The organism is Serratia sp. BFP-2025 (assembly GCF_050880365.1).
Lineage (GTDB): Bacteria > Pseudomonadota > Gammaproteobacteria > Enterobacterales > Enterobacteriaceae > Serratia > Serratia surfactantfaciens.
The window spans coordinates 395,598-450,460 of the sequence record NZ_JBPAFV010000001.1 but is presented as its reverse complement, the minus strand read 5'-3'; the positions used below and the strand labels follow the sequence as shown (position 1 = coordinate 450,460).

Annotated in this window: 56 protein-coding genes and 1 tRNA gene (2 of these 57 cut by a window edge); 16 read left to right on the top strand and 41 right to left on the bottom strand. The window is 60.5% G+C overall.

The genetic code is table 11. The features are described from left to right. A protein-coding gene (locus tag ACRAWE_RS02180) for a tripartite tricarboxylate transporter permease (protein WP_432524625.1) crosses the window boundary here: on the top strand, positions 1–811 show its 3' portion. It extends 707 nt beyond the left edge of the window; the window shows 811 of its 1,518 coding nt (coding positions 708–1,518); its start codon lies beyond the left edge, outside the window; the stop codon is at positions 809–811. Between the two features lie 34 nt (positions 812–845). Here the strand turns inward: ACRAWE_RS02180 and ACRAWE_RS02175 are convergent, their stop codons facing one another. After that, the gene (locus ACRAWE_RS02175; RefSeq protein ID WP_432524623.1) at positions 846–1,475 is read right to left on the bottom strand and encodes a CatB-related O-acetyltransferase; all 630 of its coding nucleotides are present in this window, start codon (positions 1,473–1,475) and stop codon (positions 846–848) included. Positions 1,476–1,631: 156 nt separating this feature from the next. Then, complete coding sequence (locus tag ACRAWE_RS02170; protein WP_025160160.1) at positions 1,632–2,627, bottom strand: DMT family transporter; 996 nt, start codon at positions 2,625–2,627, stop codon at positions 1,632–1,634. Positions 2,628–2,799: 172 nt separating this feature from the next. Between ACRAWE_RS02170 and ACRAWE_RS02165 the strand changes: the two genes are divergently transcribed. After that, positions 2,800–4,266 (top strand): PLP-dependent aminotransferase family protein, encoded by a 1,467-nt coding sequence (locus tag ACRAWE_RS02165; RefSeq protein WP_432524621.1) that lies wholly within the window; start codon positions 2,800–2,802, stop codon positions 4,264–4,266. Here ACRAWE_RS02165 and ACRAWE_RS02160 read toward each other — a convergent pair. From ACRAWE_RS02160 to ACRAWE_RS02145, 4 genes are read right to left on the bottom strand one after another with little or no spacing between them, the layout of a single operon-like run. Then, positions 4,263–4,763: a protein disulfide oxidoreductase gene (locus tag ACRAWE_RS02160; RefSeq protein ID WP_019453759.1), complete on the bottom strand. Its 501-nt coding sequence runs from the start codon at positions 4,761–4,763 to the stop codon at positions 4,263–4,265. The two genes, ACRAWE_RS02165 and ACRAWE_RS02160, sit on opposite strands and share 4 nt — an antisense overlap. Further along, the gene (locus ACRAWE_RS02155) at positions 4,756–5,472 is read right to left on the bottom strand and encodes a DsbA family protein (RefSeq protein ID WP_019453760.1); all 717 of its coding nucleotides are present in this window, start codon (positions 5,470–5,472) and stop codon (positions 4,756–4,758) included. The genes ACRAWE_RS02160 and ACRAWE_RS02155 overlap by 8 nt, the downstream gene beginning before the upstream one ends. Further along, on the bottom strand, positions 5,469–7,505 hold the full coding sequence (locus tag ACRAWE_RS02150) for a protein-disulfide reductase DsbD family protein (protein WP_432524618.1): 2,037 nt from the start codon (positions 7,503–7,505) through the stop codon (positions 5,469–5,471). The genes ACRAWE_RS02155 and ACRAWE_RS02150 overlap by 4 nt, the downstream gene beginning before the upstream one ends. 49 nt (positions 7,506–7,554) lie before the next feature. Further along, positions 7,555–7,917 (bottom strand): hypothetical protein, encoded by a 363-nt coding sequence (locus ACRAWE_RS02145; protein ID WP_019453762.1) that lies wholly within the window; start codon positions 7,915–7,917, stop codon positions 7,555–7,557. Between the two features lie 205 nt (positions 7,918–8,122). Here ACRAWE_RS02145 and flk point away from each other — a divergent pair, with 205 nt between their 5' ends. Next, a complete protein-coding gene (gene flk / locus ACRAWE_RS02140; protein ID WP_432524616.1) occupies positions 8,123–9,151 on the top strand; it encodes a flagella biosynthesis regulator Flk in 1,029 nt (342 codons plus the stop codon). Positions 9,152–9,155: 4 nt separating this feature from the next. Here flk and ACRAWE_RS02135 read toward each other — a convergent pair whose 3' ends face one another. Further along, positions 9,156–9,611: a rhodanese-like domain-containing protein gene (locus tag ACRAWE_RS02135; RefSeq protein ID WP_019453764.1), complete on the bottom strand. Its 456-nt coding sequence runs from the start codon at positions 9,609–9,611 to the stop codon at positions 9,156–9,158. 93 nt (positions 9,612–9,704) lie between these two features. Here ACRAWE_RS02135 and ACRAWE_RS02130 point away from each other — a divergent pair, with 93 nt between their 5' ends. After that, positions 9,705–11,141: a PLP-dependent aminotransferase family protein gene (locus tag ACRAWE_RS02130; RefSeq protein ID WP_432524614.1), complete on the top strand. Its 1,437-nt coding sequence runs from the start codon at positions 9,705–9,707 to the stop codon at positions 11,139–11,141. 26 nt (positions 11,142–11,167) lie between these two features. Here the strand turns inward: ACRAWE_RS02130 and ACRAWE_RS02125 are convergent, their stop codons facing one another. Beyond that, on the bottom strand, positions 11,168–12,064 hold the full coding sequence (locus ACRAWE_RS02125; RefSeq protein WP_019453766.1) for an endonuclease/exonuclease/phosphatase family protein: 897 nt from the start codon (positions 12,062–12,064) through the stop codon (positions 11,168–11,170). A 217-nt stretch (positions 12,065–12,281) separates the two neighbouring features. On the opposite strand from ACRAWE_RS02125, the gene pepT reads away from it, so the two are divergent. Next, entirely contained in the window at positions 12,282–13,529 is a 1,248-nt protein-coding gene (pepT, locus tag ACRAWE_RS02120) for a peptidase T (RefSeq protein ID WP_019453767.1), read from the top strand. On the opposite strand, the gene ACRAWE_RS02115 is transcribed toward pepT, so the two are convergent. After that, entirely contained in the window at positions 13,526–14,638 is a 1,113-nt protein-coding gene (locus ACRAWE_RS02115; protein WP_432524611.1) for an SLC13 family permease, read from the bottom strand. The genes pepT and ACRAWE_RS02115 overlap by 4 nt on opposite strands. Positions 14,639–14,792: 154 nt before the next feature. Here ACRAWE_RS02115 and apbE point away from each other — a divergent pair, with 154 nt between their 5' ends. After that, complete coding sequence (gene apbE, locus ACRAWE_RS02110; RefSeq protein WP_063919796.1) at positions 14,793–15,824, top strand: FAD:protein FMN transferase ApbE; 1,032 nt, start codon at positions 14,793–14,795, stop codon at positions 15,822–15,824. Between the two features lie 62 nt (positions 15,825–15,886). On the opposite strand, the gene ACRAWE_RS02105 is transcribed toward apbE, so the two are convergent. Then, positions 15,887–16,108 carry a hypothetical protein gene (locus ACRAWE_RS02105; RefSeq protein ID WP_004936201.1) on the bottom strand — a complete coding sequence of 74 codons (222 nt, stop codon included), beginning with the start codon at positions 16,106–16,108 and terminating at the stop codon, positions 15,887–15,889. A gap of 212 nt (positions 16,109–16,320) precedes the next feature. After that, the gene (fabB, locus tag ACRAWE_RS02100) at positions 16,321–17,541 is read right to left on the bottom strand and encodes a beta-ketoacyl-ACP synthase I (RefSeq protein ID WP_016926857.1); all 1,221 of its coding nucleotides are present in this window, start codon (positions 17,539–17,541) and stop codon (positions 16,321–16,323) included. 170 nt (positions 17,542–17,711) lie between these two features. Between fabB and mnmC the strand changes: the two genes are divergently transcribed. After that, positions 17,712–19,733: a bifunctional tRNA (5-methylaminomethyl-2-thiouridine)(34)-methyltransferase MnmD/FAD-dependent 5-carboxymethylaminomethyl-2-thiouridine(34) oxidoreductase MnmC gene (gene mnmC, locus ACRAWE_RS02095; protein WP_198636276.1), complete on the top strand. Its 2,022-nt coding sequence runs from the start codon at positions 17,712–17,714 to the stop codon at positions 19,731–19,733. A gap of 41 nt (positions 19,734–19,774) precedes the next feature. Here the strand turns inward: mnmC and ACRAWE_RS02090 are convergent, their stop codons facing one another. From ACRAWE_RS02090 to prmB, 6 genes are all read right to left on the bottom strand, one after another. Continuing rightward, positions 19,775–20,056 carry a YfcL family protein gene (locus ACRAWE_RS02090; RefSeq protein ID WP_432524608.1) on the bottom strand — a complete coding sequence of 94 codons (282 nt, stop codon included), beginning with the start codon at positions 20,054–20,056 and terminating at the stop codon, positions 19,775–19,777. A gap of 32 nt (positions 20,057–20,088) precedes the next feature. After that, positions 20,089–20,646 carry an elongation factor P hydroxylase gene (locus tag ACRAWE_RS02085; RefSeq protein ID WP_063919797.1) on the bottom strand — a complete coding sequence of 186 codons (558 nt, stop codon included), beginning with the start codon at positions 20,644–20,646 and terminating at the stop codon, positions 20,089–20,091. Positions 20,647–20,737: 91 nt separating this feature from the next. After that, positions 20,738–21,544, bottom strand: coding sequence for a sulfite exporter TauE/SafE family protein (locus ACRAWE_RS02080; protein ID WP_019453773.1), 807 nt, complete (start codon positions 21,542–21,544; stop codon positions 20,738–20,740). Between the two features lie 3 nt (positions 21,545–21,547). After that, complete coding sequence (mepA, locus tag ACRAWE_RS02075; protein ID WP_025160158.1) at positions 21,548–22,375, bottom strand: penicillin-insensitive murein endopeptidase; 828 nt, start codon at positions 22,373–22,375, stop codon at positions 21,548–21,550. Between the two features lie 5 nt (positions 22,376–22,380). Next, positions 22,381–23,466 (bottom strand): chorismate synthase, encoded by a 1,086-nt coding sequence (gene aroC, locus ACRAWE_RS02070; protein ID WP_019453775.1) that lies wholly within the window; start codon positions 23,464–23,466, stop codon positions 22,381–22,383. A 64-nt stretch (positions 23,467–23,530) separates the two neighbouring features. After that, positions 23,531–24,463 carry a 50S ribosomal protein L3 N(5)-glutamine methyltransferase gene (prmB, locus tag ACRAWE_RS02065; RefSeq protein WP_025160157.1) on the bottom strand — a complete coding sequence of 311 codons (933 nt, stop codon included), beginning with the start codon at positions 24,461–24,463 and terminating at the stop codon, positions 23,531–23,533. Positions 24,464–24,633: 170 nt separating this feature from the next. On the opposite strand from prmB, the gene smrB reads away from it, so the two are divergent. Beyond that, positions 24,634–25,164, top strand: coding sequence for an endonuclease SmrB (gene smrB / locus ACRAWE_RS02060; RefSeq protein ID WP_019453777.1), 531 nt, complete (start codon positions 24,634–24,636; stop codon positions 25,162–25,164). A gap of 66 nt (positions 25,165–25,230) precedes the next feature. On the opposite strand, the gene sixA is transcribed toward smrB, so the two are convergent. The 4 genes from sixA to ACRAWE_RS02040 form a co-directional block, all read right to left on the bottom strand. Then, positions 25,231–25,713 carry a phosphohistidine phosphatase SixA gene (sixA, locus tag ACRAWE_RS02055; protein WP_004936230.1) on the bottom strand — a complete coding sequence of 161 codons (483 nt, stop codon included), beginning with the start codon at positions 25,711–25,713 and terminating at the stop codon, positions 25,231–25,233. A 389-nt stretch (positions 25,714–26,102) separates the two neighbouring features. Then, entirely contained in the window at positions 26,103–28,268 is a 2,166-nt protein-coding gene (gene fadJ / locus ACRAWE_RS02050) for a fatty acid oxidation complex subunit alpha FadJ (RefSeq protein ID WP_019453779.1), read from the bottom strand. Further along, on the bottom strand, positions 28,268–29,578 hold the full coding sequence (gene fadI / locus ACRAWE_RS02045; protein ID WP_432524603.1) for an acetyl-CoA C-acyltransferase FadI: 1,311 nt from the start codon (positions 29,576–29,578) through the stop codon (positions 28,268–28,270). Before fadI ends, fadJ begins: the two co-directional genes overlap by 1 nt. 195 nt (positions 29,579–29,773) lie before the next feature. Beyond that, complete coding sequence (locus ACRAWE_RS02040) at positions 29,774–30,070, bottom strand: YfcZ/YiiS family protein (protein ID WP_072145088.1); 297 nt, start codon at positions 30,068–30,070, stop codon at positions 29,774–29,776. A 405-nt stretch (positions 30,071–30,475) separates the two neighbouring features. On the opposite strand from ACRAWE_RS02040, the gene fadL reads away from it, so the two are divergent. After that, a complete protein-coding gene (gene fadL / locus ACRAWE_RS02035) occupies positions 30,476–31,816 on the top strand; it encodes a long-chain fatty acid transporter FadL (RefSeq protein WP_025160155.1) in 1,341 nt (446 codons plus the stop codon). 113 nt (positions 31,817–31,929) lie between these two features. On the opposite strand, the gene mlaA is transcribed toward fadL, so the two are convergent. The 10 genes from mlaA to ccmA all read right to left on the bottom strand — a co-directional run bounded on the left by mlaA (position 31,930) and on the right by ccmA (position 39,786). Further along, positions 31,930–32,688 carry a phospholipid-binding lipoprotein MlaA gene (gene mlaA / locus ACRAWE_RS02030; protein WP_019453783.1) on the bottom strand — a complete coding sequence of 253 codons (759 nt, stop codon included), beginning with the start codon at positions 32,686–32,688 and terminating at the stop codon, positions 31,930–31,932. A 28-nt stretch (positions 32,689–32,716) separates the two neighbouring features. Further along, the gene (ccmI, locus tag ACRAWE_RS02025; RefSeq protein WP_063919798.1) at positions 32,717–33,934 is read right to left on the bottom strand and encodes a c-type cytochrome biogenesis protein CcmI; all 1,218 of its coding nucleotides are present in this window, start codon (positions 33,932–33,934) and stop codon (positions 32,717–32,719) included. Next, positions 33,934–34,401, bottom strand: a complete 468-nt coding sequence (locus ACRAWE_RS02020; RefSeq protein ID WP_019453785.1) for a cytochrome c-type biogenesis protein — start codon at positions 34,399–34,401, stop codon at positions 33,934–33,936. Before ACRAWE_RS02020 ends, ccmI begins: the two co-directional genes overlap by 1 nt. Continuing rightward, a complete protein-coding gene (locus tag ACRAWE_RS02015; protein ID WP_019453786.1) occupies positions 34,398–34,949 on the bottom strand; it encodes a DsbE family thiol:disulfide interchange protein in 552 nt (183 codons plus the stop codon). The genes ACRAWE_RS02020 and ACRAWE_RS02015 overlap by 4 nt, the downstream gene beginning before the upstream one ends. Further along, positions 34,946–36,916, bottom strand: coding sequence for a heme lyase CcmF/NrfE family subunit (locus ACRAWE_RS02010; RefSeq protein ID WP_432524599.1), 1,971 nt, complete (start codon positions 36,914–36,916; stop codon positions 34,946–34,948). Before ACRAWE_RS02010 ends, ACRAWE_RS02015 begins: the two co-directional genes overlap by 4 nt. Beyond that, positions 36,913–37,407, bottom strand: a complete 495-nt coding sequence (gene ccmE / locus ACRAWE_RS02005) for a cytochrome c maturation protein CcmE (RefSeq protein WP_019453788.1) — start codon at positions 37,405–37,407, stop codon at positions 36,913–36,915. The genes ACRAWE_RS02010 and ccmE overlap by 4 nt, the downstream gene beginning before the upstream one ends. Further along, entirely contained in the window at positions 37,404–37,640 is a 237-nt protein-coding gene (gene ccmD, locus ACRAWE_RS02000) for a heme exporter protein CcmD (protein WP_004936267.1), read from the bottom strand. The genes ccmE and ccmD overlap by 4 nt, the downstream gene beginning before the upstream one ends. Then, positions 37,637–38,374 carry a heme ABC transporter permease gene (locus tag ACRAWE_RS01995; protein WP_019453789.1) on the bottom strand — a complete coding sequence of 246 codons (738 nt, stop codon included), beginning with the start codon at positions 38,372–38,374 and terminating at the stop codon, positions 37,637–37,639. The genes ccmD and ACRAWE_RS01995 overlap by 4 nt, the downstream gene beginning before the upstream one ends. Positions 38,375–38,494: 120 nt before the next feature. Then, positions 38,495–39,154: a heme exporter protein CcmB gene (ccmB, locus tag ACRAWE_RS01990; protein WP_019453790.1), complete on the bottom strand. Its 660-nt coding sequence runs from the start codon at positions 39,152–39,154 to the stop codon at positions 38,495–38,497. Then, positions 39,154–39,786, bottom strand: coding sequence for a cytochrome c biogenesis heme-transporting ATPase CcmA (ccmA, locus tag ACRAWE_RS01985; protein WP_063919803.1), 633 nt, complete (start codon positions 39,784–39,786; stop codon positions 39,154–39,156). The genes ccmB and ccmA overlap by 1 nt, the downstream gene beginning before the upstream one ends. 229 nt (positions 39,787–40,015) lie before the next feature. Between ccmA and ACRAWE_RS01980 the strand changes: the two genes are divergently transcribed. Then, positions 40,016–40,942, top strand: coding sequence for a formate/nitrite transporter family protein (locus ACRAWE_RS01980; protein ID WP_019453792.1), 927 nt, complete (start codon positions 40,016–40,018; stop codon positions 40,940–40,942). A 129-nt stretch (positions 40,943–41,071) separates the two neighbouring features. Beyond that, positions 41,072–41,146 (top strand) — tRNA-Arg (locus tag ACRAWE_RS01975). Positions 41,147–41,239: 93 nt separating this feature from the next. Here ACRAWE_RS01975 and ACRAWE_RS01970 read toward each other — a convergent pair. From ACRAWE_RS01970 to ACRAWE_RS01955, 4 genes are all read right to left on the bottom strand, one after another. Further along, a complete protein-coding gene (locus ACRAWE_RS01970; protein WP_432524595.1) occupies positions 41,240–42,514 on the bottom strand; it encodes a lactonase family protein in 1,275 nt (424 codons plus the stop codon). 20 nt (positions 42,515–42,534) lie between these two features. After that, complete coding sequence (locus ACRAWE_RS01965; RefSeq protein WP_432524593.1) at positions 42,535–43,335, bottom strand: helix-turn-helix domain-containing protein; 801 nt, start codon at positions 43,333–43,335, stop codon at positions 42,535–42,537. Positions 43,336–44,041: 706 nt separating this feature from the next. Continuing rightward, entirely contained in the window at positions 44,042–44,263 is a 222-nt protein-coding gene (locus tag ACRAWE_RS01960) for a hypothetical protein (RefSeq protein ID WP_019453795.1), read from the bottom strand. A gap of 1 nt (position 44,264) precedes the next feature. Further along, positions 44,265–45,236, bottom strand: a complete 972-nt coding sequence (locus tag ACRAWE_RS01955; RefSeq protein WP_074055774.1) for a hypothetical protein — start codon at positions 45,234–45,236, stop codon at positions 44,265–44,267. A gap of 227 nt (positions 45,237–45,463) precedes the next feature. On the opposite strand from ACRAWE_RS01955, the gene ACRAWE_RS01950 reads away from it, so the two are divergent. From ACRAWE_RS01950 to dsdC, 3 genes are all read left to right on the top strand, one after another. After that, the gene (locus ACRAWE_RS01950) at positions 45,464–46,960 is read left to right on the top strand and encodes a PAS domain S-box protein (protein WP_432524591.1); all 1,497 of its coding nucleotides are present in this window, start codon (positions 45,464–45,466) and stop codon (positions 46,958–46,960) included. A gap of 134 nt (positions 46,961–47,094) precedes the next feature. Continuing rightward, positions 47,095–47,346, top strand: coding sequence for a CsbD family protein (locus ACRAWE_RS01945; RefSeq protein WP_019453798.1), 252 nt, complete (start codon positions 47,095–47,097; stop codon positions 47,344–47,346). Between the two features lie 377 nt (positions 47,347–47,723). Further along, positions 47,724–48,653: a DNA-binding transcriptional regulator DsdC gene (dsdC, locus tag ACRAWE_RS01940; RefSeq protein ID WP_019453799.1), complete on the top strand. Its 930-nt coding sequence runs from the start codon at positions 47,724–47,726 to the stop codon at positions 48,651–48,653. An 11-nt stretch (positions 48,654–48,664) separates the two neighbouring features. On the opposite strand, the gene ACRAWE_RS01935 is transcribed toward dsdC, so the two are convergent. From ACRAWE_RS01935 to ACRAWE_RS01925, 3 genes are read right to left on the bottom strand one after another with little or no spacing between them, the layout of a single operon-like run. Beyond that, positions 48,665–48,967 (bottom strand): hypothetical protein, encoded by a 303-nt coding sequence (locus ACRAWE_RS01935; RefSeq protein WP_019453800.1) that lies wholly within the window; start codon positions 48,965–48,967, stop codon positions 48,665–48,667. Positions 48,968–48,970: 3 nt separating this feature from the next. After that, positions 48,971–49,894, bottom strand: coding sequence for a DMT family transporter (locus tag ACRAWE_RS01930; protein ID WP_154746583.1), 924 nt, complete (start codon positions 49,892–49,894; stop codon positions 48,971–48,973). Between the two features lie 45 nt (positions 49,895–49,939). Then, positions 49,940–50,230 carry a hypothetical protein gene (locus ACRAWE_RS01925; protein ID WP_025160153.1) on the bottom strand — a complete coding sequence of 97 codons (291 nt, stop codon included), beginning with the start codon at positions 50,228–50,230 and terminating at the stop codon, positions 49,940–49,942. Positions 50,231–50,634: 404 nt separating this feature from the next. On the opposite strand from ACRAWE_RS01925, the gene ACRAWE_RS01920 reads away from it, so the two are divergent. After that, complete coding sequence (locus ACRAWE_RS01920) at positions 50,635–51,780, top strand: porin (RefSeq protein WP_019453803.1); 1,146 nt, start codon at positions 50,635–50,637, stop codon at positions 51,778–51,780. Between the two features lie 57 nt (positions 51,781–51,837). Here ACRAWE_RS01920 and mltB read toward each other — a convergent pair whose 3' ends face one another. Continuing rightward, positions 51,838–52,926 (bottom strand): lytic murein transglycosylase B, encoded by a 1,089-nt coding sequence (gene mltB, locus ACRAWE_RS01915; RefSeq protein ID WP_019453804.1) that lies wholly within the window; start codon positions 52,924–52,926, stop codon positions 51,838–51,840. Between the two features lie 292 nt (positions 52,927–53,218). Here mltB and ACRAWE_RS01910 point away from each other — a divergent pair, with 292 nt between their 5' ends. Beyond that, on the top strand, positions 53,219–53,674 hold the full coding sequence (locus ACRAWE_RS01910; RefSeq protein WP_432524587.1) for a DUF805 domain-containing protein: 456 nt from the start codon (positions 53,219–53,221) through the stop codon (positions 53,672–53,674). Here ACRAWE_RS01910 and pgaD read toward each other — a convergent pair. After that, positions 53,671–54,111 carry a poly-beta-1,6-N-acetyl-D-glucosamine biosynthesis protein PgaD gene (pgaD, locus tag ACRAWE_RS01905; protein WP_019453806.1) on the bottom strand — a complete coding sequence of 147 codons (441 nt, stop codon included), beginning with the start codon at positions 54,109–54,111 and terminating at the stop codon, positions 53,671–53,673. The two genes, ACRAWE_RS01910 and pgaD, sit on opposite strands and share 4 nt — an antisense overlap. After that, positions 54,108–54,863: the 3' portion of a poly-beta-1,6-N-acetyl-D-glucosamine synthase gene (gene pgaC, locus ACRAWE_RS01900; protein ID WP_063919809.1), read on the bottom strand. It continues 579 nt past the right edge of the window; 756 of the gene's 1,335 nt are visible here — the last part of the coding sequence; its start codon lies beyond the right edge, outside the window; the stop codon is at positions 54,108–54,110. Before pgaC ends, pgaD begins: the two co-directional genes overlap by 4 nt.

The following is a 54,863-nucleotide window of genomic DNA, read 5'->3' as shown; positions in this document are numbered from 1 at the left end:
TAAAACCGGCCGGCTGCTGTTCAACCGCAAAGAGGCGGCGCAGTGCGCAGGCCCTACCCTGCGTTCGTCGGTGATCGGCTTCTTCGTCGGCATTTTGCCGGGTGCCGGTGCCACCATCGCCAGCGCGCTGACCTACATGACCGAGAAGAAAATCAGCGGCAACAGCGACACCTTCGGCAAAGGCGATATCCGCGGCGTCGCGGCGCCGGAAGCGGCCAACAACGCCTCGGCCTGCGGTTCGTTCATTCCGATGCTGACGCTGGGGGTGCCGGGCTCCGGTACCACGGCGGTGATGATGGGCGCGTTGACGCTGTACAACATCACCCCCGGCCCGGCGATGTTCACCGAACAGCCGGATATCGTCTGGGGGCTGATCGCCGCACTGCTGATCGCCAACGTCATCTTGCTGATCATGAACCTGCCGCTGGTCGGTCTGTTCACCCGCATGCTGACCATCCCGCTGTGGTTCCTGGTACCGGCGATCGCCGCAGTGTCGGCGGTGGGAGTTTATGCGGTGCACAGCACCACCTTCGACCTGCTGCTGATGGTCGGATTGGGGGTGTTCGGCTATATCCTGCGCAAAATGCATTTCCCGATGTCGCCGCTGATTCTGGGCTTTGTGCTGGGTGAGATGTTGGAGCAAAACCTGCGCCGCGCGCTGTCGATCAGCAACGGCGAATTCGGCATCCTGTGGAGCAGCAGCATAGCGCAAACGCTGCTGGTGCTGGCGGTGGCGGTGCTGGCGCTGCCGCCGCTGCTGCGCCTGATGCGCAAACGCCGCCATCTGGCGACCGAGGCCAAGGCCGAGTAATGCGAAACGGGCGGGGATCCCCCGCCCGTTATGTTTAACGGCCTAAGGCCGCCATTCTTCTTTCCAACGCCCCGATATCGTTATCGGCAAGCAACGGCTGGATCGCCGCAAACTCCGCCTCGGACAAGCCATAGATGCGCAAGGCAAGCAAACGCGCGATGATTTCCGGCGCGAATCGCCAACGGATAAACCTCGCCGGATTGCCGCCGACGATGGCGTAAGGCTCCACGTCGCCGACCACCACGCTGCCGGCAGCGACGATCGCCCCTTCGCCTATCGCTACCCCCGGCATCAACATCGCCCGCATGCCAATCCAGCAGCCGTCGCCCAGCCGGGTATCGCCTTTGGGACGGTATGCCTGTTGGATGGTTGCCATAAACGGGTACAGGCTCAGCCAGTCGATGCGGTGGGTGTGGTTGCCCCCCATCAGGATCACTGCTTCGGCAGCGATGCATACATAATCGCCGATCAGCAGGCGGTCTATTTCACCCAGCGGCTGCCATTGGCGGCTGACCGCATCGCCGTGCAGATAGCGCACCACCGAGCGTTCGAAGCCGCTATCCCAGCAATCGCTGTAGTAGCTGTGGGTGCCTTTGACGATGATATTCGGGTTGGTCACCGTCTGATGCAGCAGTTCGGTTTGAGACCAGTGTTTTTCGGACATGGCGTATTCTCTTGTTGCGGGAATAAAAGCCACGGAACGGAGTGTCTGTGGCCGTGTTGTCGTTCACTCAACACGGCAGATCAAGCGATAAGCGCTCGTTTCAATCTCGGGTTATTCATCATTAGTGCCTCTCTTGCGAGGCGCAATGGTAACCCATCACGCCTCAGCGGTCTTGCTTTTCAACAGCAGCACGCCCCCCATCACCAGCGCGCTGCCCAGCAGCTGCAGCTGATTCATGCTTTCCCCCAGCAGGAAATAGGCGATCACCGCGGTGAACACCAGCTCCAGCGACAGGATCAGGTTGGCCACCGCCAGCGGCAGCGTTTTCAGACTGATGTTATACAGCCCGAAACCCAACAGCGTCGGCCCGGCGGCCAATGCCAGCAGCAACAGCCAGCCGCTCCACTGGATGCCCTGTGCGCCGTGCGACAGGAACCACAGAGAACCGGCCATGCCGTGAAACGCCGCCAGCGGGAACGCCGTCAGCGCCGCGTTAAACGCCAGCTGGTACAGCGCCGAAAAACCGAACACGTACAGGATGGTGTTCCACACCGGATAGCCGCGTTCACTGGCCACCCGCCCGCCGAGGGTATACAGGGTATAGCCGATGCCCGACAGCATCCCCACCAGCAACCCCAGCAGATCGAAGTGGCTGTTGCCCATGCTGTCGCCGTTGCTGACCAGGAAACAGCCGCCCAGGCTGATGGCGATCACCAGTAGCTGGCGCAACGTCAGGCGTTCGCTGTACATCACCCAGCCGAGGAACACGGTAAACCCCACCGAACAGTAGGTCAGGATCGTCGCCACCGACGCGCCGTTCAACGCCACCGACAGCGTCCACAGGCTGTTGAACAGCGCCAGCAACAGGCCGTAAAGCGCGTAAAACACCACCTGTTCACGGCGCAGGCGTGCCCACTGCGGCTTCACCAGCAACAGCAGCGGCAACAGCACCAGCGCCACCAACGCCGCACGCCAGAACGCCAACACGAAGGTCGGCAGGTGATAGTACTCGGTCAGCGCACGGATGATGATGGCGGTAAAAGCCAGCAGCATAGCGCTGATAATGGCGATGACGTAACCCTGGTGGCTGCCCTGCAAGAGACGCGCGCCGGGCAGCGCCGGCCGGGCGGAAACGCCTGACGGTAATGACATGGGATCCTCGGAAAAATGGCGACAAACATACTCAGGCACACAGTGTAACGCGGCCATTTTTTCCCACTATAGCCACTTTACGGCGTTGTAATGCAGGCCACTTTTCGGCGCTTGAAGGCTTGCTGACATGGGGTATAGTAAAAATCACTCTCCATAACCGAGCCAATTTCGCATGCATATCCCGTTAGATCGCGAGCAGGATGTTCCGCTCTATTTGCAGATCGAAGAAGCGTTGCGGCGCGCCATCCTCACCGGCGTGTTCGTCGATGGCGACAAACTGCCCTCGACGCGCACGCTGGCGGCCGAACTGGCGGTCAGCCGTTTGACGGTGGATAACGCCTACGCCGAACTGGCGGCCAAAGGATTTCTGCACCAGCGGCGCGGCAGCGGCGCCTATGTTGCCCATCCGCAGACGCAGGCGCGCCCGACCCGGCCGAGCAGCGATACGCCTTTCCCGCTGGAGAGTTTCACCACCCTCACCTCGCGGCTGGACGGCTACGCCGACGCGCCGCTGCCGGAGGGGCTGATCAACTTCGCCGCCGGCGTCGGCAGCCCTAAGGTGTTTCCGCTGGAGGCGTTTCGCAAAGTGCTGCTGTCGGTGCTCAGCCGCCACGCGGAAGAGGCCTTCAGCTACGGCGAATACTGCGGCTACTACCCGCTGCGCGATACGCTGAGCCGTATTCTCAGCGCCCAGGGCATCCCCACGCAGGCGGAACAGGTGCTGATCACCAACGGTTCGCAGCACGCCATCAGCCTGGTGGTGCAAAGCCTGCTGGCACCGGGCGATTCGGTGATCGTCGAAGAACCGACCTACGCCGAAGCGCTGGGCCTGCTGCGCCAGCACCGCATCAATATCGTCACCGTGCCCGGCGACCGCCACGGCATGCGGGCGGATTTGCTGCCGGAGTTGTTGGAACGCCACCGCCCCAAACTGATCTACACCATCCCCAATTTCCACAACCCGACCGGCCGCTGCCTGAGCGAGGCCCGCCGGCGGCGCCTGCTGGCGATCGCCCAACAGGCCGGGGTGGTGATCCTGGAGGACGACTTCGTCGGCGATCTGCGTTATCAGGGCAAACAGCTGCCGTCGCTGCGCGCGCTGGCGCAGCCGGGCGCGGTGATCTACGTCAGCACCTTTTCCAAGATGCTGCTGCCCAGCATGCGCATCGGCTATCTGGTGGCGGACAGCGAACACTATCAGCGCTTCGCGCGGCGCAAGCACGTCGATAGCTTCACCAGCTCCAGCCTGATCCAGCGGGCGCTGGACGCCTTCGTCACCGTCGGCCGTTACGACAAACAGCTGCGGCGCGCCGGGCGCGTCTATCGCCGCCATCTGGACGTGATGGTCGACGCGCTGCAACGGCGGTTGCCACCGGGGTGCCGCTTCGAAACGCCGCAGGGGGGATTGTTTATCTGGCTGACGCTGCCTGAGGCGGTGACCACCGCCGAACTGATGCCGGTGGCCTGGCGGTACGGCGTCACCTTCGCGCGCGGTGAATGCTTTTACGCTCAGGAACAGCTGGGCGCACACGGCCTGCGGCTGAACTTTGCCGCCAACTCGCCGCCGCAGATTGAAGAAGGAATCGCCCGGCTGTGCCGGGCGATTGAGGAGGTAATAACGGAGAAAAACGCCGGTTAGACGGCGGCCCACCACAGCCGTAGCTTCATGCCCCAGTAGCTGGTCCAGCCGGTGGTGCTTTGCACCACCTTGCCCTGCGAGATCACCACGAAGGTCGGCGTGACGCCAATCCGCCACTGCGCCGACAGCGCGCCGGCCGGATCGTTGACCACCGGCAGCGCCAGCCGTTTGCGCGCCAGCCACTGCTTCACCTGGGCATCGTCGCCCGAGCGCAGCGCGACGGTCAGCACGTTGCCGCCCGCCGCCTGCAAGCGGGCGACGTCCGGCGTGGTGAAGCGGCAAACGCCGCACCAACTGGCCCAGAAGTAAACCAGCAGCGGCCGATCGTGGCTGAGCTGCGCCAACGACACCTTCTCGCCGTCCAGCGTGGTCAGCGTCTGGGCATCGAAGGCCGGCGGCGCCTGCGGCGCGTTCAGCCAATCCATCACCGTCACCACCGCCAGCGCGATCAGCGCCAGCAGCAACAACTCGCGCCCCCAGCGCTTGAGCTTAGCCATTTTTGGCCTTCGCCAGCTGCTGTTTCACCATCGCTTCCAGCTCTTCATACGACACCGCTCCCGGCAACATCCGATCGCCGATCAGCGTCGCCGGCGTCCCCTGCACGCCCAATTGCTCCGCCAATTCCATATTGGTGCGCAGCGTGGTCATGCTCTGTTCGCTGGGCGCCACCGCCTTGACGCCGGTTTTCTCTTGCGCAGCGGCGATGCTGGCGTTGTCATGGAAGCCTTTTTTCGCCATCAGCCGCTGGTGCAAGGCCCAGAATTGGTCCGGGTGCTGTTGCCAGGTGGTGAGCGCCACGCGCGCCGAACTGACCGAGCTTTCGCCCTTGAACGGCAGCAGTTTCACCACCAGCGCCACATCCGGGTATTGCTTGACAATCTTCTCCAGCATCGGATCAAAACGCTTGCAGTACGGGCAGTTATAGTCGGTAAAGGTCACCAACGTCAGTTTGGGATTGGCGGCGCCCAGACGCGGGCTGGCCGGATCCTGGTACAGCGTTTTGGCATTCTGCTTGATAGCCTGGCTGATTTGCTCGCCAGCGGTTTGCTGCTGCCAGGCGTCCACCGCCTGCGCCAGAATGTCCGGATTGGACACCAGCGTTTCACGGATCATCTCTTTGATACGCGCCTCTTGCGCCGGAGTGAAAGGTTCGGCGGCCCACGCCGGGGCGGCGATAATCATCAGTAAAATCAGTAATTTTTTCATTTTTCGGTTCCTTTGGCATCGGAAAGCGTTTGCAGCACGGCGTCACGGGTCAACAGCGGGGATAACACCACGCCGTCCGGGCTGCCGGGGCCATAGATTTGGTTGAAGGGCACGGCGACGCTGCCGCGCTTTTGCAGAAAGGCGCTGATGTCGGCCGACGGACGGCTCCAATCGCCGCGCAGCGCAACCACATCGTCGGCGCTCAGCGCTCGCTGCACGTCATCACGCAACAGCACATTGAATTTGTTGGCCTTACAGGTCACGCACCAGTCGGCGGTCACATCGACGAACACTCGCTTATGCTGGCCCAGCGCCTCGGTAATCGCCTGTTCGCTCAGCGGTTGCCACGGCACCCGATCCTGCAACGGCTGGCGCCACAGGCCGGCGGTCAGCGATCCCGCCAGCAGGGCCACGCCCGCCAACACCAACGTGCCCGCCGCCAGTTTGGCCGCCAACCGCGCCCCCTGTTGACGCCATACCGCCAACAGCAACGCCAGCAGCGCCAACGCCCCCAGCCACAGCGTGGCCTGCGCGCCGATATGATTGCTCAGCAGGCTCAGCAGCCACAGCGACGACGCCAGCATCAGCAGCCCCATCGCCAGCTTGACGGTATTCATCCAGCGGCCGGGGCGCGGCAACCGCAGCGCCAGCGACGGCCAGGCGGCAATCAGCAGCCACGGCAGGCTCATGCCGATGCCGAGCGCAATGAACATGCCCCACAGCACCGGCAGCGACGCCGCCAACGCGAAGGCCACCGCCGTGCCGAGAAACGGCGCCGAGCACGGCGTCGCCAGCAGCGTAGCGAAAGCGCCCTGCCAAAAATGGCCGCTCAGACCGTGTCCGTTATGGGTCGCCAGTGACGTATTCAGATCGGACGAGAGGCGCAGATGGAACAGACCGAACAGGTTGGCGCTGAACAGCAGCGTCACCAGCACCATAAAGCCGATAAACCACGGATTCTGGAACTGAATGCCCCAGCCGAGCGCATGGTTGCCGAGCCGCAGCAGCGTCATCAGCAAGGCCAGCGCCATAAACGAGGCGACGATGCCCAGCGACGACGCCAGGAACTGCAAACGCACGCTGTGCCGATCGCGCCGCTCCACCTGCAGGATCGAACCGAGTTTGATGCCCAGTACCGGCAGCACGCACGGCATCAGGTTGAGGATCAACCCGCCTGCCAGCGCCATCAATACCGCCTGCCATAGCGGGAACGCCGCAGCGGCGGGCGCGACCAGCGGATCGCCAATCGGCAGCGTGATCTGCTGCGCCATACCGCCGTCGTCGATCACCAACGTCAGCGTTTTGCCGCGCAGATCCGGCGCCGCATCGCCCCAGCCATCGCTGACCGGCACTCGCGCCAGCAGTTGAGCACCGTCGGTCTCGACCTGCGGCTTGCCGAGATCGGCATCCGCCAGCGTATCGAAGAACAGCGCAGGCTGCCGCCAACCGGCGGCGCGTTCGGCGGCAATCTGCAGCTCGCCGCTGCGGTAACCGGCCTTGACGCTCTCCGCCACCCCGGCGGCGATCGGCACCTGCCCCATCGCCTGTGCGAAGTCGTGGTTAAACTGAGGATCGTTCGGCGTCGTCAGATCCAGGCTGAACGGGTAGTCGGTCAGAATGCAGACATTGCTGCAGGTGGATAGCGTCAGGGTGCCCGCCAACGGGCCGGATACCTGACCTGGCATCACGATCGGCAGCGCGACCCGATCGTGATAACCCTGGGTGGAAATGCCGGCCACCTCGAAACGCTGCGGCGTCGGCCAGTGCCAGGTCGCCGGCGGCGGGTTGCCTTGCCAGACTATCGCCGGCGCGATGCCGCCTTCGCCCGGAGAGCGCCAATAGGTTTTCCAGCCTTTTTGCAGCTCGACCGACAGCAGCAGACGGGTCTCCCCCGGCTGTGACGTGTCGGCGCGCAGCCGCACCTTGGCATGATCGTTGGTTGGATTTTGCAGCCAGCCGCTGTCCGCCGCCTGTGAAGCAGGCAACCACAGCATAAACAGGCAAGCGCAGGCCAGCCTGATGATTTTCAACATGTTAATTCTCCATAAATGATTAATTCACCGCGAAAAACGGGCGATTAACTCATTCACGGAAGACGCATAATCGGAGGTGCACCCTGAGGGTGGGCGGTGAAATGGCGCGAGGAGGAGGAATGCGCAGGCGCGCAGCGATGGTCGGTGCCAACAGAACCAGCAGCAAGCCCAATCCGAACAGCACGGCTTCGAACATCACCGGCGGCGCGGCCAGCAATGACTTGGCGCTCAGCTCACAGGGCGTCGGCTGCGCTTCGGCGGCCTCATCGCCGGATTGAACGGCGGTGGCGGCCGGGATCCCCAGCGTTTGCTGCAGCGCATGCAGGCCAGCCATGCGCTGGGTCATGCACGTCAGCACCACCAGACAAGCCAGGCATAAAAACCATTTTGCAATCCGCTGCCGTTTAACCATGCCATCCTCACGTTCAGGTCTGCGGTTATCTTAGCGGCGCAGGCGCGATTAGCAACGTTTTGTCGGTAAAGAAATGTCTGGGCGGCGGTATTGATGGCGGCGATTTACAGGTATCATAGTCAGTAAGCCTGCGCTTTTCGCCGGGTACCATGATGATTCTCTCCTCCAGGCACCCTGCGGGGATACACAGCGAAGGACTGGTGATATGCAACCTTTGAGTGGGCCGGGCGCCCCAATCGCCGGCGAACGCCCTCCCTCCCCGGGCAAAACGGCGGCCACTGACGATCAACCCCTCTCTCCGGCACAGCGCACGACGCTGGAAAAGCTGATCGTGAAAATCATGACGCTCAGCCCGACAAAATCGGCCGAGATCTGGGCCTCGCTGCGCCACGATCTCGGCGCCGACAACGGCGGTGAACTGCTGGCGCGCCATTTTCAACCGGCGGAACAGCTGCTGCAAACGCGCCTGGCACAGGCGCAGCAAAACCATGCCGGGCGCCAGCTGCTGCAACAGCTGGCCGAATTGCTGCCTCAAGGCAACAATCGCCAGGCGGTCAGCGATTTTATTCGTCAACAGTTCGGCCACACGGTGCTGAGCCAATTGAGCCCGCCGCAACTGCAGCAGGTGCTGAATCTGCTGCAGACCGGCGGCCTGAGCATTCCCCAGCCGCAGCAAACCGCCACCAGCGATCGCCCGCTGCTGCCCGCAGAGCATCAAAACCTGCAGCAGCAGGTCACCAAACTCAGCGCCGCCACCGGCGAAGCGCCGGCTAAAATCTGGCAAACACTGTTCGACCTGGCGGGCGTAAAAACCAACGATCCGCTGCCGGCGCGCCACTTCCAGCTATTGAACCAGTTCTTGCAGGTGAAGGTGGCACTCAGCCCTCAGAGCGCGCCGACGCTGAACAACCTGTTGGCGGCGCTCAAACAGCCGGCGGATGAACAAGAGCTGCAGCAGATGAACGACTACTGCCAGGCGCGCTTCAACTGCGGCGCCAATGCGCCGCTGACGCATCCGCAAATGAGCGACGCCATTCATCAGCTGTTTGCCCGCCGTCTGGATAAGGCCGGCCAGGCCCAGCCTATCGTCAGCCACTCTGTCGAGCCGCAGCCGCTGCTCAATCCGCTGATCGCCACCCTGCCTCTGCCGCTGCAAAAAGCGCTCAGCAAGCCCGCCGTGGCGCTGATCCTGCTGCTGCTGGCGCTGGCGGTCGTGCTGGCGTTGGTGTTTTAACGCCTCAGGCGCAGCCGCAATCCACGGCGGCCGCCCTATCACGCAGCGATCCCGGCTGCTCGCCGATGGCCAACGGATGGCCGTCGCGCAGCCAGAAATCCAACCCGCCGATCAGCTCCTTGACCCTGAACCCCAGCTTCGCCAGCTTGTAAGCGCCTTTGGTTGAGCCGTTGCAGCCGATGCCGTCACAGTAGGTCACATACACCTTTTGGCGATCCAGGTGCGCCGTGCCGGCTTGGTCCATCAGGCGATGCGGCAAACTGAACGCGCCGGGGATATGCCCGGCGGCGTACAGCGCCTCCGCGCGGGTGTCGATCACCACTATCCCATCCTCGCCATTGCGCAGATCTTCCGCCACGTCCCAGGCATCCGCATAGCGGCTCAATTTAGCCGCCAGGTAGGCCAGGCTCTCTTCCGGCTCCGCCGGCGGAAAAGCCAGCACCAATGATTCTTTCGACATTCCGCTCACTCCCACGCATCAAGACAGATGACAATAGTGCCCCATTTTGGTCTTATGATTGATACCCATTTATCACCCATGACAAGACCCATTATGCGGCACACGCTGATCACGCTGTTTCAGCAATCGCCCCACGCTGCCGGCACGCTGCGCGATCGCCTGTGCGGCGCATTGCGGCAGGCCATCCATCACGGCGCATTGGGCGTTGGGCAACGGCTGCCTTCCAGCCGGGTGCTGGCGGGCGATCTGAACCTCTCAAGGGTGACCGTCGAAGCCGCCTACGGCCAGCTGGAGGCAGAGGGATACTTGCAGCGCCGCGTCGGCCAGGGAACGTTCGTGGCGATCCGCATCGCCAAATCGCCGACGACGACGGCGCGCGGCACCGGCATGCCGCGCCTTTCGCGGCGCGGCCAACAGATCGTGCAAACCGGCGGTTGCCGCGATCCGCAACATCCCCAGGCCTTCGCTGCCGGCTCGCCGGACCTGCGTGCGTTTCCGCTCGCCTTGTGGAAGCAACTGACCGCTCAGCGCCTGCGTCTTCAGGGAGAAAGCCTGCTGCGCTACGGCGATCCGCAGGGCTATTTGCCGCTGCGCGAAGCGATCGCCGCCCACGTTAACCAAACGCGCGGCGTAGTCTGCGATGCACGGCAGGTTATCGTGCTGACCAGTTCACAGCAGGCGCTGCAGCTGATCGCCACGTTGTTGCTGGACGGCGGCGACAGCGTCTGGATGGAAGAGCCGGGCTACGCCGGAGCAAGAAACGCCTTTATCAGCGCCGGCGCGGCCCTGACGCCGGTCGCGGTGGACAGCGACGGTCTGCGGGCTGAGCCGCCCTTGCCCGATCCGCGTTTGATTTACCTGACGCCCTCGCACCAATACCCGACCGGCGCGGCACTCAGCCTGGCGCGTCGGTTGGCGTTGCTGGCGCTGGCCGAACGGCAACAGTCCTGGATCATCGAGGACGATTACGACAGCGAGTTTCACTATGACGGCCTGCCGATACCGGCGATGCAGGGCCTGGATCGCTGCGGCCGGGTGCTGTATCTCGGCACCTTCTCCAAGTCGCTGTTCCCTTCCCTGCGGCTGGCGTATCTGATCGTCCCGCCTGCGCTGGTCGCCCCCTTCGTCACCGCGCGCACGGTCTATGACGGCCACAGCGCGCAGCTGATGCAGGCGGTTACCGCCGAGTTCATCCGCCAGGGGCACTTCGCCGCGCATATCCGCTACATGCGCCAGCTCTACCGCAGCCGGCGCGATGTGTTGCTGGCGGAAATGCGCGAAAAACTGAGCCACTTCGCCACGCCCATTCCCGCCGCCGGCGGCCTGCAGCTCAGCGTTTGGCTGCCACCCGGCCAAGAGGCGGCGCTCAGCCGGCAGGCGCGACGGCTCGGCATTCTCACGCCCGGGCTTTCGGCGCAGTACCAAACGACGCAGGCGCAGCGCGACGGGTGGCTACTGGGCTTTTCGGCTCTCACGCCGGGCGAGATCCGCAGCGCCGTCGAGCGGCTGGCGCGGATCGCCGTGGATTAGCCAGGCCCGACGGGGAGCCGGCCGGCTTATTGCTCGGTCAGGCGCATCTCCGCCACCAGCGGCAGGTGGTCGCTCACCGCCGGCCAGTGAATGCCATTCCAATCGCCGCTGGCGTTCGGCACCGTCAGGCTGTCCAGATGCCAGCGCTGCGCATTGCCGCTAAAGATGTAATCCACCTTGATTTCGGCGTTTTCCGCCGGCCAGCTGCGGCCATCCTGCCCGTTAGGCATGATGTCGTTCCAATAGCGGCTCAGCTCCAGCCAGGTCACGCTGCCCGGCACGTCGTTCATGTCGCCGAACAGCAGCTTGATGCCGCGCACTTCGATAGTGCGATCGTTCAGCTCCCGCACCTGATCCAGGCGCATCGTCGGATCTTCCTTGGTATCGAGGTGGGTGTTGAACAGGGTGATCGGCGCCGGGAATTCCGGCACGTCGACCTTGGCACTGAAGGCGATGCGCTGTTCGCGCTGGCCGGACGGCAACGGATAGATCACGGCGTCGTGCAGCGGATACTTCGACAGAAACGCCAGGCCATATTCACCGCCGTCGAAATCGATCGCCCGGCCGAACACCGCCTGCATGCCGGTCAGCTTCGCCAATTCCGCCGCCTGATCGACACGGCCGCTGCGGACGGTGAGTTTATCCACCTCTTGCAGCGCCACCACGTCGACGTTCATCGCGCGAATCGCCTTGGCGATGGCGGTCATGTCGCTGACCTTGCCGGCGGCGATGTTGAAGCTGGCGACGCGGATCTTCGGCGCCTGCTCCAGTTCGTAAGTTTTGTTTTTCAGGCCGCCCAACGCGCTGGCCACTTCGCGGCTGTTGGCGTTGCTGTTGGCGTGCCCGGTATCGGCGGACGACCAGGCGCTGTGAGAGATGCCCAGGGACAGTAAGGTGATGAGCAAAGCGTGACCGGTGTGCATGAATTCTCCTTGAGGGACAGATAAGTGTTATGCGGGCGCTTCCCGGCCCACAGCTAACACCGATTTTGCCGCAGAAACCTGCGACTATTTCCTAGTTGCACCGCTATTTTTCGTTTCTGCGCGATGCTTCGCATTCTGACGGTTTACGCATTGCACCGTTGGACAAACGGCTGATTTCGTTTTAAAACCGGTAGATTGCCAACCGCGAGGAGTCCCGATGACCAGCCCGATTGCCGAACAGCTCACCGAACGTTTCTTCCGCTACCTGGCGGTGACCAGCCAAAGCGATGCCGCCGCAACCGCCCTGCCCAGCACGCCGGGGCAGCATGAGATGGCGCAACTGCTGGCGGACGAGCTGCGCCGGCTCGGCCTGGCCGACGTGCAGATCGACGAGCACGCCACCGTGACCGCCCGCAAGCCCGGCACCCAACCCGGCGCGCCGCGCATCGGCTTCATCACCCATATCGACACCGTGGACGTCGGCCTGTCACCGGAGATTCGCCCGCAGCGCCTGCGCTTCACCGGCGAAGATTTATGCCTGAACGCCGAGCAAGACATCTGGCTGCGCACCGCCGAGCATCCGGAGATCCTGCCCTACCGGAACGAAGAGATCCTGTTCAGCGACGGCACCAGCGTGCTGGGCGCCGACAATAAGGCGGCGGTCACCGTGGTGATGACGCTGCTGGCCAACCTGACCGCCGCCGATCGCCACGGCGACATCGTGGTGGCGTTCGTGCCGGACGAAGAGATCGGCCTGCGCGGCGCCAAGGCGCTGGATCTGCAGCGTTTCGCCGTCGATTTCGCCTATACCATCGACTGCTGCGAACTGGGTGAAGTGGTGTACGAAAACTTCAACGCGGCGGCGGCGGAGATCCGCATCGAGGGGGTAACCGCGCACCCGATGTCGGCGAAAAACGTATTGATCAACCCGATACGCATCGCCAACGACATCATCAACCGATTTGACGTGCACGACACCCCGGAACACACCGAAGGGCGCGAGGGTTATTTCTGGTTCACGGATCTGGCCGCCAACGCCAATCAGGCGACGCTGAAGGTGTCGATTCGCGACTTCGATCGGGCGGCGTTCGAGGCGCGTAAAGCCCGCCTTGAGGAAACGGTGCGTCAGGTGGCGGCCAACTATCCGCGCGCCAATGTCAGCTGCCGCGTCAGCGACATCTACAGCAACATCAGCAACGCCATCGGCGAAGACCGGCGCGCGATCGATCTGATCTTCGGCGCCCTCGCCGCCCACGGCATCCCGCCGAAGGTGATCCCGATGCGCGGCGGCACCGACGGTGCGGCGCTCTCGAGCCGCGGCATCCTGACGCCCAATTATTTCACCGGCGCGCACAACTTCCATTCGCGCTTCGAGTTTTTACCCGTCAGCGCCTTCGTGAAATCCTATCAGGTGACCCGCAGCATTTGCCTGCTGGCCGCGCGGCAGAGCGGCAATCAGGGTTAGCTTAACAGCCAACCGATCAGGGCGGCCCACGCCAGCAGCGGCAGCGAGTAGTAGTGGAAACGCAGCCAAATCTTGCGCTCCCCCGCCATTCGCAGCGCAATCAGGTTGGCGAGCGATCCAATCGCCAACCCGAAACCGCCGGCGTTGACCGCATAGGCCAACTGCGCGCTGGAAGGCACGTAGTTGAGCAGCAAGATTGTAGCCGGCACGTTGCTGACGATCTGCGACAGCCCGACGCCCAGCGCATATACCCCGCCGTCGTTCAGCCCGGCGATGGCGGCGAACGCCGGTTGAAGCGGCGGCAAGCGGGTGAACAGGCCGACATCGATGAACATGGCGGCGAACACGAAAATCAGGCTCCAGTCGATCTGCAGCAGCACCCGGCGCGCCAGCAGCAAAAAGCCGGCGAATACCGCCAGCAGCCCATACAGCGGCAGACCGATATCGAGGCACAGCAGAAAGATCGCATACAACGCCACGCAGCTCAGCAACAGCGGCCGTTGATAGGGATAACCCTCGGTATTCGGCGTTTTCACGATCTCGCGCGCCGGGAAGCTGAACCAGGTCAGGGCCAGCAGGCTCAGCATCATCGCAGCGCCAAACGGCGCCATCTGGCCGATGAAACCGAGGAAAGAGAGGCCGGAGCGGCTCCACAGCAGGATATTTTGCGGGTTGCCGATCGGCGTCAGCAACGAGCCGGCGTTCACCGCCAGCGCCTGGAAGATGATCAAACGCCCAATCGGCAGCGCCGACAGCTTCTTCAGCGTGATGGTGAGCGGAATGACGATAAACAGCGCCACATCGTTGGTTAGAAATGACGACAGCAGCGCGGCGGAAAACACCAGGAACAGCGCCAGCCGCCGTTCGCTGTGCAAGCGGTTGATGATCTTGCGGCCGACGAAGTCGAAATAGCCGCTGACCTCAACGCCCTTGGTCAGCAACATCAGCCCCAACAGGGTGATGATAGTGCGGCCGTCGATAAAATCGCTCAGCGCCGACAGCGGCTGCGGATGAAAGGCGAACATCGCTGCGCCGGCCAGCAGCAACGCATGCAGGAAACGGTCTTTGACAAAGGGATGGATAAGCCGGGAAATGGCGGTTGAACTCATGGCGGCAGCTTGAAACCTCAGCGAAAAGCATGGGCAAGACGTTAGCTCAGGCGCGGCCTCAGCGCCAGTAAAATGCTATTTTAACTTTATCCGCTTTCCATTTGCCGCGCTTTACTTTATTTGTAGCGGCTTTCCCGTTTTCAAAGGACATGTTATGGCTTCCCTGTTCGCCAAAGGGGCGCTGCTGAGCGCCTTATGCGCCCTGCTCGCCGCCTGCGACGATGCCTCCACCCGCCCGCAAATCGATATCGACGGCAAGACCATGGGCACCTTCTACAGCGTAAAAGTCAGCGGTGACGTCGCGATCGGCAAGCAAGAACTGCAGCGGCAGATAGACAAAGTGCTCGAGCAGGCCAACGACGATATCTCCACCTACCGCGCCGACTCGGTGCTGTCGCGGTTTAACCACAGCGCCAGCCTCGAGCCGCAGCCGATCCCGCGCGGCATGGCGGACATCGTGTTGATGGCCCAGCGCATCGGCCGCGATACCGGCGGCGCCATGGACATCACCGTCGGCCCTTTGGTGAATCTGTGGGGATTCGGTCCCGACAAACATCCGGTCAAGGTGCCGGAACAGGCGCAAATCGACGCGGCGAAGCAGCGCATCGGCCTGCAGCACCTGAAACTGATAAGCGACAATCGTGGAGAGTGGCTGCAGAAAGATCTGCCGGACATGTATGTCGATCTTTCGACCCTGGGCGAAGGCTATGGCGCCGATGAACTGGTGCGCCTGATGAACCGTAACGGCATTACCAACTACCTGGTGTCGGTGGGCGGAGCGGTCTCTTCACGCGGCGTCAACGGCCAGGGAAAACCCTGGCGGGTGGCGATCCAGAAGCCGACCGACCGTGAAAATGCGGTGCAGGCGCTGGTGGATCTGCACGGTTACGGCATCAGCACCGCCGGCAGCTACCGCAACTACTTCGAACAAAACGGCCAGCGCTACTCCCATGTCATCGATCCGAGCACCGGCAGGCCGATCAACCATCGACTGGTTTCCGCCACGGTCATAGCGCCGACCGCGCTCGAGGCCGACGGCTGGGATACCGGCCTGATGGTGCTGGGCACGGAGAAAGCCTTGAAGCTCGCAGAGGAGAAAGGGCTGGCGGTCTACCTGATCAGTAAAACCGACGACGGTTTCAGCGCCGTGATGACGCCGCAATTCAAGGCGTTTTTGGTGCAGTAAGATAAAAAAGCCCGGCGCGCAATGGCCGGGCTTGTTGCATGCGCTCGCAGGCGCCGCACCGATTACTTGGTCAGCGCGATGATGCCGAGGGTCAGACCGGCAACCGCCGCCGCACCGCCGGCGATCGCGCCTGCGGTTTCCCAGTTATCCTGAGTGGTGCCTTTCATACAGGTGTTGGTGTGCACCAGACGCCCCTGGTCATCGTAGACCGGAACGCAGGGAGAATCGGTGGCGCATCCGGCCAACACGGCCGACAGTAACCCAACCGCAATTAACTTTTTCATACTTCTTGCCTCAATGTTCGATCACTTTAAAAAGCCACACCGAGCGATTATCACGCTACCCGGCTATTGTATGCCCAACGCATGTAATGGCGAGGTAATGATGTGTCAGGGGATGTGATTTGGGAAAACTCCGAGCGCCCGGCGGGCGGGCTTCGGGCAGTAAAAAGCCCGCGAAAACGCGGGCTTGATGGCGAGATGGCGCTCAGGCGGGATTATTTCGCCAGTTTGCGCATCACCAGGGTGGCGTTGGTGCCGCCGAAGCCGAAGCTGTTGGACATCACGGTGGTCAGCTCGCGCTGGGTCGGCTGAGTCACGATGTTCATGCCGGCCGCCTGCTCATCCAGAGTTTCGATGTTGATGCTCGGCGCGATAAAGCCGTGCTCCAGCATCAGCAGGCTGTAGATCGCTTCCTGCACGCCTGCGGCGCCCAGCGAGTGACCGGTCATCGCCTTGGTGGAGGAGATAGCCGGAGTATTGTCGCCGAACACTTCGCGAATCGCGCCCAGCTCTTTCACGTCGCCTACCGGTGTGGAAGTGCCGTGCACGTTGATGTAGTCGATCGGCGCATCCAGATCCTGCATCGCCATCTTCATGCAGCGCACCGCGCCTTCGCCCGATGGCGCAACCATGTCGGCGCCATCAGACGTTGCGCCGTAGCCAACGATTTCTGCGTAGATGTGCGCGCCGCGCGCCAGCGCGTGCTCCAATTCTTCAACCACCACCATGCCGCCACCGCCGGCGATGACGAAACCGTCACGATCGGCGTCGTAGGTACGGGAGGCTTTTTCCGGCGTGTCGTTGTACTTGGTGGACAGCGCACCCATCGCGTCGAACTCGCAGGCCATTTCCCAGCACAGCTCTTCGCCGCCGCCGGCAAACACGATGTCCTGTTTGCCCAGCTGAATTTGCTCAACCGCGTTGCCGATGCAGTGTGCGGAGGTCGCGCAAGCGGAGCTGATGGAGTAGTTCACGCCGTGGATTTTGAACGGCGTCGCCAGGCAGGCGGAAACGCCGGAAGCCATGGCTTTGGTCACCACGTAAGGGCCAACCGCTTTCAGGCCGCGCGGGCTGCGCATCGCATCGGCGCCGAACACCTGGAAGCGCGGAGAACCGCCGCCGGAACCGGCGATCAGGCCCACGCGCGGGTTGTTTTGATACTCTTCTTCCTTCAGACCGGAAGAAGCGATCGCTTCTTGCATCGCCAGGAAGGCATAGATGGAAGCGTCGCTCATGAAACGCACCGCCTTGCGGTCGATCAGGCCGGTCGTGTCGAGCTTAACTTGCCCCCATACGTGACTACGCATGCCGGAATCTTTCAGCTCCTGGGAGAAAGTGATCCCAGAACGTCCTTCCTGCAGGCTTGCCAGGACCTCCTGCTGGTTATTACCAATGCTGGAGACAACTCCCAGGCCAGTAATCACTGCACGTTTCATTCAATACCTCTTCCACTATTTACCTACGGGATTTTGCATCGCACTTTAGCGTACAGATGTAAGCCGAACAAGTCCGATCAGCGTTTTTCAGCTTTATTGTTGTCCAGTTTGCGCCGGGGCGCCAGCGCCGTTAGAATTCGCGGCATCCCTTGAATTTCGAGCCATTGACCGTGAACCACGCCCCCATCCAAACCGCAACGCTAACCTGGAACGAACAGGGTACACCTGTTTCGAAACAGTTTGATGACGTCTATTTTTCCAATCAGGATGGGCTGGAAGAAACCCGCTACGTCTTCCTGCACGGCAACCGGCTGCCGCAACGTTTCGCCACCCACCCGCGTTCGCTGTTGGTGGTGGCGGAAACCGGGTTCGGCACCGGGCTGAATTTCCTCACGCTGTGGCAGGCCTTCGCCGGCTTCCGTCAGGCCGAGCCGCACGCCGCGCTGCAGCGCCTGCACTTTATCAGCTTCGAAAAATTCCCCCTGCAGCAGGCTGACCTGGCGGCAGCGCATGCGCGCTGGCCGGAGCTGGCGCCTTATGCCGATGAACTGCGCGCCCAATGGCCGCTGCCGCTGCCGGGTTGCCATCGCCTGCTGTTGGCCGAAGGCCGCATTACGCTCGATCTGTGGTTCGGCGACGTCAACGAACTGTTGCCGCAGTTCGACGCCAGCATGAATAACCAGGTCGATGCCTGGTTCCTCGACGGCTTCGCGCCGGCAAAAAATCCCGACATGTGGACCGAGCAACTGTTCGCCGCCATGGCGCGCTTCGCTCGACCGGAAGGCAGCTTTGCCACCTTTACCGCCGCCGGCTTCGTGCGCCGCGGGTTGCAACAGGCCGGTTTTCAGGTCAACCGCTGCAAAGGCTTCGGCCAAAAGCGTGAGATGCTCGCCGGTTGCCTGCCCGCCGACGCGCAGCCCGCTCCCCACCCGGCCCCCTGGTATCGGCGGCCGGCGGCGGACAACACCGCCGATATCGCCCTGATCGGCGGCGGCGTCGCCAGCGCGCTCACCGCGCTGGCCCTGCTGCGGCGCGGCGCCAGCGTCACGCTGTACTGCGCCGACGAGCAGGCGGCCGAGGGCGCATCCGGCAACCGCCAGGGGGCGATTTATCCCCTGCTGAACGGCAGCGGCGACGCGCTGGAGAGCTTCTTCAGCGCCGCGTTTCCCTTCGCACGCCGCCAATACGACGCCCTGCTGCAACAAGGCGTCGCCTTTGATCACCAATGGTGCGGCGTCAGCCAGTTGGCCTATGACGAAAAGAGCGGCGCCAAGATCGCCAATATGCTGAAAACCGACTGGCCACCGGCGCTGGCGATGGCGGCCGACCGCGAGACGCTCAGCGAACTGTGCGGCGTCGATACCGGCTTTGGCGGCATCACCTACCCGCAAGGCGGCTGGCTCTGCCCGGCCGAGCTGACGCGCGGCGCTATCGCGCTGGCGCAGCGTCAGGGCCTGATCTGCCGCTGCCGGCACGATGCGCAGGCGCTGACGCGTGAAGAAAACGGCTGGCGTATCAACTTCACCAACGGTGACAGCCATCGTCATGCCACGGTGATCCTGGCCAACGGGCACCGGTTAGCCGAGCTGGCGCCGACAGAGGCTCTGCCGCTGTACTCGGTGCGCGGGCAGGTATCGCATATCCCGACCTCACAGGCGCTCGGCCAACTGAAACAGGTATTGTGCTATGACGGCTATCTGACGCCGGTCAACGTCAACAACGGCCAGCACTGCATCGGCGCCAGCTACCAACGCGGCGACACCGCCACCGACTACCGCGAGCAGGAGCAGCAGGATAACCGCGAACGCCTGCTGCGCTGCCTGCCGGAACAGGCCTGGCCGCAGCAGGTTGACGTCAGCGCGCATCAGGCACGTTGCGGCGTGCGCAGCGCCACTCGCGATCATCTGCCGATGGTCGGCGCACTGCCGGACTATCAGGCTACGCTAATGCAGTATCAGGATTTGCAGCGGCAGAACCAGCGCGGTGAAACCGTCGCCGATGCGCCGGTTTATCCCGGCCTGTTCGCTATCGGCGGATTAGGCTCGCGCGGCTTGTGCTCGGCGCCGCTGGCGGCGGAAATTCTGGCGGCGCAGCTGTTCGGTGAGCCGTTGCCGGGCGATGCGCAGTTGCTGGCGGCGTTGAATCCGAATCGGATGTGGGTGCGGAAACTGCTGAAAGGACGTGCGGTTTAATCAATCCTAAGGGGCGCGGCAATCGCGCCCCGGCATGACGGTCAAGCGGCGGGCGTTGCCGCCTGATAGAGGTTTTCCCACATGCCACGCACCAGGACCTGATCCGGCGGCGAGAGCTCCCCGGCGGCAATCGCCTTGTGCAGGCTCTCTTCTACTCGCGCTTTCAACGCTTCGGCGGTGTGCTCGCCCTGCTCTTCCGCTTCGGCCACCGCCAGCGTCAGATGACCGCGCAGGTAGCCACCGGCAAACAGTTCATCATCGCTGGCGTGCTCTACCATGTCATCAATCAGCGCCAAAATGCGCGCTTCAAATTCTGCGATCATCAAATTTCCTCATTAAATAACGGGCTGTGGCGTCAGTTGAGATCTTCCGGATACGGAAAATGCTCGGCCGCCAACGGTGGCGTATTGTAGAACGATTGCAACGCCTGAATAAAGCGCGCAGGCCGTGTGGGTATTCCCTGCTCCAGCAGCGTCAATACCCGGGCGCGCACCTTGCGCTGGAACGCGATGCGGTCCGGCTCGCAGTCGCCGTTCAGGTTGTCGCAACTGACGTTGAACGGGAAACCGGCCGCCATGCAGAACATCCATTCCAACGCCTGCGGTTTGATCTCCACCGCTTCGAATTCACTCTGGGTTTGCGCGTCGCGCCCGTCCGGGCAATACCAGTAACCGAAGTCCACCAATTGGCGGCGCGCTTCGCCGGCGATGCACCAGTGCGAGATTTCGTGCAGGCCGCTGGCGTAAAAGCCGTGGGCGAAAACGATGCGGTGATACGGCAGTTCATCGTCAGCCGGCAGGTAGATAGGCTCGTCGTCGCCCTTCACCAGGCGAGTGTTGTAATCATCGCTGAAACACCGATTGAAGATCTCGATCAGCTGTTCATAGTGATGACGGGTCTGCGTGTCTGACATAAAAAACTCTATAACCACAAAAATAAAGAGGCCATTATACCCGATAACCGGCGGGGGGATATGGGCGCATAACAGACGCCCATTTTCATCGTCAACCGTGCGTGAAGGCAGTCAACCACTGCTGAATCTCCGCGCCGTGGTTGTCGTACAGCAGCTTGAGGCTCATCACCAGCGAGACGATCACGATCATCGGCCGAATCAGTTTCTGCCCGCGGGTCAGCACCATGTGCGCGCCCAAACGCGCCCCCAGCACCTGCCCCACCAGCATCACCAAACCGATGCTCCACACCACCTTACCGCCGATGATGAACAGCGTCAGCCCGCCGACGTTGGAGGTGAAGTTCAACACCTTGGCGTGCGCCGTAGACTTGGCGAGGTTAAAGCCGCACAGCGTCACATAGGCCAGCGCGTAGAACGATCCGGCGCCGGGGCCGAAAAAGCCATCGTAGAATCCGACGCAACCGCCGGCCACCAGCCCGAACGGCAAGGCGCCGAGGCGGCGTTGACGATCTTCCTCACCCAATCGTGGCATCAGCAGGAAATAGAGACCGATGCCGATCACCAGCAGCGGCAGCATCTGCCGCAGCAGATCGGCGCGCATATGCTGCACCAGAATGGCGCCGACGATCGAACCGATCAGCGTCAGAAATATCGTCAGCTTCTGGTCATTGAGGTTCACCGCACGCCGGCGAATAAAGTACAGGCTGGCGGAGAAAGAACCGCCGACCGACTGCAGTTTATTGGTCGCCAGCGCCTGCGCCGGAGGAACCCCCACCGCCAGCAAGGCCGGCACCGTCAGCAACCCGCCGCCGCCGGCGATGGAGTCGATAAACCCCGCCAGCAGCGCTACCGCAAACAACACCCCGAGCATCTCGGGGCCGATGACGAACCAGTCCATGTGTTATTCCGCTGAGAAATGGTGATCCAGCAATGCCTGACAGGTCGGCGGTAACGGCGGCGGCACGGATTTGCCCGGCTTCGCGTTCGGCTGATGCGGCACGAACCAGCTCGCCAGTTCAGCACCGCAGCCGTCGCCCGGTGGCGGCGTATCCTGCTCCTGGCACTCCAGGCTGCCGGCCGGACAACGCAGGCGCACATGCATGTGCGCGCGATGGCCGAACCACGGCCGCACCTTGTGCAGCCAGGCGCGATCGGCACCGGCATCCAGGCACAGACGCTGCTTGATCGCCGGGTTGACGAAGATGCGCGTCACCTCCGCATCCTGCGCCGCCAGCTTGATCAACGACTCAATCTGCGGCTGCCATTGGCTCGCCACCACCTGCTTGCCATCGCCTGACACCAGGTCGATCGGCTGCGGTTTCAGCAATTGCTGCGCGCTCCAGCGTTGGCGCGGCAGCTGCAGCCAAATGTCGACGTCGAGCCCCGACTGATGGCTGGCATGGCCGCTGCTGAAGCGCCCGCCGGCCGGCATCGCCATATCGCCGATCAGCACTGTACCCAGCGCTTTCTGGTTCGCCTGGCTGCTGAGGCGCTGAATGAACGCCAACAGATCCGGGTGACCGAAATAACGGCGTTGGTCGGTGCGCATCACCTGGTAGTTCGGTGAATTCAGCGGCAGAGGCTGCGCGCCGATGATGCAGCCGTTGGCGAAACCGCCCACCGCCTGCGGCGCGCCGGCCACCGGATGGTCGATTTTCTGCCACGGCGTCAGCGCCATGGCGGAAGCGGAGGCCGTCAGGGCCAGCAGACCCAACATCCAGTTTTTCATGGCGATTACCAGCGAGGCACGTCGGAAACCACATCACCGTTTTGCGCGCGCTGGCGCAGCAGGTGATCCATCAATACGATCGCCATCATCGCTTCGGCGATCGGCACGGCGCGGATGCCCACGCACGGATCGTGGCGGCCACGGGTGACCATTTCCACCGCTTCGCCCTGGCGATTGATAGTGCGACCCGGCACCATGATGCTGGAGGTCGGCTTCAGCGCCAGATGCGCGATCACCGGTTGGCCGCTGCTGATACCGCCGAGAATGCCGCCGGCGTGGTTGCTCTGGAAGCCTTCCGGGGTGATTTCGTCGCGGTTTTCGCTGCCGCGCTTGGTCACCACGGCGAACCCGTCGCCGATCTCCACGCCTTTCACCGCGTTGATGCTCATCAGCGCGTGCGCCAGATCGGCGTCGAGGCGGTCAAACACCGGCTCGCCCAGGCCAACCGGCACATTTTCGGCAATCACGCTGACCTTGGCACCGATGGAGTCACCCTCTTTTTTCAGCGCGCGCATCAGTTCATCCAGCGCTTCCAGCTTGTCCGGATCCGGGCAGAAGAACGGGTTCTGTTCGACCTGCTCCCAATCTTTCAGCTCGCAGGTCACGTCGCCGATCTGCGCCAGATAGCCGCGCACCTGCACGCCGAATTTCTGCTGCAGGTATTTCTTGGCGATAGCGCCCGCCGCGACGCGCATGGCGGTTTCACGCGCCGAAGAACGGCCGCCGCCGCGATAGTCGCGCAGACCGTATTTCTGTTCGTAGGTGTAGTCGGCATGCCCTGGACGGAACACGTCTTTGATGGCGCTGTAGTCTTGCGAGCGCTGATCGGTGTTCTCAATGATCAGACCGATGCTGGTACCGGTGGTCACGCCTTCGAATACGCCGGAGAGAATGCGCACCTGATCCGGTTCGCGGCGCTGGGTGGTGTAACGCGAGGTGCCCGGACGACGGCGGTCCAGATCGTGTTGCAAATCGGCTTCGGTGAGCGGAATGCCGGGCGGCACGCCATCGACGATACAACCCAGCGCCACCCCGTGAGATTCACCGAAGGTGGTGACGCGGAAAATCTGCCCAATACTGTTTCCTGCCATCACGGCTCCTTACCGTTAGTCTTTTATCGTTATGAGGCCCGCCGTGCGGGCCTGGAAATGCGGCTTAGCTGCGATAGAGGCTGAAGTGATCCTTGCAATCCACCAGCTGCTGTTTGGTCAGCATGAACACGCCGTCGCCGCCGTTTTCGAACTCCAGCCAGGTGAACGGAATGTCCGGATATTGTTCCATCAGATGTACCATGCTGTTGCCCACTTCACAAATCAGCACGCCGTCGTCGGTCAGGTAGTCCGGCGCGCAGGCCAGAATGCGGCGCACCAGCTTCAGGCCGTCGCTGCCTGCAGCCAGGCCCAGTTCCGGTTCGAAGCGGAACTCCTGCGGCAGATCGGACATGTCTTCCGCATCGACGTACGGCGGGTTGGTGACGATCAGATCGTACTGGATCGCGGGAACGTCGCGGAACAGATCGGAACGGATCGGGATCACCTGGTGTTCGACGCCGTGCGCCTGAATATTGCGCTCGGTCACCGCCAGCACCTCGCTGGAGATGTCCACCGCGTCCACTTCCGCTTCCGGGAAGGCGTAGCCGCAGGCGATGGCGATGCAGCCGCTGCCGGTGCACATGTCGAGAATATGGCGCGGCGGATGCGGGATCAGCGCGCTGAAACGATCGTTGATCAACTCACCGATCGGCGAACGCGGCACCAGCACGCGCTCGTCGACGTAAAATTCCATGCCGCAGAACCAGGCCTTGTTGGTCAGATAGGCGACCGGAATGCGCTCGTTGACGCGGCGGATCACGCGCTCAACGATGCGATGGCGCTCGCTGGAGGTCAGACGGGCGGTGTGCATGTCCTCCGGAATGTCCAACGGCAGGAACAGGCTTGGCAGCACCAATTGCACCGCTTCGTCCCACGGATTGTCGGTTCCGTGACCATAATAGATATTGGCGGCGTTGAAGCGGCTTACCGTCCAGCGCAGCATATCTTGAATGGTGTGCAGTTCGTTCACTGCTTCGTCGACGAAAATTTTGTCCAATTTGCCCTCCGGCAGGCGCTGTGTTTCATGATTTAGCCGCATAGTTTGCCATGAAGCCCGCGACAAATCACGCTCGCCCCTCGCGCTTTTCACTCTGGCCCGAGTTTTGCGTCGACAGCGCTCATTCACAAGGTAAACTAGCGAAATAAACGATTTCCGGTGAATGAAGCATGAAGAACAAGCCCCCTCTGAGCAAAGACGAACAACAGCTCTTCAGAGAGTCGGTGGCGGGCGCAAAAAAACTGCGCCAGGACACCATCGTCCACCGCCCGCCGAAGCCCAAGATCAAACAAATTGCGCCGCAGCGGCTGCTGCAGGAGCAGGTCGATGCCAGCTATTATTTTTCAGATGAATACCAGCCGCAGCTGGAAGAGGAAGGCCCGACGCGCTACGTGCGCCCCGGCAGCAGCCCGTATGAGCTGAAGAAGCTGCGACGCGGCGATTATTCGCCGGAGCTGTTTCTGGATTTGCACGGCCTGACCCAGCTGCAGGCCAAGCAGGAACTGGGGGCGCTGATCGCCGCCTGCAAGCGCGAGCACGTGCACTGCGCCTGTGTGATGCACGGGCACGGCAAACATATCCTCAAACAGCAAACGCCGCTGTGGCTGGCGCAGCACCCCGACGTGCTGGCGTTCCATCAGGCGCCGAAGGAATGGGGCGGCAATGCCGCCATCCTGCTGCTGGTGGAGCTGGCGGAATAGCGCTGCGCAGAAACGACTCAGGGCGATGTCAGACATCGCCCTGAGTTTATTTTCGCACCGCGCGGCTCAGACCTTGGCCATTACCTGCGATGGGCTGACTTGCCATTCAAACTTGCCGTAGCTGCCGTCCGCCGGCAGATCGACGTTGGCGATCGCCGAGGTCGCGAACATCGGCGGGCACTCGCCCGGGCACAGTTCGGCCACCAGATACCCCACCAACGGCAGGTGCGACACGATAAGCACCGAGCTCACCCCTTGCATCGCCAGCGCCTGCAGATAGCTGCCGACCTGTTCGGCGTTGCCGCCCGGGGTCAGCTCGGGCAGCACTTCTTCGCCCTCCGGCAGCGTCAAGGCTTCACGCACCGTCGCCAGCGTCTGTTCGGCCCGCAGATAAGGGCTGACCAGCACGCGTTCAATATCCACAGACTTGGTGTTCAACCAGGCCGCCATCTGACGGGACTCGTCGCGGCCGCACAGGGTAAGGGGCCTTACCGCATCGCTGGCTGCCTCGAGCGCCGCCTCTCCGTGACGCATAATCAAAACTTGCATATTGCACCGCTGTTGTTGACAAAGTAACGCTATACAGAAACGCCGTGCGTGCTGTACCGCCGAGTTTTACAACCCCAAAGCCAAAGCTTTAAAACGATAACGCGCCGTCTCTTTATGGCGGCCGGGCATTTTGCCTGAAAGTTTGCCTAAAGAAAATGCTGTTTTTTACAGCAACCCTCCCCTGGCAAACCCTGATTGCTCACAGAACAATCAATTCAACGGGTTAAATTTTAACCTCGCCGCCATGAAATTTATTGATGGCGGTCAAGCTAACTTACCGCTGCCGCAGCCATGCTGTACAGCCTCACCGGCTGACGCTGTTGCAAGGAGTGATGGCGATCACAATGCGGCCCTGTTGCAACTATAGTGCAAATCGGGCCGCCCTGCGTTCAGCTCCCCAACGGGTAAAAACGCTCGCCCTGTTGCGCCATGCGCTGCAGGCGTTCACACGGAGTAAAGTGCTCGCCGTGCTGCTGGCGCAGGTATTCCAGCGTCTTCACCACCTTCTCGGCGCCGAGCTCGTCCATATAGCGGAATGGGCCGCCGAGGAACGGCGGGAAGCCGATGCCGAACACCGCACCGATGTCGCCATCGCGCGCGCTGCGGATCACGCCTTCCTCCAGGCAGCGCGCCGCTTCATTCAGCATCATCATCACGCAGCGCTGGGCGATGGTCGCCGGCAGCATATGCGCCTTCGGCGTGACGCCGAGCAGCGAATACAAAGAGGTATCCGCACGTTTACGCCGCTGCCGCTGCTGCCCCTCGCTCGGGTAGAGATAGAAGCCGCGGCCGTTCTTGCGCCCTTTGCGCCCGTCTTTCAGCACCGCATCGAACGCGGCCGGTGCCGCGAAACGCGGTCCCAGCGCCTCGACCAGTACCGGAATGATTTTGGTGCCGACGTCGATGCCCACTTCGTCCAACAACGTGATCGGGCCGACCGGGAAACCGAAATCCACCAGTGCCTTGTCCAGCGATTCCATCGGCTCGCCTTCCAGCAGGCAGCGCGCCGCTTCGTTGATGTACGGCGCCAGGATGCGGTTGACATAAAAACCGGCGCTGTCGCCCACCACGATGGCGGTCTTGCCCTGCTTGTGCGCCAACGCCACGGTAGTGGCGATGGTCTCTTCACTGGTACCGGCATGCGGGATCACTTCCACCAGCGGCATTTTGTCCACCGGGCTGAAGTAGTGCAGACCGATCACCTGCTGCGGCCGCTGGGCTTTCTCGGCGATGAGGCCGATAGGCAGCGAGGAGGTATTGGAGGCGAATACGGTATGCGGCGCACAGTGCGCTTCGACTTCGGCCACCATCTGCTGCTTCAGCGCCAGATCCTCAAACACCGCCTCGACCACGATATCCGCCTGCTCAAAGCCGGTGTAATCGGTAGAGCCGGAGATCAGCATCATCTGCTTTTGCCGCTCCGCCGGACGCATGCGCTTGCTGCGCACCCGCTTGCCGAGCACATCCCAGCTGTATTTCAGCGCGTGATTGATGCCGGTTTCATTGATGTCTTTGATGCGCACCGGCAACCCGCCGCGCGTGGCGGTAACGCAGGCGATGCCGCCGCCCATCAGGCCGCCGCCGAGAATGCCGACGCGATGCAGGGTGTGCGGCCTGGCATTGCCGCCCCGTTCTTTTTTCAGCGCGGTGGAAGCGAAGAACAGGCTGCGCAGCGCCGCCGACTGCGGCGTCATCGCCAATTCGCCGAAGGCGCGCGCTTCGGCCTCATAGCCGCTGGCGCTGCCGTGATCCAGCCCGGTGCGCACCACCTGAATGATGCGCTCCGCCGCCGGGTAGTTGCCATGCGTTTTCGCCAACGTTTTCTTGCGCACTATGCTGAACAGCAGGTTTCTGCCCAGCGGGCCGTTGAGCAGGCGATCCTGCCACGGCAGCTCGCGCTGATGCTTCCAGCCCTGCTTCACCCGCTCGATAGCGGTCTGCAACAAAATCGACGGCGGCACGGCGTCGTCCACCAGCCCCATGCGCAGCGCCTGGCGGGCGCGAATGTGCTTGCCGGTCAGGATCATATCCAGCGCCTTGGCGGCGCCGATCAGACGCGGCAGACGTTGAGTGCCGCCGGAGCCCGGCAGCAGACCCAGCTGCACTTCCGGCAGACCGAGCGCGGTTTTGTCATCCAGCGAACAGACGCGGCCGTGGCAGGCCAGCGCCAGCTCCAGGCCGCCGCCCAGGCAGGCGCCGTGAATAGCCGCCACCACCGGCACTGGAAAAGCGGCGATCTGCGCCAGCGTGCTCTGCCCTTTTTTGGCCAGCGTCTCCGCCTCTTTGGCGCTGGCGCAGGCGGCGATCATGGTGATGTCGGCGCCGGCGATAAACGAGTCCGGCTTGCCGGAAACGATCACCAGCCCTTCCAGCGCGGTATGCTGCTGCGCCCGGATCAGCACGTCGTTGACCTGTTCGACGAACTCGGCCTTGAGCGTATTGACCTTGTCACCCGGCACGTCGATGGTGATCACGCCGATGTTGTCGGGGCGAATCGTCAGCTGAAAAGCCGACGGCGTGGCGCGCTGTTCGTGCAATGCGTTCTCGAAGCTCATTATTCCACCTCCACGATCATCGCGGCCCCTAACCCGCCGGCGGCGCAGGCGGTGGTCAGGCCCAGCCCGCCGCCGCGACGTTTCAGCTCATGCAGCGTCTGGGTGATCATCCGCGCGCCGGTGGCGGCGAACGGGTGGCCATAGGCGATAGAACCGCCCAACACGTTGAATTTGTCCATATCCACCTCACCGATCGCCTGGCTGCGGCCAAGCTTCTCGCGAGCGAACGCTTCGCTGGCGAACATCTTCAGGTTAGCCAGCGTTTGCGCGGCGAAGGCTTCATGCATGTCGATGAGCGTCAGATCCACCAGACCGATGCCGGCGCGATCCAGCGCCAGCGGCGTGGCGTAGGAGGGCCCCAGCAGCATGTCTTCCCACACGTCGATGGCGGCGAAGGCGAAGCTGCGCAAATAGCCCAGCGGCTGCAGCCCCAGCTCTTTGGCGCGCGATTCGCTCATCATCAATACCGCCGCCGCGCCGTCGGTCAGCGGCGTACTGTTGGCCGCGGTGACGCTGCCATGCTTGCGATCGAACGCCGGCTTCAGCTTGGCGTAGGAAGCCAGGCTGGAGTCTTTGCGGATGTTGTTGTCTTCAGAAAGCTGCGCGCGGTAAGGCGGCACGTAGGCGGTCATCACCTCGTCGCGCAGCCAGCCCTCTCGCCAGGCCTTGGCCGCCAGCTCGTGGGAACGGTGCGCCAGCGCATCCTGCGCTTCACGGGTGATGCCGTGGCTTTTCGCCATCTGTTCGGCGGTATCGCCCATGCGCAGGCCGGTGGAATACTCCGCCACCGCCGGCGGCACCGGCATCAGATCGCGGAATTTAAGCCGGCTGAACAGCTTGAGGCGCTGCGACAGCGTGCGCGCCTTGTTGACGTCCACCAACGTGCGCGCCAGCGCTTTGCTGACGCCGATCGGCAAGACGGAAGAAGAGTCGGCCCCGCCGGCGATGCCGACGCTGATGCTGCCGGCCATGATGCTCTCCGCCACGTTGGCGATCGCCTGGAAACTGGTGGCGCAGGCGCGCGACACGCTGTAGGCGTCGGTGTGGACGCTCATGCCGGTGCCGAGCACGATTTCACGCGCGATGTTCGGCGCCTCGGGCATTTGTACCACCTGGCCGAACACCAGTTGCTCGATAAGCTGCGGATCGATACCGCTGCGCGCCAACAGCTCGCTCACCGCCGTTTTCCCTAAATCCACCGCCGGAATGCCGTGATAGGCGGTCGCCTGTTTGGCAAAAGGGGTACGCAGTCCATTCACAATCGCAATGCGGTCACCATGACGGGTCACCAACGGCAGTGCCTTACTCATAAATGCTCCTGAAGAAAATAACGTCAGCGCAATGGGCAGAAAGAGGTCTGACCTGATGAGGTCATTGTTAACCAAACGGTTACATTTGGCAAACCGGCAGAGATCAAAACTGCGAGCAGGCGCACTTTCTACAGGAGGGGATACGGGAAAGGAAATCCCCGGCGCGCAACAGGCGGCGCCGGGGGTAAAGCGGGATTAACGCAGGCCGAGCTGGAAGATCAGGGTTTCCGCCTGGCAGGCGAAGGTGAAATCGGCCTCCAACTGCACGCCGCCGTCAACCGGTTTAATGCTACTGCTGATGTCACAAGGGTCGGATTCGACCGCGCGCGCCTTTTCGCTCAGGGCCGCCAACATCGCCTCCGCATCTTGTTGATTGCTGAACACTTGGCTGTAGGATGCGGTGCAATCGGTATTATCCATCACGGTGCCGACATCCACACAGCAGCAGGCTGCGGTTTCCTGGGCGCTGCATTTATTAATTGCATCTGACATGATTGGTTCTCCTCAAGGGCCTCTGTTATCAGCCCAAATTGCCGTTTTACTCACCGGCACAAAGCCACAAAATTCTGCGGGTATTTTACTCCTCCGCGCAGGCAATCACTAGCACTTACTTTTACTGGGTGTTTTAAGTGATGGAAATCACAAATAAAAATGAGCGTCTGCTAAGGAATAGTAAGAATTTTGTTATTTACCGCTGGCTTTTTGTTAAGCGGATCTCTTTTTTGATATCAGGTTAGAAATATTTCAAAAACAAACTTGCAACATCTTCACAGGTCAGACCTATACTTCAGCCACTGGTCTGATTTGTCTGAACGATAACGGACCCTACAATCCCGCGCTCCTTGTTACTTCGTGTAACAATAGTTTAAATAATAAACACATAATGAGGTTTTGGTCATGAGCCAGAAAAACCTATTGACTAAATCAGCTCTCGCAGCTGCAGTGGCAATTATTTCTTCAAACGTGTCTGCCGCAGGATTCCAGCTGAACGAGTTCTCAGCAGCTGGTTTAGGACGTTCGTATTCTGGCGAAGGCGCCATGGCGGATACGGCGGCCTCCGCGAGCCGCAACCCGGCATTGTTGATGATGTATACCCGCCCGGAACTCTCCATCGGCGCGGTCTTCATCGATCCAGACGTAGACATCACCGGCAAATCTCCTTCCGGTGCCAGCCTGGATGCGAAAAACATCGCGCCAACCGCCTGGGTGCCGAACCTGCATTACGTTCACCCGATTAACGATCAGTTCGCCGTAGGCGGCTCTGTCACCAGCAACTACGGCCTGGCGACCGAATTCAACGACGGCTACACCGCGGGCGCTTACGGCGGTAAAACCGATCTGGAAACCCTGAACCTGAACCTGAGCGGCGCTTACCGCCTGGATCAACATTTCAGCTTCGGCCTGGGCTTTGATGCCGTCTACGCCAGAGCCAAACTGGAACGCTACGCTGGTGAATTGCCGAAGCTGCTTGCCGGTCAAGGCCTGCAAACCGGTAAATTAACGCCTCAGCAAGCCGGGATGATCGCTCAAATCCCTGGCGACACCCAGATTTCTCACCTGAAAGGCGATAAATGGGGCTTCGGCTGGAACGCCGGCCTGCTGTACGAAGTGGATGAAAACAACCGTTACGGCTTCACCTATCGCTCTGAAGTGAAAATCAAGTTCGACGGTGACTACAAGAGCAGCCTGCCGGCACAGTACAACCCAATTACCCAGGCGCTGGGCGTGGGCTTACCGTGGGGCACCAGCGGCAGCACCATCCCAGGTTCTCTGGATCTGAACCTGCCGGAAATGTGGGAACTGTCCGGTTACAACAAAGTGGCACCGCAGTGGGCCATCCACTACAGCCTGGCCTACACCAGCTGGAGTCAGTTCCAGGAGCTGAGAGCCACCGGCAGCAACGGTCAAACGCTGTTCCAGAAGCATGAAGGCTTCCGCGACGCTTACCGCATCGCGCTGGGTACCACTTACTTCTACGACGACAACTGGACCTTCCGCGGCGGCGTTGCCTTCGATGACAGCCCGGTGCCGGCACAGAACCGTTCCATCTCCATTCCGGATCAGGACCGCTTCTGGGTCAGCGCAGGTACCTCTTATGCGTTCAACAAAGACGCTTCGGTTGACGTCGGCGTGTCCTACATGCACGGCCAGAAAGTCACCATCAACGAAGGCCCTTACACCTTCAACTCGGTGGGCAAGGCCTGGCTGTACGGCGCCAACTTCAACTACCGCTTCTAATCTCGCTTGAGAAAGATGCCAAAGCGCCCTACGGGGCGCTTTTTCTTTGCCTGCCGCTCGCGGCATAAAAAAACCCGCCTGATGGCGGGTTTTCTTTGGCATAAGGCCAGAGATTACTGCGAGTCGATCTCGTCCAACTCGCCCTGAATCGCCTTGGCGTTCGGGTTCTCTTCCGGCTTGAGCGAACCGCCGTTAGCGATGAAATCGTGGCGCTGGAAGTAAGCCTCGCGCACCATGACATAAGGATCGGAGGAGTTGCGCAGCAGGCCGTCGGAATCCAGCAGTTGGGCGCGAGTTTCGATACCCTCGACCACCCATTTGCCCGCCGACATCCAGAAGGTCAGGTAGCTCAGCATCGGATACAGCGTATCCGCAAAATCACCGCCGTCTTCACGCAGCGTGAAGCTGCCGTAGCCAGGCAACATCACATACGGACCGTAACCCACATCGTAATGGCCCAAGGTGCTGCCGAAACGGTTCGGCTCTTCGCGCGCCAGTTTCGGGTTGGCCATGCCGGCCACGTCGATCAGGCCGCCCATGCCAAGCAGGGTATTCAGGAAGAAACGGTTGAAGTGGATCATCCCACGGTAAGGATCGCCCTTCAGGAAGGCGTTGACCATGCTGGCCGGTTCTTCCAGGTTGGAGGTGAAGTTGCTGATGCCGTTACGCGCCGGCATCGGCACATAGTCGCGCCACGCCACCGCGACCGGGCGCAGGATATAAGGATCCAGGACGTTGTAGTTGAAGTCGAACATCGTCCGGTTAAATCCTTCCAGCGGATCGGAACGCCCTTGCGGCTCGTTGTCTGGCGCGCTGGCACAGCCCACCAGTAATACCGTTGCGAATGCCACCCCAGTCAGGCGAAAATTCATATTTTTCTCCATAAAAACACGTTCGGTCTTATTTTTCAGGGACCTGCTTGTTTATCTGAACGCTAACCTGCTCTTTACCGCTGAATGTCTGCAGCGAGCTTTCGCCGAACCAGTCTCCCGGCTGCGGCGTGGCCAATCCGTCCTGTGAGAGGCGCACACGCACCTGCACCTGATGCTGCGCCGAGAGTAGACGCTCGGGCATCATGGCGTTGCTGTCATCCAGAGAGAAAGACAGCGGAAAACGGCTCAGCGGCAATTGTTTTACCGCCACCGGCACCGGGCTGACGCCGTCGGTGACCGAGATGACCAGCGTGCCCTGCGGCGGCATGGCTTTCGCCGCCTGCGGTGACAGCGAAACGGTCACATTCAGTTTAACAGTTTCTCCGCCTGCCTGGGCTTTTGCTTGTGCAATGCTGCGCTTTATCACTTCCGCGCGCGGATCGTTGGCCGGCAGAAGCTGCAACATCACCTGCCAGGCGCCGATCGCCTGCTTGAAATCGCCCTGTTCGAAGGCATTGAACGCCAGCAGGCTCAGCACCCGCGGATCGCTGTGATTTTCCGCGAGCATGCGCCGCAACAGCTTCGTCGCCTGCTTGTTATCCTCCGGATCGTTGGAGCGAGTCAAGACCTCGGCATAGCCGAGCCGCACTTCCAGACTATTCGGATCCAATTGATAAGCATGGGCAAATGCCTGCGTGGCGGTGGTGGCGTTGTTCAGCGCCATACCGACGCGCCCCAGCATCATCCAGTCGTTGATGTTGCGATCGTCCTGCTGCAGCTCGGTGCGCAGCCCCAGCCCAAGACGGGCGATCTCTTCCATGCTCAGCGGTTTGGCGCGTTCATTGGCGACGCGCTCGCGCAATTCCGGCATTTGCGCCTGCACCAGACGCCAATCCAGCACCTGCGCCAGCCCGCCGGTTTTCAGATAAAAGCCAACCGTCACCACCAACAATAACAGCACGCCCGGCACCAGCGCCCAGCGGTTGATCGGCTTCGCCTGCAGCGCTTGCTGCTCGGCGGGAATGTCGTACAACAGGTTCTGCTGCAGCTCTTTCACCAGCTCCGGGCGCTCGGCCACTACACCCTGCTGCTCATCCTGCTCCAGTTCGCTGAGGCGATCCTGATAAAACGCCTTGTTCAACGCATCGCGCGTGGCGGCGCTCTGCTTGCCGCGGCGCATCGCCGGCACCACCAGCGTTGCTGCGGCGCCGGCCAGCAACGCGCAAATAATCAGCCAAAAAGCCATTAGGGTTTCTTCCTGTCAGTCTCTTGCAACAGCGCCGCCAGGCGCTGCCGTTCCCGTTCGGAGAATTCATCGTCTGCCGCTGCACCGGGCCGGCGACGGGTGCGCAGGATCACCACCGCCCCGCCGATCAACACAAACAGCAGCGGGCCGATCCACAAGATCAGCGTCGCCGGCGTTACCGGCGGTTCGTAGGTGACGAAGTTGCCGTAACGCGCCACCATGTAATCGATGATCTGCTGCTTGCTTTGCCCCTGCATCATCAGCTCATACACCTTGGTGCGCATGTCGGCGGCGATGATGGCGTTGGAATCGGCAATGCTGTTGTTTTGGCATTTCGGGCAGCGCAGTTGTTCGGTCAACTCGCGATACTGCTGCTCCTGCTCGACGGAGTTAAAGCGATAGGTATCGATCGCCGCAGCGGCGCTCCAGCTCAGCAACGCGGCGCACAGCAGGACAATCAGCCTCATGCTTCACCCCCGTATTTTTTATACAGCGGCAACACTTCCTGCTGCCAGACGCGCTCGTTCATGTCGCCGGCGTGGCGATAGCGAATAATCCCCTGGCCGTCGATAAGGAAGGTCTCAGGCGCGCCGTACACCCCGAGATCCAAGCCCAGCATGCCGTCGCCGTCATACAGGCTGAGGGCATAGGGATTGCCGAGGGAATTGAGCCAGATCACCGCCTTGGCGCGATCGTCTTTGTAATTCAAGCCGACCACCCGTACACCGCGCGCCGCCAGCGTATTGAGGTACTGGTGCTCCGCGCGGCAGGTCGGGCACCAAGTGGCCCAGACGTTGAGCAATATCGGCTTACCGTCGCGCAGCACCGCCTGATCGTAGGTTTTGCCTGGCTGATCCAGAGATTCCAGCCTGAAGGTCGGCACCGGCTTGCCGATCAGCGCCGATTCCAGCATGGTCGGATCTTCGCCGCCGGCGTTGCGCGTCAGCTGCACCATCAGCGCCGCCACCAGCAGCAGAAACAGCACCAGGGGGATAAACAGCAGCTTACGCTTCATGGTTGCGCCTCCAGCTTGCCTTCGCGTTTGAGCTTTTTACTCATGCGGTAACGCGGATCGAGAATGCACAGCAGGCCGCCGATCGCCATAAAGACGCCGCCGAACCAGATCCAGCGCACGAAGGGTTTGTAATACAGACGCACCGCCCAGGAGCCGTCTTCCAGCTCCTCGCCCAGCGCCGCGTACAGATCGCGGCTGAAACCGCCGTCGATCGCCGCCTCGGTCATCATGCTGCGCGCCACGCTGTAGTAGCGCTTCTCCGCACGCAGCGTCGCCTCCGGCTTACCGTTGCGCGTGACGTCGATGATGCCGACGCCGCCGCTGTAGTTCGGGCCGCGGATGTCGTGCACATCGCGGAACACAAAGTGGTAGTTGTGGATATCCACGCTGTCGCTGGCCTTCATCCGCACGTCGCGCTCCACGCTGTAATTCTGGCTGAAGGCGATGCCGATCACCGTCACCGCCACGCCGAGGTGGCCGAGCACCATGCCCCAGTGGCTGCGGGACAGCTGGCGCAGGCCGCGCCAGAAACCGTGACGATGGGTAGCGCGCTCATGCAGCTCCATCAGCGTCAGGATGATCACCCACAGCGCCATGATCAGGCCCACCACCGTCATGCCGACGATGCTGTCCTGCAACAGCCACGGCAGCAGGATTGACAGCACCAGCGTCGCCAACAGCGCCACGCCGAGGCGGCGCCACAGCTTGCTCGGCTCATCGCGGCGCCAGCGCACCAGCGGGCCGATGCCCAACAGCAGCGCCAACGGCGCCATCAGCCAGGTGAACATGGTGTTGAAGAACGGCTCACCGATCGAGATGCTGCCCAGCCCCAGCTGTTTGTGCACCAGCGGCAGCAACGTGCCCAGCAGCACCACCAGCATGGCGGCGATCAGCAGCACGTTGTTGCCCAGCAGAAAGGTCTCGCGCGAGAAGGTTTCGTGCTGCACCCGGCTGCGCACCTGGCCGCCTTTGACCGCGTACAACAGCAGCGAGCCGCCGATCACGATCACCAGATAAGCGAGAATAAACATGCCGCGCGCCGGATCGGAGGCGAAGGAGTGCACCGAGACCAGCACGCCTGAGCGCACCAGGAAGGTGCCCAGCAGGCACAGCGAGAAGGCGGTGATCGCCAGCAACACCGTCCAGGCTTTGAACGTGCCGCGTTTTTCGGTCACCGCCAGCGAATGCATCAGCGCGGTGCCGGCCAGCCACGGCATAAAGGAGGCGTTTTCCACCGGATCCCAGAACCACCAGCCGCCCCAACCCAGCTCATAGTAGGCCCAGGCCGATCCGAGCACGATGCCCAGCGTGAGGAACACCCAGGCGGCGGTGGTCCACGGGCGCGACCAGCGCGCCCAGGCGGTATCGAGCCGGCCTGCCATCAGCGAAGCGATGGCGAACGCAAAGGCGACCGAGAAGCCGACATAGCCCATATACAACAGCGGCGGGTGGAAGATCAGGCCGATATCCTGCAGCAGCGGGTTGAGATCGCTGCCGTCGATCGGAAAATTCGGCAGCGTACGGGTGAACGGGTTGGAGGTCATGATGATGAACAGCAGGAAACCGGCGGTGATCATCCCCATCACCGACAGCACCCGCGCCACCGCATCCTGCGGCATCGCCCGGCTGCACAGCGCCACCGCCAGCGACCAACAGCTCAGCAGCAGCACCCACAGCAGCAGCGAACCTTCATGTGCCCCCCAGGTGGCGGCGATGCGGTAATACACCGGCAGTTGGGTATTGGAGTTGGTGGCCACGTAGGCGACGGTAAAATCGTTGACCACGAAGGCGTGCACCAGGCACAGGAACGCCAGCGCAATCGCGGCGAACATGCCGTAGGTCAGCGGCCGCGCCACCGCCATCATGCGGCTGTCCTGCCGCGCCGCGCCCCACTGCGGGTAAATGCTCAGCAGCAGCGCAATCGCCAGCGCCAGGCACAGCAGAAAACTGCCCAGTTCCGGCATCATGACTTGGCACCCTCCGCCTGCGGCGCGCTATACGCCTGCGCCGGCCCTTGGTGGTTCTCTTTCATCGCGTCGGCCACTTCCGGCGGGGTGTATTTCTCATCGTGTTTGGCCAACACTTCGCGCGCGTTGACCACGTTGCCCTCACCCAGCACGCCCTGCGCCACCACGCCCTGCCCTTCGCGGAACAGATCCGGCAGAATGCCGGTGTAGGTCACGCCGATCGCGCCGCGCGCGTCGTAAATCTTGAAGCTGACCTGCAGCGTATTGGGATCGCGCTTCACCGAGCCGGGCATCACCATGCCGCCGATGCGCAGCCGCTGGCCGACTTCGGGCTTCTCATGGTTTTCGCCCTTGCCCTGCAGGATTTCACCCGGGGTGTAGAACAGATCGATGTTGGAGCGCAGCGCGTACAGCATCAGGGTCGCGGTCAGCGCGATGCCGATCAGCACAACGATCGCCAGATAAAGGCGGCTTTTACGACGTGGATTCACAATGATTTCTCCCGCGGTGCGGCGGATTTTTGTTTTGATTGTTGCGCATGGCGAATGCGCCGCTCGCGCGCCTGACGCCGGCCGATCTCGGCGAGCAGTTGCCGCCGCTGCCAGACGGTGTGCGCCACCAGCCCCAACAGCGAAATCAGCGTGGCGGCGACCGCCAGCCAGACATAGAAGGCGTAGCCGCCCATGGCGAAAAACGCCGACCAGGAATCGAACGCGGCGTTCATGACTGACGCTCCTTATTCACCAGCCCGGCGACCCACGGGCGCTGGCGCTCCTGGAACAGGATCAGATTGCGCAGGCGCATCAGCGTCAGCGTGACGAACAGCAACAGGTAGCCGAGGATCGCCCAGCGCAGCGGGGTGCGCATGCTCGGCGCGATGGACTGCTGCATATTGGTCGAGCCCTGATGCAGCGTATTCCACCATTCAACGGAGAAATGGATGATCGGAATATTCACCACGCCCACCAGCACCAGAATGCCGGCGGCGCGGCCCGCCAGGCGGCGGTCTTCGAAGGCATTATACAGCGCGATGACGCCCATATAGAGAAACAGCAGCACCAGTTCGGAGGTCAGACGCGCGTCCCACACCCACCAGGTGCCCCACATCGGCTTGCCCCAGGCAGAGCCGGTCACCAACGCAATAAAGGTGAACACCGCGCCGATCGGCGCCATCGCCGCCACCACGGTATCGGACATTTTCATCTGCCACACCAGGCCGATAAACGCCGCCACCGCCATCGAGGCGTAGATGCCCATCGACCACATGGCCGCCGGCACGTGAATATAAATGATGCGGAAGCTGTCGCCCTGTTGATAGTCTTTCGGCGCGAAACCAAAGCCCCATGCCCAGCCGAGCAGCAGGCAAACCGCCGCCGCCAGCCCCAGCCAGGGGATGAAGCGGCCGCAGACGTGATACAGCCGCTCGGGCCGCGCCAGTTGATGTAACCATTTCCACATTGTCGTCAGTGCTCACGGTAATTTTTGTGCGTCGGCCGCCCCGAGCGATCGAAACGGCGAAAATCTTCTGCGGGGTACGCTCTTGTCGGCCTTGCCCCGTCTGTTCATTCAATCAGTTAGCTAGTGCACGCTCACTCGCAGCGCCGCCGCGGTGGCAAACGGTGCCAATGTCACGCTGCCCGCCAGCATCGCGCCGAGTATCGCCAGATAACCGTCGATCGGCATGCCCATCGAGGCGGCGTCGATCGCGCCGGTGGCGAAGATCAGCACCGGGATATACAGCGGCAGCACCAGCAGGCTGAGCAGCACGCCCCCTTTGCGCAGACCGACGGTCAACCCCACGCCGATAGCGCCTATCAGGCTCAGCGTCGGCGTGCCGAGCAGCAGCGTCCCCGCCACCGCCAGCCAGGTCTGCATATCGAGCGACAGCAGCAGCGCCACCAGCGGCGACAGGATCAGCAACGGTAATCCCGTCACCACCCAGTGAGCACACACTTTGCCCAGCACCGTCATCGGCAGCGGCGTCGGCAGCAGCAACAGCTGCTCCAGCGAACCGTCGAGAAAATCGTCGCGAAACAGCCGCTCCAACGAGAGCAGCGAGGCCAGCAGCGCCGCCACCCACACGATGCCCGGCGCAATGCGCGCCAGCAACTGCGGCTCAGGGCCAATCCCCAACGGGAACAGCGTGATGACGATCAGGAAAAACCACAGCGGGTTGACGATCTCCGAACCTTTACGGCAGGCGATTTTCAATTCGCGACGCAGCAGGGTCAAAAACATCACAAACTCCCCGCGTCGTGTTCCGCCAACCGGATTCTGCCCACCGTTTGGCTGACGCCGGCCAAATCCTGGTGCGTGGTCAACAATACCATGCCGCCCCGCTGCGCATGTTGTTCAAAAAGGCTAATCAACTCGGCCACGCCCTGTTTGTCGATCGCCGTTAGCGGCTCATCGAGGATCCACAGCGGCGCCGCGCTCAGCCACAGGCGCGCCAGCGCCACGCGCCGCTGCTGCCCCGCCGACAGCTGCGCCACCGGCAGATCTTCGTAACCCACCAGCCCCACCTGCTCCAGCGCGCGCCAGATGGCCTGATGATCGGCGACGCCGCGCACCGCTTGATAAAACTGCAGATTTTCGAAGGGCGTCAATACGGCCTTGATGCCGGGCTGGTGGCCGATAAACAACAAGTCTTGCTGGTAGGCTGCACGATCGCGCAACGTGCTGCGCCCGCGCCAGCACACCTCGCCGCCGTCCGGCCGCGCCAGACCGGCGAGAATGCGCAGCAGACTGGTCTTGCCCGCGCCGTTCGGCCCTTCTACCTGAATGATATCGCCCGGCTGAACTGAAAAGCTTAGCTCGCTAAACAGGATGCGCTCATCGCGCACGCAACTCAGACTTTTGGCTTCCAGCATCGGGGAACTCATATTTTTCTTTGGGATAGCGAATCATAGCATAAGCCTTTCCCCGCACGCAGCCCGCAGCGGGCGCGCCAACGGGACAATATGGCGAGCAGGATCAAGAATGCGTGGAAAAAACCGGCGGATTTTAACTCTTGTTACCTTTTTCTGTATTTCGCCGCATTTAGGCCGGGCAGCTACGCTTAATGACGTGAACTCACCCTTATTGAGCAGGAGCGACAGCATGAACGAACAGCAGCGCCAGGAGCACGAGCAGGATGAGACGATGCAGGTAGAGAGCGAAGAGCAGGAACAGGGCAAGCGCGAAATCGAAGTCAGGGAAGAGAATCTGCCGTCGCGCGCGGCGGCGGTACATGAACAGATCCGGATGGAGGGCGAAAAAGAGCTGGAGCGCGACGGGCTGGCGTTGCTGTGGTCGGCAGTCGCCGCCGGGCTGTCGATGGGCGCCTCGCTGGCGGCGAAAGGCATTTTCCACGCCCGTCTGCCGGACGATCCCAGCCGTTTTTTCATCGAGAACCTCGGCTACACCTTCGGTTTTATCATCGTCATCATGGCGCGCCAGCAGCTGTTTACCGAAAACACCGTCACGGCAGTGTTGCCAGTCATGCATAAACCCACGCCGCGTAACCTGCTGATCCTGCTGCGACTGTGGGGCGTGGTGCTGCTCGGCAACCTGATCGGCACCGGGCTGGCGGCGCTGGCGTTTACCCATATGCCGCTGTTCGACACCGAAACACGCGGCGCCTTCATCAGCCTGGGCGAAGAGGTGATACGCCATACGCCGGGAGAAATGTTCGCCAACGGCATTCTGGCCGGCTGGATCATCGCTACCATGGTATGGATGTTCCCGGCCGCCGGCGCGGCGAAAATCTGGGTGATCGTGCTGATGACCTATCTGGTGGCGATTTGCGATTTGACCCATATCGTGGTCGGTTCGGTAGAGATCCTCTATCTGGTGTTCAACGGCGCGATTGGCTGGCGAGAATTCGTTTATCCGTTCGCCTTGCCGACGCTGGCGGGCAATATCATCGGCGGCACCTTTATCTTTGCGCTGATAAGCCATGCGCAAATCCGCAACGATTTGAGCGCAAAAAATAAGGCGGCGCGCCTGCAAGAGGAAAAACGGCGCCACGGCGGGGAAAAACCGTGATCGCCGTCGGTTAGCCGAGGAAATTTCGGCGCGAACTGGCGAGGTATTGAGCAAACGCGCCGCTAAGCGCTTATTCTGCGGGTAAAAAAAGGTATAATGCCCCGGCAGCTTCGGTTGCCGACCCGCAGCGTCCCCGTAGTTAAACGGATATAACAAGCCCCTCCTAAGGGCTAGTTACTGGTTCGATTCCAGTCGGGGACACCATCCTTTCTTATCAAGCCATTCTCCATCATCTGCACCCGCAATCCGCCCTTTTCCCCTGTACAGACACGGTTTGCCCGCGCGTTATGATTGGCGTTAATTAAAAAACTTGATATCCGTCGGCGTTGAGATCGTCGCCGCCTCCCCCCTGGCCTGCAACCTGCCCGTCTCATCATCGAAATCGAACAGGGTCACGGTATTGGTGAACACATTCGTGGCATAGAGGTAGCGGCCTCCGACATCGAACGCGAGCGCACGCGGTTCAATGCCGCCGGCTTGATAGCGCGCCGGCGCGCCTGGCAGACCATTCTTGGCAATGCTTAATACCAGCAGTTGATTATCGCTGCCGCGATTGGTGGCAATAAGATATTTTCCGCTCGGGCTAAGGATAATGGCTCCGCCGCTTTTAAATTCCGCCGAGTCCTGCCCACCGTTCAGCTTCACTTTCCCCAGCGGCGTCAATCGATGGTCGTTGACGGCAAACGCCTCGATGTCGCCCGCCATTTCGGTGATGACATAGGCATATTCGCCCTGCGGCGAGAACACCATGTGCCGTGGACCGGCGCCGGGTGCAAAGCTGACATCGCGCGAGGCATCCGCCTGCAACGGCTGCGCGCTATCCGAACGGTAGCGATAGGCGTGCAGCTTGTCCCCGCCAAGATCCGCCGCATACAGATAGTTGCCATCGCGGCTGAAGGTGGTGGAGTGCGCATGGCCCCCTTCCTGACGCCCCTGCACGGCGCCGGAACCTGATGTAAACGGATAATGCTGCACGGACTCACCCAGCTTGCCGTCGCCGCCAATCGGCAATGCCGTCACGCCCGCGCCACCTTGAGTGACGGAGTAGTTGGCGACAAACAGATACCGGCCATCCGGGCTGAGTGTGGCATGCGTCGGCTGCCGGCCTGCACTGTTCACCGTATTCAGTACCCGGACGGCGCCGTCTTGGCCTATCGCCAACGCGGTCACCGTTCCCGCGTCCTCTTCATTGGTGACATAGGCAAAACGGCCATCGCGAGATTTTACGATCCACGACGGGCTTTTCATCTTAATCACATCGAGCGGCGTTAACGTGCCGTCGCCATTCACCGCCAGGCGATAGAGCCCTTCACTGGGATGCGCCGGTTTCTGCACCGCCGGCGCATCCGGAATATGGGTCCAGGTTCCGACCAACGCTATTTTCTGATGATCCTGCTTATTTGCCATCGCATTTCCTGAAAACATGAAAAAAATTAACGCCACCGTAAATTTAATGGCCTGCCGGCCTAAACCGGTAACCCTTGTTCGGCCAAGTGCAGGCAATGTAAAAGGTAGCATAAAGCGAACCTGTTGGCGTTTATTAATTGGGTCGAGGCTTTTTTCTCTATTCATGATGTCTCCTTGCCTTATCACTAGGTTACAGGAATAAGTATATCGACATTGATAACATTACCATTTAAATTATCTTGTCTATATAACTCGATAAAAAAGCTCTCCCGCATTTTGACATTGATAGCCGGCAGATAGATGTCGTATATTCCTTCGAAAAATTTAACGTACTCTGACAACTCCCCCATAAAGGGGATGACAATATATCTACCCATAGGGATATAAAAATTAAAAATAGAATGAAAAACCTCTGGTTCCTTGCTGCTGGAATGCCATTTATGGCTCCTGTTCTTTTCGACATTACACACCCCTCGCTGCTTGCTTAACCATTTCTCATTGGTCTGTGCAATGTCACTGGCATCTCTGTATTTTCTTATAGAATGAAAAATCAGTGCCTTGTAATGCTTTAACATCTCAATGTCATCCGGCATGACCGCGTGGTAGAAATAGGGTTTCTTGTCGTTGCCATATGGCGGGATCTGCATGGAAAAATCCCACCCCCGGCTGTTCCTGAAGCTGTTGGGCGTTTCGCCGAAGAAACGTTTGAATGCCCGCGTGTAACATTGCTGAGAGGCAAACCCGGATGCCAGGGCAACATCCAATATATTTCCTTGGTGCTGTTTGAGCAGAATAGCAGAGCGACTCAGTTTTCTATTCCTTATATAAGTCCCGAGCGTTATGCCAAAATAATGCTTAAACAGCCGTTGCAAATGCCATTTAGAGTAGCCTGAAATAATGGAAACCTTTTCAACTGACAGCCCCTCGACAATATTCTTCTCCATATACTCCAACACCTGTACAAGAATATCTTTTCTGTAATCCATATGTGCTCCTTGCCTTTATAAGCTTTGCGTCCTTTTTATTAAAATCGTTAACCAAACAAACCAAGTTATTAAGATTAATCCTAAAAAAAATCACCCTGCCAATTCATTTTTTACGGCATAGGAAAAACTATCGCATAAATAACTGAAAATGATCATGTTATATAAATCCCGCCATGGGAAACCCATAAAACAAAATCAAGCCATGTAAAATGCACTCATCAAAGATGCACTTGCCACACCTGGTGGAATCACACTTTTTGTTAATTGTTTTACCTTAAAGTGTTTTTTTATAGCCGGATTGCATGGCCGAATAGGAATTTCATCATCACAAATGAAAACGCATTTTATAGTTTGGCCCGCCGATAAATATTACTGCGGCCGATATGTAAAAGGATGATCGTCAGTCAAAGAAAACGAGAGAGGTAAGCTCAGGAATTGAACGTTGTTCTCAATAATCTCGCGTCGCAATAGCACATTTCTTTTTTATCGTTCCAGCGCAGAGAAAACGGATGTTTTAACCAACCTTGCTCGATGCCCTGTTTTACAAACCACGCCCATAGGGAGCCACGTCCACTCCCGTGAACCGCACACCTCTCCCCCGGTAAAATACCGAGCCGACTCGCCCCGTGCCTTGTCGCCAGAACGGCCTACGGCCCCAAACAAAAAGCCCAGCACGTGAGGCTGGGCTTTTCATTCAACAAATGGATTAATCAGTCAGGTTATCGATCTCTGCCGATCGGTGTTTACGCAGCAGATACAGCAGCAAAGATACCCGTCGCTCGGTGCGTTCCGGGGTATCCGGCGGCAGGTTGTAGCGCAAGGTGTAGCGCTCGTTGTTCTCGTTGCAAAAATCGATGACGAGCACGGGGGCTGACGCCCCCGCCACTTTTCGATAATTCAGCGAGATGCACGACAGGTTTTTCTTCATCTCAACTTACCGCGACGGTACGACGGGTGGATTCAGCAATCCGCCCCACGCCCGCGCTCAGCGCGGCGCCCAACAGCAGCACCAACAGGGAGCCCCATGCGGCACGAGACAGCTGTTTGGCCGCTTCATCGGCCGCTTCGCGCGCCTTTTGTTCGGCCTGCGCCTTGAGTTTTTCCACTTTTTGCACCGCCTGCTGGTAAGCCTGAGCGTAGTTATCGACGATTTGGCTCGCTTCGTCGCGGCTCTTCCCGGTGCGCGCGGCAACGATATTCACCAGCGCGTTCTTATCGGCGGCGCTCAGCGTCGGCTCACCGGACTGTTTGACGCGTTCGAACCACTGCTTAAGCTCGGTGGCGGCCTGCGCAGGATCGGCAGCGGCATCCATGGCTGATTGTTTGCCGTCAGCGGCCACCCGATCGGCCTTCTGTTCCAACCGTGCAGGATCCAACTCCGGCTTACCGGTCTGCTTAAGCGTGGCGTTCAACTGGTTTTCCAGACTTCCCCAGTCCAGGCTGATGCCGTTTTTATCCAGCTGTTGCTTGAGGCCTTCGCCCACGTTTGGCGCCGCCGCCGCCAGGCCGCTGCCCGCCAGCGAAAGCCCCTTGCCCACCGCGCTGCCCGCCAGTCCAACCACGCCACTTGCCAATGAAACCATCAGCCAGGTGGTCAGCAAGGTGGTGATAGACCAGCTCAGCAGGCCATGCAAGCCGCCGCGGTTCGGCGCGGTGCGCCCGGCGACGAACGCGCCAGCGGCCAGCGCCACCAGCGTTGAAACCAGCAGCCAGATGCCGGTGCCGGTGCCAAAGCCGCTCAGCGGATTGCCCTGTTGCATCATATCCACGGCCTGGGCGCCAATAGCCGTACCCAGCACGCTGAATATCAGATAAGTCACCAGCGCCACGGCACTCCCGGCCAATATCGAGCCCCATGACACCTGAAACGCAAAGCGATTTGATTCATAGACAGTGGTCATCGTTGTTCCTTATATTTTCTGGACAAGTGATTGCACGCACGGCGGATAACCGCGCAGACAAATTCAGTCTGCCGCGCGGCGTCGTCGGCCGTCCCGGTTCATTTGCGCCAGAATGACTAGTGCATTCACACCCTGCGAATTCGCACGTTATGCACTAAGCTGCTCAGCGAGTAGCGTAATCTGCGGCCCCCGCCAGAGGCCGCCCCCTTCTGTCTAGCGGAGAATCCATGAGCCAATCCGTCCTCGCCAGCGAAACCCAGCGCGGCCACCTGCAGCAAATCATCTCCGGCTTGTCCGACGGCGTGATCCTGACGGATACCGAGCAAACCCTTCTCTGGGCCAACGAGGCCGCGCTCGCCATGCATGGCGTGGGTCATCAGAAAGCCCTGGGGGCCAATGCCGGCGAGTACGCGGCGCGTTTTGCCCTGCGCTATCGCAACAATCATCCGCTGGCGCTGGAACAGTACCCGCTGAGCCGGGTTGCCGATGGCGAGACCTTTACCGATGTGGTGGTGGAAGTTCGGCGGTTAGACGATCCGGACAGCTTCTGGGTGCACCGCCTGCGGAGCCTGATCGTCACCGATCCACAGGGGCAGCCGGAGCTGCTGGCGCTGATCCTGAGCGATGCTACCGAGTGGGCCAGCGCGGAGCAGCGTTTTGAAAAAACCTTCAACGCCAACCCGGCGCCGGCGGTCATCTGTCGGCTAAGCGACCTGCGCTACGTCAAGGTCAATCAAGGGTTTCTGGATATGACCGGTTATCAACGCGAACAGGTCATGGGCCGTTCGGTTTATGAAGTGGATGTCCTGGAACAAGCGGAGCACAAAGAGCTGGCGGTACAGCGCCTGGGAGAAGGCGCCACCATTCCGCAGATGGAGGCCGAGCTGAAACTGCCCGGTGGCGGAAGCAAGCTGGTGGTGGTTGCCGGCCAACCATTGGACTTCAATGAAGACGATTGCATGCTGTTCACATTCACCGATCTCGAACCCCGACGCCAGGCTGAATCGGCGCTGCGAGAAAGCGAAGAGCGATTCGCCAAGGCATTTCGCCTGAGCCCGGTGCCAACGCTACTGTGCACCGCAGACGAGCGGCGCGTGCTGGATGTCAACGAAGCCTTCACCCGCACCACCGAGTACGAGGCCGAAGCCTTGATCGGCAAGACGGTCGATGAGATCCAGTTTATTGACGATCCCGAGGCAAGCCGCCGGCTGTTTGCCGCCCTGGAAAAAGGCGGTAACGTCGAAGGGCTGGACATCCAGGTGCGCAAGAAAGGGAGTGAGCTGATCGACTGCGTGGCCTCGGCGGACGCCATCAGCATCCACAATGCGCCCTGTTATCTGTTGGTCTTGATGGACATTACCGAACGCAAACGCTCGGAGCTGGAGCTGGTGAGCGCCATCGAAGAAGTGATGCAGGACGCTTCCTGGTTCAGCCAAACCCTGATCGAAAAACTGGCTAACGTGAAAAGCATCAACCGGCCCGACCAGGCCAGATTTAACGCCAGCGATCTCACGCCGCGCGAGCGCGATGTGCTGGAATTGATTTGCGAGGGGCTGCCGGACAAGAAAATCGCGGCGCGTCTCAATCTGGCGCTCAACACCATTCGCAACCATGTCGCGACGGTCTATTCCAAACTGGGTGTGCATAGCCGCAGCGAAGCCATCGTCTGGGCCAGAGAACGCGGGCTGTTTACCGGTGGGCCAAGCGCCAGGAACGGCAAGTAGCCTGCAAATGCACTATCCGCACCGATGCAAACGCCCCTTATAGGCACCCGATGTAGTGCATAACATGGAAATGCAAATGCAAGCTTTCGCCCTGTGCGGAAGCCAAACGGATCGAACCTTAGGAGCGCATCATAATGAACAGCGAAAAAGCCGATGGCATGATAGAGAAAGTGGCGGGCAAAGCGCAGGAAATGGCGGGCGACGTTACCGGAAACGAACGTTTGCAAGCCGAAGGCGCCACGCGCTATGCAGCGGGCGCGCTGCAAGAAAAATACGGCGAAGCCCTGAGCTGTGCCGGCAGCATGATGAAGAAAAACCCGATCGTCGCGTTGGCTTTGATTGCCGGCGCAGGCCTATTGACCGGCCTGCTGCTGCGCCGCCGTTGATGCGCGCCGACGAGCAAATCGCTTTTCACTGAATGCCGGGCCCGGTGGGTAACCATCGGGCCCGGTCCTCTCGGCCAAAGAGCAAACGCAGCGGGTGCGCCGAATTATCATAGTGAAGCCGCTATATCCCTCATAGATAGGCGTATTTAGTCGCCGCTTAACCGCAGCCATGTTATTTTACTCACCGATTCCCGACGCTCATCGTCTTCTCACCCCAAGCCATCCGCCCGTTATTTACGGTCATGAGGCAATAAATCAGCTTACCCTCAGCATCACTGAAATCGTCAGTTTAACATCCGAATATATTCACCAACCTGGGTTTATCCCTTTCTCCATTAAATGTTAGTATCGCTGCATTGCGCGCACGGAGAAATAACATGTTCCCCAGTAGAAAATATTCACAACGGGCCACCCCGCTGACCAGCTATCAATTTTCCCGGCTGCATACTTTCGAATGCGTCGCCCGTCATTTATCTTTTGCGCTGGCGGCGCAAGAATTGTCGATCACCCCCAGCGCCGTGAGCCATCGCATTAATTTGCTCGAAAAGGAGTTGGGCTTTCTGCTATTCCAGCGTTTTCATCGCAGAATTACCCTGACGCCGGAAGGTGAGCGCATGCAATGGGCGCTGGACAGTTCCTTCAACACTTTGAATCAGGAAATTCTGGATATCAAAAATCGCGAGTTGACGGGGACATTGACGCTCTACTCGCACCCATCCCTGGTGCAATGTCTGCTGCTGCCGCGCATCGGCGACTTTATCGCCCAACACCCCACCATTCACCTCAATATTCTGACCGGGCAAGAGATCATCAACCTGGCCAACCGTGGCGTGGACCTGGCGATGTACTTCGGCAAACTGCCCTCTGGGCGGCATCTGGACGAAGCCTTTATGCAGGAATCAATGGTGCCGATCTGCACCCCGCAGTACGCCGCCGCGCATAATCTGTACGACGCGCCGGAAAACCTGGCCCACTGCACGTTGCTGCACGATCGCTACAATTCCGGCGAAGATGAATGGCAAACCTGGTCGCAACACTTTGCGCTGGGGTTGGATACCGACAGCAAAAGCATGGAGTTCGACCGCTCCGATCTTGCGGTGCTGGCCGCCACGCGGCACCTTGGCGTCGCCATGGGGCGGCTCAATCTGGTGCAGGATTGGATCAAAAGCGGTGAGCTGATCATCCCGTTCAGCAATATGACCGTGCCCTGTGAGCACTGCTATTTTACCTCGACCATCTCCGAACGGCAGTGGCCGAAAATCCTCGCCTTTAAACAGTGGATCATGAAGACCTTTCCTCTGGCCTGACGGCCAGAGGCTTATTTCCATATGTTGGGGGAATAAGAGAAGTGCAGCGCACAGGCATAAATGCGCCCGTCTTTTGAATAGGAGATATATTTCCGATTTTTATCCCAGGCCAGCAGGGAATTATTGGCAAAGTAATAAACTTCCAACGCCATCCCGTTAGCCAACTTTGACCAGCCTCGGCTTCTTATTACGGTCAAATCGCCGTTATCGATGAGCGTAATCAGCGGCACGCCCCAGGCATAGCGAGATATTTGCAGTTGAATAATGAATTGGCTTTCGCAGCTTATTTGGTAGTTCTGTACATCAACATCCATAATTTATATTTTTGGTGCCACCCTTCGGTCAACATAAATAAGATATGAGCAACTCACCACGACTAGCCCCAGCACGATCAGCAAAGCACCCAATACAAACTCAATTTGCAGCGGTTCGCCGAGAATGACGACACCCGCCAGGATACCGAATACCGGGGTCATAAAGGTAAGAATGCCCAGCGAAGAAGCCTGATAGCGGCGCAACAGTGAAAACCAGATCAGGTAGCTGAAAAACGACACGATCACCGTTTGGAACAGCAAACTGCTCCAGACCACCGTGCTCATGACGGCGTGCAAATTGCCCGTCGCTATCGCCAGCAGCGACAGCAGCACGCCGGCGCCCGTCAACTGAAACAGCAGCGTCTGTTTGGCGGGGCACTCCGCCAGACGGGTGGTGCGAATCACCAGAGTAGAACCGCCCCAGGCGATCCCCGCCAGCAGGCCGTAGAGATCGCCTTTCAGCCGCTCGGCACCGCCGCTTTCCACGGCCATGCCCGACATGGCCAGCACCACGCCGCCAAAGGCGATGAGCATGCCAAACCACTGCATCGGCGACAGGCGCTCCTGATGAATAAGAAAATGCAGGCCAAGCGCGGAAAACAGCGGCGCGGTGTACAAAAACACCGCCATATGTGAAGCACTGGTGTAACGCAGCCCCTCGGAGACAAAAAAGAACTCCAGCGCAAACAATCCCCCCACGCTCAAACCGGCGCACAGCGTAGCGCGATCCCAGGTGAAGCGTTCGCCGCGGCAGCGCGCCAGCAGATAAACCCCCAGCGCGGCGAGACCCGAGCGAATGGCAATCTGCAGCACCGCCGACATGTCCGACTCTGCCGCCTTGATCGCCACCTGCTGCATCCCCCAGATGGCGCATAGCATCACCATGGCGGCGGCAGCTCTGCCGTCGATACCAATTCTTGCATTCATAATAAGTTCTCGCCGCCGTTGGAATAATAACAGGCTGCCGTCGTCTTATTCTTTATAAACCACGATTTCCTGATAAAGTTTAATAACCTCACCATCGCTGTCTACGGCGTCGGTATATTCGGTTTGCTGCGCCAAATGAATCACCTTCCATCCTTTACGCGCCAGTTCAGGGATCGTCAGGTGCCCCACGCCGCGGCAGGTAAACAGGGTATCGTCGGACAACCTGAGTTTGCTAACCTCAGCATAATCATAAGCTTGAGAATGGCAAACGTGCGACTCCGCCGCCATCGCCGGTAATGAAAACAACCCCACTAACAACATTAACAGGTTTCTCATGGCGACCTCCCAATCGCTTATTTATCCCGACCGATTACGCAGCCAAAGGCCAACGTTAATACGGCGGTGACAGGCTAAAATCAATTATCTCTTGCACGGTTGAAATTACAGGCAGGCGCCGGTGGCTGACAAATGAAAAATATAAACCTTGGCGTTAAATGAATTCATCCAAGCGGAGAGGCATGCATAGCGCCCGTTTTCGCCGCACGAAATGGTCAAAAACCGGCCAATAATTAGCAAGAAAAGTAATTATTTATCTCGTCGTTTATGTTACAAATGCCGCCCGCCGCGAAAACACTAAAAAACACCGTCAAAATGCGCAAAAACGCAGCTTTTTGCGCAAAACATCGGCATGGCGGCGCTGATGGGGGCGGTCATACATAAAACAGGGATAACACATGGCAATGAAATTGCGCGTAGTGACTCAGGCAGTGGCGCTGGGTCTGGCGATCGGCAGTGCGTCGTTCGCCGCTCAGGCGGAAATCACCCTGCTGAAGCAAGATCCGCAGGCCGGCGATCCGCTCAGCCGCCTGAACTTCACCGTTGGCGGCAGCATCCGTCCGCAGTTCAACAACATGACGGGCGACGGTGACAAGGGCTCCTACAAGCGTAACGGCTTCGACGGCGGCACCCGTTTCCGTTTCGCGGCGGACTACTACCTGTTCGACGATATCAGCTGGATCAGCTACTACGAGCTGGGTGTGAACATTCCGGCGCTGTTTGACTGGGATCATCACTATGCCGACGGCGCGCGAAACACCAGCCGCCGCATGCTGTATACCGGCCTGAAGAGCAAAACCTGGGGACAGATGACCTTCGGCCAGCAGAACAGCGTTTACTATGATGTCGTCGGTGCCAAAACCGACATCTGGGACTACGACATGCTGGCTCAGGCGCCGGGCAACGGCATCAACGGCGACTACGACGGCTCTTACCGTTCACGCAAAATGCTGAAGTACAAAAATAGCTTCGGCGATGCGGACGTTTACGCTTCGTACCTGTTCAGCGACAGCGACTACCTGCCGGGCAACGGCCTGCGCTATAAGCGCAAAGGCGGCGGCTCACTGGGCGTGGATTACCACATTACTCAGGATCTGACCTGGGGCACCGCCTGGAACTACACCCGCGCCGAAATGCGCAACCCGTCCACCAGCGGCAGCAAAAGCTACGACCAGAACATCGTCGGCACCGCCATCAGCTGGAAACCGGACAACTGGACGCTGACCTTCGGCGGCGGTTACTACCACGACTTCCTGACCACCAAGAAAGCCGACATCAACAATTACTTCGCCGGCGACGCGTGGGGCATCGAGTACCTGGCCGGTTATACCGTGCCGGTTGGTCAGTACGCGGTGAAATCGGTGATGCCGTACTTCATGGGCGATCGCCTGGAATACGTCACCGGCCGCAACTACCAGCGCATCGACAACGGCCTCGGGGTTACCGTGCAGTTTGACTACGGCTTCCGCGTTGACGTAGAGCATGTGCTGACATCGAGCACCGACAACCTCGGCGATATGACCGTGGTGCGTCTGCGCTACGACTTCTGATTGCTCAGAACGTAAAAAAGGCCGCGCAAGCGGCCTTTTTCGTTGATTGAAGCAGCGTCAGAAACCGCCGCGCGCCGAGCGCCCAACCGCTTCGCCCAACTGCCACACCGCCATGGCGTAGTGGGTGCTGTGGTTATAGCGGGTGATGACGTAGAAGTTCGGCAAGCCGTACCAATACTGGTAGCCGGTGCCAACGTCCAGCCGCAGCAGGCTGGCCTCCTGATTATCGCCGAGCGAACCCTGTGGGCTTAGGCCAGCTTCCGCCAGCGCGGCAACCGAATAGCGAGTCTTGAAGCCGTTTTCCAGCCCCGGCGCCTGGCCGTTGGCCTGGATGGCGACCGGTTCGCCTTTGGACCACCCGTGCGCCTTGAAGTAATTGGCCACGCTGCCGATGGCATCGACCGGATCCCACAGGTTGATATGACCATCGCCGTTAAAGTCGACCGCATAGCTTTTGAAGGAGGAAGGCATGAACTGCCCGTAGCCCATCGCGCCGGCGAAGGAGCCACGCAGCTCGAGCGGATCGTCGCCTTCGGTGCGCGACATCAGCAGGAAGGTTTCCAGCTCACCGGCGAAGTAATCGGCGCGGCGCGGATAGTCAAAGGCCAGCGTCGCCAACGCATCGATAATGCGGGTTTTACCCATTACGCGGCCCCAGCGGGTCTCCACGCCGATAATCCCCACGATGATCTCCGGCGGCACGCCGTACACCTGCCAGGCACGCTGCAGCGCATCCTGATATTGGTTCCAGAACACCACGCCGTTCTGCACGTTATCCGGCGTAATAAATTTGTTGCGATAGCGCAGCCAGGAGCCATTCGGCCCGGTTGGCCCCTGGGTAGACGGCGTCGGCGCTTGCCTGTCCATCAGCCGCAGCACCGAATCCAATCGCCGGGCCTGCGCCAGCACATCGTGCAGCTGCTGCCGATCAAAGCCGTGTTCCTGCACCATCTTATCGATAAAGCGTGCGGTATTCGGGTTATTGGCGAAATCCCCACCCAGCGGCGCGCCGCTGTGCGCCGGGCTCAGCAAAAAGCCGCCTTTTACCGGGGCGTTCTGCGGCGTAGCGGTGGTACTGGGTTTCGGCGTGCTGCTACAGGCAGCAAGCAAGGTAATCAGCGGTAAAAGCGCAACCAGGTGACGCATCGGATATCCATATAGCCATGCAAGAGATAAGTGAGAGTTATGTTAATGCATTGTTCGGTGCGAACAAACAGGATTATGTCGCCAATTACCGCCTCAGGTAGCCAAACGTGCCAAATTGTGACGTTTTACGTGATGGAAGGACGCCTGAGGCGGTCACGCTGAATCTCAACCGCGAATAAATGATAATAATTATCACCTTGACGCTCCCGGTTACCCGGATAAAATGCCCCGCTGTTTGCCCTGCTTACCGCCAGACGGCGATTCATCGCCATTATCGCGACAACGGACTGTTATGGAATCTCTCGGACAACTCGCTAAAGGCCTCTATCGCGGGCGCGTCTCGCGCAAAACCTTTATTTTTTCGCTGGCCATCTTCGCCATCGGCATCGCGCTGCTGTCGTTTCTGTCGACCTATCTGGACAAAAATCATTTTCACGCCCATGCACACAGCGATACCGCCGAATTCGTCGCGGTGCTGCTGTATCTGCTGTGCATTATGGTGTGGGCGCTGTTCTGCTTCGGTCTGGTGACGTGGTTCATGGCCAAAACCGCGTTCCGGTTCAACGATATCGGTCTGCCCGGTTGGGCGCTGGCCGTGGCGTGCTATGTGTGTTCGGTGCTGAACAATTACTCCCCTGGCCCGGTGGCCCGCTGGCTGCCGCTGTTCAGTCTGGCGGGGATGATCTGCGCCCTGCTGTTGCCGCCCGACGGGCTGCGCCGCAAGCCGGACGGCAACGCTGACGACTAACGCAGCTGCACCACCTTGTTCGCTGCCGGTTCGGCCGCCGTCAGCCTGCCGCTGACCTGGCTGATGCCGCCGCCGCTGTTATGGGACACCACGGCGATCGGCAAACGCCGCAGCTGCCGGGTCAGCTCCGGCGTGATATAGCCGATGTGGGTGTTCTGTTGCTGTTTCCGCCAGCGGCCAGCGGCCCTGCGGCGGGAGAAATACTGGTTGTATTTGGCCCAGGCGATCAACGTGACGGCATTGAACAACGCCACAATGATATACAGCGAGATCACCTCCAGCAGCGACAGGGCAGAACCCACCCCGTGCTGATCCATCACCGACATCAGGCCGCGGCTGAACAGATAAAGGAAGCCGCACCAGGCGAAAAGCGTCAGCAGGCTGTCTACCACGCGCGGCAGCAGGCCGCGTTCGGAATAAATCAGGACATCTGTCATTCTTTGATCCTCCCAATGCCCCGATCGGGGCTGATCCAGCGCGCACGCCCGCGCCGAGCTTTCAACATGACTTTGGAAAACGCCACCAGCGTGGTCAGCAGGCTGAGCAGCCAATACACCAGCGGATACCAGATGATCCAGAACAGCGAGCGGCCGAAGCCCTTCTCATAGCGCTTCTCCAGCAGCAGGCTAACGGTGAACTGCAGCAGGCACACCACGCCCAGCACCAAGCCGGTAAACGCCGGCGTCAGCAACGAGTGAATGCGGATGCCCTCCGGCAGCGGCACCGCCAGCCCGGCCAGGAAAATCAGCACGCTGACCAGGTAAGTGAACGCCCACAACGTAGAAAGGCAATACTCGGCGAACAGCAGCCACATATGCCGGTGCTCCCAGGCCCACAGGTTGCGCAGATTCTTTAAAAACACCTCGGCGCCGCCCTGCGCCCAGCGCAGGCGCTGCTTCCACAGCCCGCGCAGGGTCTCTGGCATCAGGATCCAGCACAGCGCCCGCGGTTCGAAGAAGATAGCCCAGTGCTTGAGCTGTAGCTTCCAGCTGATGTCGATGTCTTCGGTGATCATGTCCTGGCTCCAGTAGCCGACATCGGTAAGCGCTTGCTTACGAAACGCGGCCACCACGCCGGAAATGGTGAACAGGCGGCCATAGACGCGCTGCGTGCGCTTGATAAGGCCGATGATCGACGAAAACTCGCCGACCTGGATGCGGCCGATCAGCGTGGAGCGCGTGCGGATGCG

What these genes read in the sequence shown, in the direction of transcription:
- ACRAWE_RS02175 (WP_432524623.1), bottom strand. Translation starts at nt 1,475, where the DNA reads ATGTCCGAAAAACACTGGTCTCAAACCGAACTGCTGCATCAGACGGTG.
- ACRAWE_RS02170 (WP_025160160.1), bottom strand. Translation starts at nt 2,627, where the DNA reads ATGTCATTACCGTCAGGCGTTTCCGCCCGGCCGGCGCTGCCCGGCGCG.
- ACRAWE_RS02165 (WP_432524621.1), top strand. Translation starts at nt 2,800, where the DNA reads ATGCATATCCCGTTAGATCGCGAGCAGGATGTTCCGCTCTATTTGCAG.
- ACRAWE_RS02160 (WP_019453759.1), bottom strand. Translation starts at nt 4,763, where the DNA reads ATGGCTAAGCTCAAGCGCTGGGGGCGCGAGTTGTTGCTGCTGGCGCTG.
- ACRAWE_RS02155 (WP_019453760.1), bottom strand. Translation starts at nt 5,472, where the DNA reads ATGAAAAAATTACTGATTTTACTGATGATTATCGCCGCCCCGGCGTGG.
- ACRAWE_RS02150 (WP_432524618.1), bottom strand. Translation starts at nt 7,505, where the DNA reads ATGTTGAAAATCATCAGGCTGGCCTGCGCTTGCCTGTTTATGCTGTGG.
- ACRAWE_RS02145 (WP_019453762.1), bottom strand. Translation starts at nt 7,917, where the DNA reads ATGGTTAAACGGCAGCGGATTGCAAAATGGTTTTTATGCCTGGCTTGT.
- flk (WP_432524616.1), top strand. Translation starts at nt 8,123, where the DNA reads ATGCAACCTTTGAGTGGGCCGGGCGCCCCAATCGCCGGCGAACGCCCT.
- ACRAWE_RS02135 (WP_019453764.1), bottom strand. Translation starts at nt 9,611, where the DNA reads ATGTCGAAAGAATCATTGGTGCTGGCTTTTCCGCCGGCGGAGCCGGAA.
- ACRAWE_RS02130 (WP_432524614.1), top strand. Translation starts at nt 9,705, where the DNA reads ATGCGGCACACGCTGATCACGCTGTTTCAGCAATCGCCCCACGCTGCC.
- ACRAWE_RS02125 (WP_019453766.1), bottom strand. Translation starts at nt 12,064, where the DNA reads ATGCACACCGGTCACGCTTTGCTCATCACCTTACTGTCCCTGGGCATC.
- pepT (WP_019453767.1), top strand. Translation starts at nt 12,282, where the DNA reads ATGACCAGCCCGATTGCCGAACAGCTCACCGAACGTTTCTTCCGCTAC.
- ACRAWE_RS02115 (WP_432524611.1), bottom strand. Translation starts at nt 14,638, where the DNA reads ATGAGTTCAACCGCCATTTCCCGGCTTATCCATCCCTTTGTCAAAGAC.
- apbE (WP_063919796.1), top strand. Translation starts at nt 14,793, where the DNA reads ATGGCTTCCCTGTTCGCCAAAGGGGCGCTGCTGAGCGCCTTATGCGCC.
- ACRAWE_RS02105 (WP_004936201.1), bottom strand. Translation starts at nt 16,108, where the DNA reads ATGAAAAAGTTAATTGCGGTTGGGTTACTGTCGGCCGTGTTGGCCGGA.
- fabB (WP_016926857.1), bottom strand. Translation starts at nt 17,541, where the DNA reads ATGAAACGTGCAGTGATTACTGGCCTGGGAGTTGTCTCCAGCATTGGT.
- ACRAWE_RS02090 (WP_432524608.1), bottom strand. Translation starts at nt 20,056, where the DNA reads ATGATCGCAGAATTTGAAGCGCGCATTTTGGCGCTGATTGATGACATG.
- ACRAWE_RS02085 (WP_063919797.1), bottom strand. Translation starts at nt 20,646, where the DNA reads ATGTCAGACACGCAGACCCGTCATCACTATGAACAGCTGATCGAGATC.
- ACRAWE_RS02080 (WP_019453773.1), bottom strand. Translation starts at nt 21,544, where the DNA reads ATGGACTGGTTCGTCATCGGCCCCGAGATGCTCGGGGTGTTGTTTGCG.
- mepA (WP_025160158.1), bottom strand. Translation starts at nt 22,375, where the DNA reads ATGAAAAACTGGATGTTGGGTCTGCTGGCCCTGACGGCCTCCGCTTCC.
- aroC (WP_019453775.1), bottom strand. Translation starts at nt 23,466, where the DNA reads ATGGCAGGAAACAGTATTGGGCAGATTTTCCGCGTCACCACCTTCGGT.
- smrB (WP_019453777.1), top strand. Translation starts at nt 24,634, where the DNA reads ATGAAGAACAAGCCCCCTCTGAGCAAAGACGAACAACAGCTCTTCAGA.
- sixA (WP_004936230.1), bottom strand. Translation starts at nt 25,713, where the DNA reads ATGCAAGTTTTGATTATGCGTCACGGAGAGGCGGCGCTCGAGGCAGCC.
- fadJ (WP_019453779.1), bottom strand. Translation starts at nt 28,268, where the DNA reads ATGAGCTTCGAGAACGCATTGCACGAACAGCGCGCCACGCCGTCGGCT.
- fadI (WP_432524603.1), bottom strand. Translation starts at nt 29,578, where the DNA reads ATGAGTAAGGCACTGCCGTTGGTGACCCGTCATGGTGACCGCATTGCG.
- ACRAWE_RS02040 (WP_072145088.1), bottom strand. Translation starts at nt 30,070, where the DNA reads ATGTCAGATGCAATTAATAAATGCAGCGCCCAGGAAACCGCAGCCTGC.
- fadL (WP_025160155.1), top strand. Translation starts at nt 30,476, where the DNA reads ATGAGCCAGAAAAACCTATTGACTAAATCAGCTCTCGCAGCTGCAGTG.
- mlaA (WP_019453783.1), bottom strand. Translation starts at nt 32,688, where the DNA reads ATGAATTTTCGCCTGACTGGGGTGGCATTCGCAACGGTATTACTGGTG.
- ccmI (WP_063919798.1), bottom strand. Translation starts at nt 33,934, where the DNA reads ATGGCTTTTTGGCTGATTATTTGCGCGTTGCTGGCCGGCGCCGCAGCA.
- ACRAWE_RS02020 (WP_019453785.1), bottom strand. Translation starts at nt 34,401, where the DNA reads ATGAGGCTGATTGTCCTGCTGTGCGCCGCGTTGCTGAGCTGGAGCGCC.
- ACRAWE_RS02015 (WP_019453786.1), bottom strand. Translation starts at nt 34,949, where the DNA reads ATGAAGCGTAAGCTGCTGTTTATCCCCCTGGTGCTGTTTCTGCTGCTG.
- ACRAWE_RS02010 (WP_432524599.1), bottom strand. Translation starts at nt 36,916, where the DNA reads ATGATGCCGGAACTGGGCAGTTTTCTGCTGTGCCTGGCGCTGGCGATT.
- ccmD (WP_004936267.1), bottom strand. Translation starts at nt 37,640, where the DNA reads ATGAACGCCGCGTTCGATTCCTGGTCGGCGTTTTTCGCCATGGGCGGC.
- ACRAWE_RS01995 (WP_019453789.1), bottom strand. Translation starts at nt 38,374, where the DNA reads ATGTGGAAATGGTTACATCAACTGGCGCGGCCCGAGCGGCTGTATCAC.
- ccmB (WP_019453790.1), bottom strand. Translation starts at nt 39,154, where the DNA reads ATGTTTTTGACCCTGCTGCGTCGCGAATTGAAAATCGCCTGCCGTAAA.
- ccmA (WP_063919803.1), bottom strand. Translation starts at nt 39,786, where the DNA reads ATGCTGGAAGCCAAAAGTCTGAGTTGCGTGCGCGATGAGCGCATCCTG.
- ACRAWE_RS01980 (WP_019453792.1), top strand. Translation starts at nt 40,016, where the DNA reads ATGAACGAACAGCAGCGCCAGGAGCACGAGCAGGATGAGACGATGCAG.
- ACRAWE_RS01970 (WP_432524595.1), bottom strand. Translation starts at nt 42,514, where the DNA reads ATGAATAGAGAAAAAAGCCTCGACCCAATTAATAAACGCCAACAGGTT.
- ACRAWE_RS01965 (WP_432524593.1), bottom strand. Translation starts at nt 43,335, where the DNA reads ATGGATTACAGAAAAGATATTCTTGTACAGGTGTTGGAGTATATGGAG.
- ACRAWE_RS01960 (WP_019453795.1), bottom strand. Translation starts at nt 44,263, where the DNA reads ATGAAGAAAAACCTGTCGTGCATCTCGCTGAATTATCGAAAAGTGGCG.
- ACRAWE_RS01955 (WP_074055774.1), bottom strand. Translation starts at nt 45,236, where the DNA reads ATGACCACTGTCTATGAATCAAATCGCTTTGCGTTTCAGGTGTCATGG.
- ACRAWE_RS01950 (WP_432524591.1), top strand. Translation starts at nt 45,464, where the DNA reads ATGAGCCAATCCGTCCTCGCCAGCGAAACCCAGCGCGGCCACCTGCAG.
- ACRAWE_RS01945 (WP_019453798.1), top strand. Translation starts at nt 47,095, where the DNA reads ATGAACAGCGAAAAAGCCGATGGCATGATAGAGAAAGTGGCGGGCAAA.
- dsdC (WP_019453799.1), top strand. Translation starts at nt 47,724, where the DNA reads ATGTTCCCCAGTAGAAAATATTCACAACGGGCCACCCCGCTGACCAGC.
- ACRAWE_RS01935 (WP_019453800.1), bottom strand. Translation starts at nt 48,967, where the DNA reads ATGGATGTTGATGTACAGAACTACCAAATAAGCTGCGAAAGCCAATTC.
- ACRAWE_RS01930 (WP_154746583.1), bottom strand. Translation starts at nt 49,894, where the DNA reads ATGAATGCAAGAATTGGTATCGACGGCAGAGCTGCCGCCGCCATGGTG.
- ACRAWE_RS01925 (WP_025160153.1), bottom strand. Translation starts at nt 50,230, where the DNA reads ATGAGAAACCTGTTAATGTTGTTAGTGGGGTTGTTTTCATTACCGGCG.
- ACRAWE_RS01920 (WP_019453803.1), top strand. Translation starts at nt 50,635, where the DNA reads ATGAAATTGCGCGTAGTGACTCAGGCAGTGGCGCTGGGTCTGGCGATC.
- mltB (WP_019453804.1), bottom strand. Translation starts at nt 52,926, where the DNA reads ATGCGTCACCTGGTTGCGCTTTTACCGCTGATTACCTTGCTTGCTGCC.
- ACRAWE_RS01910 (WP_432524587.1), top strand. Translation starts at nt 53,219, where the DNA reads ATGGAATCTCTCGGACAACTCGCTAAAGGCCTCTATCGCGGGCGCGTC.
- pgaD (WP_019453806.1), bottom strand. Translation starts at nt 54,111, where the DNA reads ATGACAGATGTCCTGATTTATTCCGAACGCGGCCTGCTGCCGCGCGTG.